The sequence below is a fragment of the Streptomyces sp. NPDC093261 genome (genome assembly GCF_044753645.1).
Classification (GTDB): Bacteria; Actinomycetota; Actinomycetes; order Streptomycetales; family Streptomycetaceae; genus Streptomyces.
The window spans coordinates 115,344-173,014 of sequence record NZ_JBIVNO010000016.1 but is presented as its reverse complement, the minus strand read 5'-3'; the positions used below and the strand labels follow the sequence as shown (position 1 = coordinate 173,014).

The window sequence follows — 57,671 nt, the reverse complement described above, 5'->3', positions numbered from 1 at the left end:
TCCGGCCCGTTTTCCTGGTACCCCTGAACAGAACCATGCCCGGATGCAGCCGATCCGACTGCTTCAGGGGGCCGAGCGTTGTAGGCCCCTCACAAAGGGGTCACTCGGATACCACGGCGCATTCGGCGCCGCACATGCCATCCCCGGAGTGACGCGGAACCCCGAACGGCGGCGACCCCTCACCGTACCCGCCCCGCCGGGACGTGGCACATGGCCCTACGAGAGGACACGGCGGCGACAAGGTTGAAAGTTGAACGGAATCGCGTTACCGTCGTTCACGTCGTCCTCATTGAAGATTCAACAGATTTTCCCCGTCCGGCCTCTCTTCCCGGGAGCCGGGAACCGTCCCCCTAGGAGCAGGATCATGGGCATCTTCGGCCGCAAGAGCGCCGCCACCGCCACCACCCCCGCCGCGGTGAACCCCGACCTCGCCGCGCTGACCGGTGACTACACGGTGGACCCCTCGCACACCACGATCGGTTTCGTGGCCCGTCACGCCATGGTGACCAACGTCAAGGGCGGTTTCCAGGACTTCGAGGGCACGCTGCACCTGGACGGCGCGGACCCCTCCAAGTCCACGGCCTCCATCGATGTGAAGATGGACAGCATCGACACGGGCTCGGCCGACCGCGACGGCCACCTCAAGAGCGCCGACTTCTTCACGACCGACGAGCACCCGATGATGACGTTCCGCTCCACCGGGGCGCAGGCGCTGGGCGGCGACGACTACCGGATCACCGGCGACCTCACCATCCTCGGCACCACCAGGCCGATCACCATCGACCTGGAGTTCAACGGCGCGGCCAAGGACCCGTTCGGCAACGAGCGCGTCGGATTCGAGGGCAAGGCGGAGATCCTGCGCTCGGACTGGGGCCTGACCTGGAACGCGGCACTGGAGACGGGCGGCGTGCTGGTCTCGGACAAGATCAAGCTGGTCTTCGACATCTCGGCGATCAAGCAGGCGTGACCCTTGCCGCCGCGCAGCACCGCGTCGGCCCCGCGCCTCGCGGTCTCCCCGACCGAGCCCGTCCTCCGCCACCCCTGCGGAGGACGGGCTCTCGGCTGTCGGCGGTCGGGGGTCAGGCGCCGATGTCCCCGGCGGCGGCCGTCCGCAGGCCGTGGCACCTGGGCGCCGTTCGCGGGGACGCACCGTGGGGCGTCCCCGTACCGGGAGCAGCCGCCCGGCAGCGCCGCGGGCCGTCGTCAGTCCGCGTCGCGGCTCACCGAGGAGGGGCGCCGGACGCCGTCGCGGGCCACCGCCCAGCGGGACGCACGGCTCGCCGCCGGGCTCTGCCCGCTCGGCGAGCGGGAACGCGGGGTGCCGGCGCCGGACTCTCCCCGCCCGGCGAGACGGAACGCCGGGCGCCTCGGACTCTTATCGCCCGGCGAGACGGAACGCGGGGTGCGGCGCCGGCGGCCGCGTTGACGGAGCGGCTCGCGAACACCGACGCGCCCCACGAGGGCGCCTGACGCCACGGCGGCCGGGTCAGAACCCCCCGCCGAAGTCCCCTCCGCCGCCCCCGCCGAAGTCCCCTCCCCCGCCGTCGCCGAATCCGCCGCCGAAGTCCCCGGGGTCGAAGTCCGCGCCGGACATGTCTCCGCCGTCGTAGCCCCCGAAGTCGCCGTAGCCCGCGCCGTAGTCCGCCGCGTACGCCGGGGTGGACATCATGCTGCCGAGCACCGTGCCGACCAGCAGGCCGGGGAGGATGCCACCGCCGAAGTAGCCGCCCGCCCAGGGGCCGTAGGCAGGGCCGGCATCCCAGTACGGGCGGCGGCCGTACTCCGTGTCGACCTCGCGGACCGCGGGGTCGAGGCCGTCGGCCAGCCGGGCCCGATCCGCCGCGCAGACCGGCACCTCGCGCGAGGCGCCGCCCGGGGGCGTCCACAGGGCGTCGGCGACGGACGGGCCGTGGCGCGGATCGAAGAAGCACGGCGGCCGGCGCTCGGGCAGGGGGCGGCCCTCCCGGCGGGCGGCGAGCACCGCCAGCGAGAAGCGGCCGTCCTCCAGTGCCTGGGTGACGGCCTTCACGTCCTCCGGGCGCTGCGCCGCGGCCATGGCCGACTTCGCCTGGTCGTAGGCGTTCAGGGCCCGTTCGTAGTCCTCGCGCATCGCGTCGTCCGCGCCCGGTTCCCCGGGGTGGAAGTCCAGGCGGTCCAGTTCCTCACCGAAGGCGGTGATGTCCTCGTCGACCACGACCCGCAGCTTCCGGAGCGCGGCCCGCTGCTCCTCCTCCCGTCGGCGCCGCCCGCGCCGGACGAGCGCGTAGGCGCCCGCGCCGCCGGCCACCAGCACCGCGGCGACCGCGATCAGCGCGGTGGAGGAGACCCCGCTACTGCCGCCCGACCCGCCCCAGCTCGACGGGGCGTGACCCCGGACGTTGACGAGCGCACGGTCGGTGAAGTCGTTGAGCTGGGCCTTGACGGACTCGCCCTGCACGCTGGCGACCAGGTTCCGCACGGCGGTGCGGGGCAGCACCGAGGAGTCGGCCCGGGCGTCGAAGCGGTCGCCGAGGCGGATCGCGTACACCCCGGTGATACCGGTGGCCGTGCGGAGGTCGGAGAACAGGTTCCGGGTGGGGTAGCCGGCGGGAAGGACGACCACGAAGACCGGTTTGCCCGCGTCCTCGATCTTCTTCGCGAGGGCGCCGGCGTCCCGGGAGGACAGTTGTCCGGAAGCCGCCGGGTCGACGTAGACCGGTCCCTTGCGCAGCGCCGCGGCGACGGCCGACACGTCCGTCGCGGCCTGTGCGCGCGGCACGCCTGCGTACAGCACCGTCAGGGCCGCCATGAGCAGCGCGACCAGCGGTACGGCGAGTCCTTTGACCAGTACGGCCTTCATACCTCGACGCTACCCGAAGGCGACCGGAACGCGACGGCCGGAAGGGGGTGCGGAAGCAGGGTGCGGAAGGGGGCGGTGCCCGGTGCGCACCGCCCCCTGTCCGGAGATGTCAGGCAACCGCCCGGTATGCCTCCGTCAGCTTGGCCACCGCCGCCGCGTACTTCCCCGTCAGCAGCAGATGGTCCGCGTCCGCGAACGGTCCCGAGACCGCCGCCGTGAGCGCTGATCCCGCCTTGCGCTGGACGAGCAGCCGGGCCTTGGTGACGATCTCACGGCCCGCGCCCGCGGAGCCCGACCGCTCGGCCACGGCGGCCGCGCGCGCCAGCGCCTTCAGGGTCGCCGTGCCGCCTCGAGGAACCCCGGTGAGCGTGGTCAGCCCCCAGCCGTACGGGAACTGCGGGTCGTACGACGCGTCACCGACGTTGATCGGCAGCTGGGACTCCGACTTCGGCCAGGTCACCGGGAGCTGCCCGGTGAACGGGCGCCTGCCGTAGAGCACGTCCGCCACGCCGTCGCCCTCGGTGCCCGGCAGCCAGGAGGCCACCAGGGCGTCGACCTCGCCGAGCCGGTCGCCGATCACCTGCGGACGCCCGGAGACGATCAGCACCGCGCACTTCATGGCGCCGCACACCTTGCCCACGGCGGCCTGGTCGGCGGCGGAGAGCTGCAGGGAGTGCCCGTTGCCGACATCGCCGACGCCCTCGGCGTACGGGGTCTCGCCGACGACGACCACTCCGACGTCGTAGCCGGTCAGCGGTGCCGAGGCGTCCTTGGAGTAGGTGACGTCTCCCCCGGCCTTGCGCATCGCCTGGAGGATGGTCGTGCCCTGGGTGTGGGTGCCGGACGCGCCCTGCCAGGTGATGGTCCAGCCGCCGGTCTGGTTGCCGAGGTCGTCGGCGTTGGAACCGGCGACATAGACCTTCTGGCTCTTCCTGAGCGGCAGCACCCCGCCCGCGTTCTTCAGCAGCACCTGGGACTCGGCGGCCGCCTGCCGGGCCACGGCCCGGTGCTCGGCGGAGCCGATCCCGGCGGCGCCGCTCGTGTCGGCGTACGGGTGCTCGAAGAGCCCCAGCCGGAACTTCTGCGTGAGGATGCGCGAGACGGCGTCGTCGATCCGCTTCTCGCTGACGCGGCCCGCCTTCACCTCGTCGATCAGCGCCGAGCGGAAGTCCTTGTAGGTGTACGGGACCATCATCATGTCGACGCCGGCGTTGACCGAGGTGCGCACGTGGGACGCGTAGTCGCCGGGGAGCTGGTCGATGGCGTTCCAGTCGCTGATGACGAACCCGTCGAAGCCCATCCGGCCCTTCAGCACGCCGTTGATCATGTCGGCGCGGGCGTGCATCTTCACCGGTCCCCGGCCGTCGCCGAGGATGTCGAGCGACGAGTACGACGGCATGACCGAGCCGATGCCGCGGTCGACGGCCGTCTGGAACGGGGCCAGGTGGACGGCCTCCAACTGCTGCCGGGTGACCTTGGTGACGCCCTGGTCGATCTTGTACGAGCCCGTGGTCGACGAGCCGTACTCGGTGCCGCCGTCGCCGACGAAGTGCTTGGCGGTGGCGAGGACCTTGTCGTTGCGGTTCAGGTCCCGGCCGTCCGCGCGTCCCTGGAGGCCCTGGATGATCGTCTCCATGGACTCCACGAGCGCCGGGTCCTCACCGAAGGACTCGTAGGAGCGGCCCCAGCGCTCGTCGCGCGAGACACACAGACAGGGCGCGAAGTCCCAGGGAACGCCGGTGGCGCGCACCTCACTGGCCGTCACCGCCCCCGTGCGCTCGGCCAGTTGGGGATCGCGGGTGGCCCCCATGCCGATGTTGTGCGGCATGACCGTGGCGCCGGCGAGGTTGTTGTGGCCGTGGACGGCGTCGACTCCGTAGATCAGCGGGATCTGGAACCGGGTCGCCTGTGCCCTCAGCTGGAATGAGTCGATCATCTTCGCCCAGGCCTCGGGGGTGTTGGGCGTCGGGGTCGAGCCGCCTCCGGACAGCAGCGAGCCCAGGTCGTAGGCCGCGATGTCGCCCTGAGAGGTGAGGCCGGCACGCTCGGCCTGGGTCATCTGGCCGGCCTTCTCCTCCAGGGACATCCGGGAGAGCAGATCCGCGACCCGCCGGCGCACCGGCAGTCTGCTGTCCAGGTACGGCAGTCCGTGGGCGTCGATGACCACCTGCGGGGTCTCGGCGGGGGCCTTGGCGCCGGTGACGGTCAGCCTGAGCGGGATCGTCTCGGCGGGCTCGGCGGCCTTGTCCTCGAGGGTGCTCACGTCGATGGTCCGCGTGCTGCCGGAGGCGGTCCCGGCCGGGAAGGTCAGGGTCCCCTGGGCGGGGGCGTAGTCGGTGCCGGGCCGGGCGGTGCCGCCGGATGTGTCGTAGGCGACGGTGACGGGCTCGTCGAGGGGGGCGGAGCCGGTGGTGGCGACGGTGACCCTCACCCGGGCCGTGCCGCCCTCCTTGACCGGGTAGACGGCGGAGTCCGTGGTGACGGAGGCCCTCCGGGACTGGTCGGCCCTGCCGTATAGCTCGACGTCGTCCATGGCGAAGCGGCCCTTGACGCCGACCGGGAGGGTGACCGCGTAGCCCCACATCTCGGTGAGGCCGAGGACGTGGTCGATCCCGCCGACGGGCTGGTAGTCCGTGCGATAGGTGAAGTCGCCGAACGGGATCTGGATCTGCTTCCAGCCGCTGAAGTCATCGGTGAAGGAGGTCGTCCACAGCTCGGAGGCCTCGCCGTTCGCGCCGCCGTCCTTGATCTCGAAGGCGACCTTCTTGCCGTTGTCCTGACCGTCCCACCAGAAGCGGATGCCCTGGTGGGCGGACCAGTCGTGGGCGGGCTGCCCGGCGGCGAAGTCATGGGTGAAGCCGCCGTAGCCGCTGATGTCGTAAGTGCCGGTGAGGACCTTGGCGCCCTCGGGGGCGTCCGTGCGGTCGGTGAGCCGGAGCGCGGGAGGGTCGTCGGCGTCGCCGCCCCAGGTGAAGATGCCGTCGGCGGGCTGGCTCGCGAAGGGCACCTCGCCCTCGAAGCGGTCGACCGGGACGGGGGCGGGATCGTCGGCGCCGGACGCGGTGCCGACGGCGATGAGCGGGAGCAGGCCGGTGAGCAGGGCGGCGGAGGCGAGCAGGGCGGTTCTTCGCATGTACCTTCCCTTTGGCTCTCGTAGTCCCCATAGTGGGCTTACGACTTAGATCACGGCGTGAGTTAACTGGCGCACCGTTCCACCGTCAAGACGTCACGCCAGAACCGGTACGGACCCAACTACCCGTGACGGCAGATGCGTTGTCCCTTCGGGAACTGAACGCGCACCCCCTTGACGCGGCCCCGGTGTCGTCATTTACTCACGCCTCGCACGCCTCCCATCCCCCACCCCCAGAAGGGCGGCGCTCCATGAGAACTCCCCTGCGCGCGGTGCGCGTGCTCCTTGCCGGGCTGCTGACCTGTGCCGGCCTGACCGTGGCGGGCACCCTGCCCGCCCACGCCGCCGGCGAGCAGGTCACGGCCTGGCTGACCACGACCGACGACAGCGGCGGACGGCATGTGGTGCGCGGACTCCAGGCCCAGGCGCCGTTCGCGTTCCAGTCGGGCAGCGGCGGCGATGGCGAGAACATCACCGTCGACGAGAACACCCGCTACCAGACCTTCACCGGCGGCGGCGCCTCCTTCACGGACACCGCGGCCTGGCTGATGAACAGCAGCGGGGCGCTGTCGCAGGCGACACGGGACGCGACCATGCGGAAGCTGTTCTCACCGACCGACGGAATCGGGCTGTCGTTCCTGCGCAACCCGATGGGCGCCTCGGACCTGGCCCGCTACGGCTACACCTACGACGACGTTCCGGCCGGGCAGACGGACCCCGGCCTGACGAAGTTCTCGATCGCGCACGACCTGGCCGACGTGGTGCCGCTGACACGGCAGGCGCTCCAGCTCAACCCCTCGCTCACGGTGATGGCCACCCCGTGGACGGCGCCCGCCTGGATGAAGGACAGCGGGCAGCTCAACGGGGGCTGGCTGAAGGCGGAGGACTACGAGGCCTACGCGTCCTACTTCGTGAAGTACCTCCAGGCGTACAAGGACCAGGGCATCCCCGTCTCCTACGTCACCGCCCAGAACGAGCCGACGTGCTGTTCGGGCTATCCGTCGATGAGTTGGAACGCCTCCGGCCTCGCGTACTTCACCAAGACCGAGCTGCTGCCGAAACTCCAGGCGGCGGGCCTCGCGACCAAGGTGCTGGCGCACGACTGGAACTGGGACACCTACGACTCCTACGCCGCCCAGACGGTGGACGACGCGGCGGTCCGCTCGCACCCCAACTTCGGCGGGATCGCCTGGCACGGGTACGGCGGCGACGTGACCAAGCAGACCAGCGTCCACAACCAGTACCCGCAGCTCGACGCGTTCGGCACCGAGCACTCGGGCGGCACCTGGATCGCGAACCAGCAGCGCGAGGACATGCTCAACATCGTCGACTACACCCGGAACTGGGCGAAGTCGGTGACGAAGTGGTCGCTCGCGGTCGACCAGAACATGGGCCCGCACAACGGCGGCTGCGGCACCTGCACCGGCCTGATCACGGTCCACAACGGGGACAGGGCGAGCGGTACGGTCGACTACACGATCGAGTACTACACGATGGGCCATCTGACGAAGTTCGTGCGGCCCGGCGCGCAGCGCATCGCGTCGACGGCCAGCTCGGCGGTGCCGAACGTGGCCTGGCGGAACCCGGACGGCTCGAAGGCGCTGATCGCGTACAACGACGCGTCGTCGGCGAAGACCGTGACGATCAACTGGGGCGGCGGGCACGCGACCTACTCGCTGCCCGGGAAGACATCGGCGACCTTCACCTGGTCGGGGACGCAGTCGGGCGGCGGTGACCGGTCGGGGGCGTTCGTGGGCCTCGCGGGCAAGTGCCTGGATGTGGCCGGGGCGTCGAGCGCCAACGGCACCGCGGTGCAGCTCTACGACTGCAACGGGACGAGTGCCCAGCAGTGGACGGTGAAGGCCGACGGTTCCGTTCAGGCGCTCGGCAAGTGCCTGGACGTGTCGGGCGGTTCGACCGCGGACGGGGCGAAGGTCCAGTTGTACGACTGCAACGGGACCGGTGCCCAACAGTGGTCGTACGACCCTTCGACAGGTGATGTGGTCAACCTTGCGGCGAACAGGTGCCTCGACGTGACGGACAACAGTTCGGCGAACGGGGCCCGGGCGCAGATCTGGTCGTGCACAGGTGCGGCGAACCAGAAGTGGCGGCTTCAGTAGCCTGAGGGGTGACGCGGGCGCCGCCCCCTCGACGGGAGGGGGCGGCGGAACATCGCCGCGCTGCGCCCGGCCGGGTAGGGGCCGACGGCCGCGCCAGGAGCCGCGGCGCGTTCGAGGAGCTCGCCGCGGACTCCTGCTGAGGCGCCGCCCCGGGGCGTCACTCCGCGGGCTCCACCCCGGCCCGCAGCAGGCCGTAGGTGTACGCGTCCTCCAGCGCCTGCCAGGACGCCGCGATCACGTTGTCCGCCACCCCGACCGTGGACCACTCGCCCCGGCCGTCGGACGTGGAGATGAGCACGCGGGTCGTGGACTGGGTGCCGTGCTTGCCCTCCAGGATGCGGACCTTGTAGTCGACCAGCTCGAACGCGGCGAGTTGGGGGTAGATCTTCTCCAGGGCCACCCGCAGCGCCCGGTCCAGGGCGTTGACCGGGCCGTTGCCCTCCGCCGTCGCGACGATGCGTTCGCTCTTCGCCCAGAGCTTCACCGTCGCCTCGTTGGCGTGGGTGCCGTCGGGGCGGTCCTCGACGATGGCCCGCCAGGACTCGGTGCGGAAGTAGCGCAACGGCTTCCCCGCCACCTCCTCCCGCAGCAGGAGTTCGAAGCTCGCGTCCGCGGCCTCGTAGGTGTAGCCCTTGAGCTCGCGCTCCTTCACGCGCTCCACGACCCGGCCGACCAGCTCCCGGTCGCCTCCCAGGTCGACGCCCAGTTCCTTGCCCTTGAGCTCGACCGAGGCCCGGCCCGCCATGTCGGAGACCAGCATCCGCATGGTGTTGCCCACCAGCTCGGGGTCGATGTGCTGGTACAGGTCCGGGTCGACCTTGATCGCGGACGCGTGCAGGCCCGCCTTGTGCGCGAAGGCCGAGACACCCACGTACGGCTGATGCGTGGAGGGCGTCAGATTGACGACCTCGGCGATCGCGTGCGAGATGCGCGTCATCTCTCGGAGCCGGCCGTCGGGCAGCACCTTCTTGCCGTACTTCAGTTCCAGGGCCGCCACGACCGGGAAGAGATTGGCGTTGCCCACCCGCTCGCCGTAGCCGTTGGCCGTGCACTGCACATGCGTGGCGCCCGCGTCCACCGCCGCGAGGGTGTTCGCGACGGCGCACCCCGTGTCGTCCTGTGCATGGATGCCGAGCCGGGCGCCCGTGTCCGCCAGGACCGTGGAGACCACCGCATGGACCTGCGCCGGCAGCATGCCGCCGTTGGTGTCGCAGAGGATGACGACGTCCGCGCCGGCCTCCCACGCCGCGCTGACCACCGCCTTGGCGTACTGCGGATTCGCCCGGTAGCCGTCGAAGAAGTGCTCGCAGTCGACGAACACCCGGCGGCCCTCGGCCCGCAGATGCGAGACGGTGTCGCGGATCATCTCGAGGTTCTCGTCGAGCGTGGTGCGCAGGGCCAGCTCGACATGGCGGTCATGGGACTTCGCGACCAGGGTGATCACCGGCGCGCCCGACTCCAGCAGCGCCCTGACCTGGGGGTCCTCCGCCGCCTTGCCGCCCGCCCGGCGGGTGGCACCGAACGCGACGAGCCGGGCGTGCCGAAAGTCGATCTCCTGCCGGGCGCGGGCGAAGAACTCGGTGTCCCGCGGGTTCGCGCCGGGCCAGCCACCCTCGATGAAGCCCACGCCGAAGTCGTCCAGGTGCCGTGCGATGGCCAGCTTGTCCGCGACGGTGAGGTTGATGCCCTCGCGCTGCGCGCCGTCGCGCAGCGTGGTGTCGAAGACGTGGAACGAATCGTCGAGTTCGCTGGTTGCCGTCATGGTCTCAAGGCTCCTGTATGGGATCTCGGTCTACCGGAATGACCGGCTCCACCGTCCTTCCATGGTCCCTCGCGCTTCCGCTCCCGGCTGATGGTGGGCCAGGAAAACGAAAAACCTCTCGCGGGTGCGAGAGGTCTGCGCGCGGGTCGAGGACGACGATGGCCGCCCGTACCTGGTCGTACGAGGCGGTCACTGCGGACCGGCGCGCCTGCTGCCAATCATCATGGCGAACGTAAGCACGGGGGCAGTCTGGCACATTCCGCCCCCACACTCACCGCTGTCTCAGGATGCGGTCGTCAGCGTGGACGACTCGGTGGAGTCCATCCGGGTCAGATCCAGGTCGCGGGTCTCCCGCATGGAGAGATACACCACCAGCGACACCGCCGCACAGCCCGCCACATACCAGAAGAAACCGGACTCGGCGCCCGCGTTCTTGAACCACAGGGCGACATATTCCGCGGTGCCGCCGAACAGCGCGTTGGCCAGGGCGTACGGCAGGGCGACTCCGAGGGCGCGGACGCCCGTCGGGAACAGCTCCGCCTTCACACACGCGTTGATCGACGTGTATCCGGTGACCACGACCAGGGCCGACAGCGCCAGCCCGAGGGCCGGCCAGAAGCTCCCCGCGTGCTTCAGCAGCGTCAGGATCGGCACGGTCAGGAACGTGGAGCCCACCGCGAAGCTGATCAGCAGCGGGCGGCGGCCGATCCGGTCGGAGAGCCGGCCGGCCGGCGGCTGGAGGCAGGCGAAGACGATCAGTGCGGTGAAGGAGACCAGGGTCGCGGTCTGCTTGGACAGCCCCGCCGAGTTCGACAGGTACTTGGTGAGATACGTGGTGTACGTGTAGTACGCGACCGTGCCTCCCATGGTCAGGGCGATCACCAGGAGGGCCTCGCGCTTGTGGCGCCACAGAGCGCGCAGCGTGCCGCGCTCCTCGCCGCCTGTCCCGTCGGCCTCGTAGACCTCCGTCTCCGGCATGTTCCGCCGCAGATAGAAGATCACCGCCGCGCCGAGGGCGCCCACCACGAACGGGATGCGCCAGCCATAGCTGTGCAGCGCGTCGTCGGACATCGTGCGCTGCAGGAGGATCTGGAGGCCGAGGCCCACGATCTGCCCGGCGGTCATCGACACGTACTGGAAGCTGGAGGCGAAGCCGCGCCTCTTCGGGTCGGACGCCTCGGTGAGGTAGGTGGCGCTGGCCGCGTACTCGCCGCCCACCGAGAGGCCCTGCAACAGACGGGCGAGCAGTAGGACGAGCGCGCCCCCGTACCCGGCGACGGCGTAGGTCGGCGCGATCGCGATGAGGATCGCCGACGCGGACATCAGCGTGACCGTGAGGGTCAGCGCGGCCTTGCGGCCCTTGCGGTCACCGACCCGGCCGAGCAGCCAGCCGCCGACCGGGCGCATGAAGAACCCGACCGCGAAGATGCCCGCGGTGTTCATGAGCTGGGCCGTGGGGTTCCCGTCGGGGAAGAAGGCCCCCGCGAAGTAGGTGGCGAAGCTCGCGTAGACGAACCAGTCGTACCACTCCACCATGTTGCCGGCCGACCCGATCCAGATCCTCTTCCAGTGCTCTCGTCCCATGAGCCGTAACGTGCCGGGCGTTCGCTGGTGCGACAAGAGGGCCTCGGGTTTCGTTCATTGCGTTCACGGCGCGGGGCGGGTCGTCTCGGCCGGCGGACGAAGATGTCGGCCACGTCGTCGGTGTCCCCGCCACCAGGTCGGCCGCGACCGAACCGAACACCGTCGCGCGGCGTTGGAGGACATCCGAGCGGTCATGGACATGGCCCCCGAAACCCCGTCGCCCCCCGGTCCCTCACCGAGGACTCCGAGGATTGCAAACGCGTCACCCGACCCGGGTCAATGTGCCCGATGCCGTACCGCCAGGACGGCTGATCAGTCGTCCGCGCGCGCCGGCCCGCCCAGCGACTCGTCCAGGAACTCCCGTACATGGCCGAGAACCTGCTCCCGGTCGGTGCCCCGCAGCCCGATCGCCACATGGATGGAGAAGCCGTCGAGGAGGGCGCGCAGCCGGGCGGCGAAGCGGTCCGGGTCCACCGGCCGGAACTCGCCCCGCGACACCCCCTCGGCGAGCAGCGCCACCAGGTCGCGGTGCCAGGCGCCCTCGATGGCTGCCTGCCGGTCGCGGGCGTCGTCGTCCGCGTTCTGCGAGCGGTTCCACACCTCCAGCCACAGGGTCCAGTGCGGGTCCCGGTGGCCGTCGGGGACGTACAGGTCGACATACGCGTCGAGCCGTTCCCGGGCCGGGGCCCTCCGGGAGAGCAGCCGTGCGCGCTCGGTGCCGAGTCTGCCCTCGCTCCACTCCAGGGCCCGCAGAAGCAGCTCGTCCTTGGACCGGAAGTAGTAGAGCAGATGGCCGCTGCTCATCCCGACCTCCCGGCCGAGCGCCGCCATGGTGAGCCGCTCCAGACCTCGCTCGGCGATCATGGCCATGGCGGCGGCGAGGACGTCCTCACGGGGCGGGGCGACATTGCGTCTGCGAGTCACTCTCCGGCCTCCGCGGGCTCGGTCGGACGGTGGCCGCACACGGTGCAGAGCAGTACATCCACCCGTACGTTCTACCTGACCGCCTCCGTCGACGGGACCCTCGGCTGCTGCTGGGTGATGCAGTGGATGCCGCCCCCGCCCGCGAAGATCGTCCGGGCGTCCACGAGCGTCACCGTCCGCTCCGGGAACAGCCGGCGGAAGATGCCGGCGGCCCTCTCGTCGCGGGGGTCGTCGAAGGCGCACAGCACGACGCCGCCGTTGCACAGGTAGTGGTTGATGTACGAGTAGTCGGCCCAGTGGCCGTCGGTCTCCAGAACGGTCGGCGCGGGCACCTCGACGACCTCCAGAGCGCGGCCCCGGGCATCGGTGGCCGACCTCAGGATCCCGATGACCTCCTGGGTGACCTCGTGGTCGGGGTGGGCGGGGTCCGGCTGGTGGTGGGCGAGGACCACGCCGGGGCGGGCGAAGGCGGCGACGATGTCGACATGGCCGAGGGTGCCGAAGCCGTGCGGAGGGTAGTCGGCGGTCAGGCCGCGCGGCAGCCAGATCGCCTTGCGGGTGCCGAGGTGGGCGTGGATCTCCGCCTCGACCTGCTCCCTCGTCCAGTGCGGGTTGCGTTCGGGGCCGAGCTGCACGGTCTCGGTGAGCAGGACGGTCCCCTCGCCGTCGACATGGATCGCGCCGCCCTCGTTGACCAGCTTCGAGGCGTACGTCCGCGCGCCCGCGAGGTCCGAGACACACGCGCCGATCTTCGCGTCGTGCTCCCAGCGGGCCCAGCTCTGGGCGCCCCAGCCGTTGAACGTCCAGTCCACGGCGGCCAGTTCCCGCCCGTTGGTGAGGAAGGTGGGGCCGATGTCGCGCATCCAGGCGTCGTCCAGATCCCGCTCGACGGTCTCGATGCCCTCGCCCAGCAGGGCGCGCGCCCCGGCGGCCTGGCCGGGGCCGCACACCACGGTGACCGGTTCGAAGCGGCGGACGGCGCGGGCGACCGAGGCCCAGGCCGCACGGGAGGCGGCGAGGTCACCGGGGTCGTCGAAGGTCGGGTTGGGGCCCGGCCATGCCATCCAGGTGCGCTCGTGTGGGGCCCACTCGGCGGGCATGCGGAAGCCGTCGGCGGCGGGGGTGCTCATGGCGGGGGTCCTCACGGGGTCAGAGGAAGTACAGGCGGTTGAGGGACACCGAGTCGGCGGGCTCGGAGCGGACCGGCGCGCCGTCGAGGATGACCAGGCCGGTGCGCTGGTCGACGTCGACCGTTCCGGTACGGGAGTTGAGGCGCAGATCGGCGGGGCCGATGCCGCGGGTGCCGCGGACCGCGACCCTTCTGCGCCGGGTGGGTATCCGGTCGGCCCCCTGGTCCAGGGCCGCTTGGGCGACGAAGGCGACGGAGAGGTCGGCGGCGGTCGCGCCGTGCGCGCCGAACTGCGGGCCGAGGACGAGGGGTTCGCAGGTGTCGGTGGCCGCGCCCGGGTCACCGACCACCCCGTACGCCGGGAAGCCGGACTTGAGCACGAGCTGCGGCTTGGCGCCGAAGTACTCCGGCCGCCACAGCACGATGTCGGCCAGCTTGCCGACCTCCAGGGAGCCCACCTCGTGCGCGAGGCCGTGCGCGATGGCCGGGTTGACGGTCAGCTTGGCGATGTAGCGCAGGACGCGGGCGTTGTCGTCGTCCGGGCCGTCACCCTCCAGGGGTCCCAGCTCCGCCTTCATCTTCCCGGCCATCGCGAAGGTGCGGCGCACGGTCTCTCCCGCGCGCCCCATGCCCTGCGCGTCCGAGGAGGTGATGCCGATGGCACCCAGATCGTGCAGCACGTCCTCGGCGCCCATGGTTCCGGCACGGATGCGGTCGCGGGCCATGGCGGCGTCCCCGGGCAGGTCCGTCTTCAGGTCGTGGACCGAGACGATCATGCCGTAGTGCTCGGCGACGGCGTCCCGGCCGAAGGGCAGCGTCGGGTTGGTGGAGGAGCCGATGACGTTCGGCACGCCCGCCATCTTCAGGACGTTCGGCACATGCCCGCCGCCACAGCCCTCGATGTGGAAGGCGTGGATGGTGCGGCCGTCGAGGACCCGGAGCGTGTCCTCGACGGACAGGCACTCGTTCAGACCGTCGCTGTGCAGGGCGACCTGGACATCGTGTTCCTCGGCGACGCGCAGGGCGGTGTCGAGGGCGCGGGTGTGGGCGCCCATGTCCTCGTGCACCTTGAAGCCGGAGGCGCCGCCCTCGGCCAGCGCCTCGATCAGGGGCGCGGGGTCGGACGACGAACCGCGGCCCAGGAAGCCGATGTTGACGGGCCAGGCGTCGAACGCGTTGAAGGCGTGCCGCAGCGCCCACGGCGAGTTGACGCCGACACCCCACACCGGACCGAACTCCTGGCCGATGATGGTGGTCACGCCGGAGGCCAGCGAGGCCTCCATGATGCGCGGCGACAGCAGATGGACATGGGTGTCGACGGCCCCGGCGGTGGCGATCAGCCCCTCACCGGAGACGATCGAGGTGCCCGTGCCGACCACGACGTCGACACCGTCGAGGGTGTCGGGGTTGCCGGCGCGCCCGATCGCGCGGATGCGTCCCTCGCGAATGCCGATCGACACCTTGCGGATGCCGAGGGCCGCGTCGATCACGACCACGTTGCTGATGACGACGTCGCAGGTCTCGCGCACGGCCGCCGCCTTGAGGTGCAGGCCGTCGCGGGCGGTCTTGCCGAACCCGGCGAGGAACTCGTCACCGTGGCGCTGCGCGTCCGACTCGACACGGATCACCAGACCCGAGTCCCCGAGGCGGACGCGATCGCCCGCGCGGGGGCCGTGGGTGGCGGCGTACTCGTACGGATTCATCGTGCGTCTCCTTCGCGTCCGGTCCCCGAAGCTCCCAGATATCCGCAGGCGGCGGCCCGGCGCAGGGCCTCCTCCTTCGCCCCCGGCGCGTCCAGCGGCCCGTCGACGAGCCCCGCGAACCCGATCGCGACCCGCTCGCCACCGATCGGTACGAGTCCGACCTCCACGCTCTCGCCGGGCCCGAACCGCACCGAGGACCCGGCGGGCACGGCGAGCCGCATGCCGTAGGACTTCTCGCGGTCGAAGCCGAGTCGGGGGTTGGCCTCGAAGAAGTGGAAGTGGGAGGTGACCGAGACGGGCACGGTCGCGGTGTTGGTGACCGTGAGCCTCGTGACCGCCTCCGGCTCGGCGTGCTCCGGGCCCGGCAGCAGGGCTCCCGGGGCCTCGTCGCCCAGCCCGCCCCCGATCGGGTCGGAGACCACCGCGAGCCGTGACCCGTCGTCGAAGACGGCCTCTACATGCACCTCGGTGACGACGTCCGCTACGCCCGGCAGCACATCGTCCGGGCCGAGCACGGACCGGGCCGCCTCGATGGCCTCGGCGAGCCGCCTGCCGTCGCGGGCGGCCTCGCAGACGGTGTCCGCGATCAGCGCGGTGGCCTCCGGGACATTCAGCCTCAGTCCCCGGGCCCGGCGCGCGCGGGCCAGTTCGGCGGCCCCGAAGAGCAGCAGTCGGTCACGTTCCGTGGGAGTGAGTCTCACGACGCGGCACCTCCTTGCCTCCCATGAGTTAGAGCATCACTCTAAACATCAATCCCTCAGAAAGGAACCGTTGACTAGCATCCGACGGCTACGCGACATTGAACGTCGCTCTAACACTTGGGCGGCCATCGAAGGAGACCTGCCATGCCAATGGAACAGCGCGGAGTCGACACCATCCCGGACGAGGAACGCACCAGTGGGCCCCGCGATCTGGTCTCGATCCTGGTCGGGTCCAATCTGTGCCTCGGCGTGATCATCTTCGGCTGGCTGCCCCCCTCCTTCGGGCTCGGCTGGTGGGCCTCTCTCAGCTCGATCGTCGTCGGCACGGTGGTCGGCACCCTGTTCACGGCCCCGCTGGCACTGGTGTCCCTGCGCACGGCCACCAACCTGTCGACGTCGTCCGGCGCCCAGTTCGGCGTGCGCGGCCGGCTGGTCGGCTCGGTGGTCGGGCTGCTGCTCGCCCTCGGCTACACCACCCTGACCGTCTGGGTCGGCGGCGATGTGATGGTGAGCGTGCTGCACCGCCTGTTCGGGCTGACGACGAACGGCGGGGCCTACGCTTTCGTCTACGCGCTGCTCGCCGCGGCGACCGTCGCCGGCGCCGTCTACGGCTACCGGGTGCTGCTCACCCTCTCCCGCGCCCTCACGATCGGGATGACGGCGCTCCTGGCCCTCGGCGTGATCGCGTACGCCCCGCACTTCACGGCGTCCGCGCTGCCGGAGGCGGGCGGCTATCTGCTGGGCGGGTTCTGGCCCACCTGGTTCCTCGCGACGGTGGCCGCCGGCCTCTCCGGCCCGGTCGCCTTCATCACCCTCCTCGGCGACTACACCCGGTACATCTCCCCGGCCCGCCACTCCGCCCGCCGGGTCCTGCACGCGACCTGGCTCGGCCTGATCCTCGGTCTGCTGGTCCCGCAACTTTTCGGCACCTTCACGGCGTATGCGGCCCGTGCCGCCCTCGACTACGCCGGGCCGCTCGTCGACGCCTCCCCCGGCTGGTACCTGGTCCCGCTTCTCCTCGCCGCCTCCGCGGGCTCGGTCGGCAACGCGGGGCTGATGCTCTACTCGATGGGCCTCGACCTGGACGCGATCCTGCCGCGCGCCTCCCGTGCCCGGGCCACCTGCACGGTCGCCGTCGTCGCCACCGTCTGCGTCTTCGTCGGCCACTACGCCTGGAACGCGCAGTCGGCGATGACGTCCTTCGTCCTGCTGCTGACGGCGATCGGCACGCCGTGGGCGGTCATCACCCTCATCGGCTTCGTACGCGACCGGGGTGTCTACGACGCCGACGCGCTGCAGGTCTTCAACCGCCGTGCGCGCGGAGGGATCTACTGGTACCGCTCCGGCTGGAACGTACGGGCGACGGCATCCTGGGCGGCGGGCGCCGCGGTGGGTCTGCTCGCGGTGTCCCTCCCGTCCTACGAAGGCCCGCTGCTGTCCCTGACCCAGGGTGTGGACTGCAGCTTCCTGCTGTCGGGCGCCGTGGGCGGCCTGGCCTACCTGGCCCTGTCACCACGGCAGCGGCCGGTCCACGTCAAGGCGGGCAAGGAGCCGGCTCGGGCGGAGAGCGCGCTGTAGGGGCCGTACGCCGGACCGCCCGTTGCGGGGCGGGTCCGGCGTACGGCGTACGGCGCGGGCGGATCAGCCCAGCGGGTGCATCCAGCCGTGCGTGTCCTCGCGGGTGCCGCGCTGGAGGTCCAGCAGGGCCTCGCGGAGCCTCACGGTCACCTCGCCCGGCTCGCCGCCCGACTGCTTCCACTCGGCGCCCGCGCGCTTGACCGTACCGACCGGGGTGATGACCGCCGCGGTGCCGCAGGCGAAGACCTCGGTCAGGGTGCCGTTCTCGGAGTCGGCCTGCCACTCGTCGATCGAGACGCGGCGCTCCTGCGCCTCGTAGCCGAGGTCGCGCGCCACGGTGAGGAGGGAGTCACGGGTGACGCCCTCCAGGATCGAGCCGGACAGCGTCGGGGTGACGATCTTGTTGCCGTACACGAAGTACAGGTTCATGCCGCCCAGCTCCTCGACCCACTTGTGCTCCACGGCGTCGAGGTAGCAGACCTGGTCGCAGCCCTTGGCCGCCGCCTCGGCCTGCGCGAGCAGGGAGGCCGCGTAGTTGCCGCCGGTCTTGGCGTCGCCCATGCCGCCCGGGACGGCACGGACCCGGTCCTCCGAGACCCAGATGGAGACCGGCTTGACGCCGCCCGCGAAGTAGGCGCCGGCCGGGGAGGCGATGACGATGAACAGGTACTCGTTGGCGGGCTTGACGCCCAGACCGACCTCGGTGGCGATCATGAACGGGCGCAGATACAGGGACTCCTCGCCGCCGTGCGCCGGGACCCACGCCTTGTCCTGCTGGACGAGCAGGTCGCAGGCCTCGATGAAGGTCTCGACCGGAAGCTCGGGCATGGCCAGGCGCCGGGCCGAGCGCTGGAAGCGCCGGGCGTTCATCTCCGGGCGGAAGGTGGCCACCGAGCCGTCGGGCCGGCGGTACGCCTTGAGGCCCTCGAAGATCTCCTGCGCGTAGTGCAGAACGTTGGTGGCGGGGTCGAGGGAGATCGGGGCGTACGGAACGAGCTGGCCGTCGTGCCAGCCGCGACCCTCGGTCCACCGGATGGTCACCATGTGATCGGTGAAGTGGCGGCCGAACCCGGGGTTGGCCAGGATGGCCTCCCGCTCCGCGTCGGAGAGCGGGTTGGCCGAGGGCTTCAGCTCGATCGTGGGCGTCGTCATGTGTGGTTGTCCTTCACCGGTTGTGTTGACGGGCCGCGCTCACGCCCATACCTCCAGCGGCAGGTGTGAGGACGTCCGAGCATTCCCTCATACCGCGGCTCCTCGTTCGATTATCGCAAGCGGGGAGTCGATGGGAGTTCCCCTGCCGGAAGGAAGCCGGCAGCCGGGGGTGAAACGGGGTGGATGCGGCCCTGGGGATGGCCCAGGAGTGGGTCGATGGTGACACCCGGCGACGGGCAGGCGAAAGCCGCCGGGCGCGTTGCGACCCGGCGGCCTTTCTCAGGATGTGAGCGGCGGGCGGGTCAGCCGGCTACTCGTACGGCGAGCGCGTCGCCGATCTCGTCGGTGGTGCGGGCGGGCTTGCCCACGCGCTCGGCGAGGTCGGCGGAGACGGCCTCCTCGATGCGGGCGGCCTCGGCCTCGTAGCCGAGGTGGCGCAGCAGGAGGGCGACGGACAGGACGGTGGCCGACGGGTCGGCCTTGCCCTGGCCCGCGATGTCGGGTGCCGAGCCGTGCACGGGCTCGAACATCGACGGGAACGCGCCGGACGGGTTGATGTTGCCGGAGGCGGCGACCCCGATGCCGCCGGAGATGGCGGCGGCGAGGTCGGTGATGATGTCACCGAAGAGGTTGTCGGTGACGATCACGTCGAAGCGCTCGGGCTGGGTGACGAGGTAGATCGTCGCCGCGTCGACGTGCATGTACTCGGTGGTGACCTCGGGGAACTCCTCGCCCACCGTGTTGAAGATGTCCGTCCACAGGTGACCGGCGTGCACGAGCACGTTGTTCTTGTGGACGAGCGCCAGCTTCTTGCGGGGGCGGGCCTGCGCGCGGGCGTACGCGTCGCGCACGACGCGCTCGATGCCGAACGCGGTGTTGAGCGAGACCTCCGTGGCGACCGCGTGCGGGGTGCCGGTGCGGATGGTGCCGCCGTTGCCCGTGTACGGGCCCTCGGTGCCCTCGCGGACCACGACGAAGTCGATCTCCGGCTGGCCCGCGAGCGGGGTCTCGACGCCGGGGAGCAGCTTGGAGGGCCGCAGGTTGACGTGGTGGTCGAAGGCGAAGCGGAGCTTGAGCAGGAAGCCGCGCTCCAGGACGCCGGACGGGACCGACGGGTCGCCGATCGCGCCGAGCAGGATCGCGTCGTGCCGCTTCAGCTGCTCCAGGTCGGCGTCGGTGAGGGTCTCACCGGTGGCGTGGTAGCGCCGGGCGCCGAAGTCGTACTCCTTGGTCTCCAGCTTCACATCCTGCGCAAGGACGGCGGAGAGGACCTTCAGCCCCTGGGCCACGACCTCCTGGCCGATGCCGTCACCGGGAATCACTGCGAGATTGATGCTGCGAGACATGACGGCACCGTACTCCTTGTCCCATGGAATGACACGGGGTGTCCGGGATACGGACATGGTGGCGCTTCCGTGTCCTCCGCGGTCCACCCGTACGGCTCGGTTCGGGGTGCGGCGCGGTGTGTGAGACCGCGCCGCACCCCACGGGCGCGGCTCCCGGTTCGGAACGCGTCGCTCTACGGCGGCTCAGTGGCCCGTCGCGCCGCCGTTGTCCCGGCGGTCGAGGGCGCGCTGGAGCGCGGCGGCGGCGTTCTTGCGGTCGGACTCACTCGTGCGGGAAACGTGACGGACTCGGCGGCGGGCGGTCGTCTCGGCCATGGGAAATCGACTCCTTCGATATCCGGGAGTGCGGACAAGGGGATACGAGACGCCGGAGGGGCGGGGAGCGGCGCCGCAGGGGTGACCTGCATCGGGCCCGGCTCACGACCGCCATTCGCTGGATCGAGCGAGACGTTCGGCTCCTTCAAAGCTAAGCGAGGACCGGGCGTCTGTCTCCACGATTACTCGGACTTCCTACTATCTGAGACGGCGGACCGGTCCACCCCCGCCGTGACCCGCCCCGCGACGCCGCCGCCCGTCAGAGCACGTCGCCGTCCCGCCAGTCGAAGACCAGCTTGTGCTTCGGGTTGAGCGGTCCCGCGGCAGCCGGGCGTACGAAGGTGCAGTCCTCCTCGTCGCGCAGACGGACCACGCCGCGCGGGCCGAGGGCGCACAACCGGCCGGACCAGAGCTGCCACCCCCGGGCCCGGTACAGCGCGGCGCCCTCGTCGCTCGCGGAGAGCGCGCCGAAGTCGTAGGCGCCGTCGACGATCCGCTCGATCTCGGCCATGACGCGCCCGCCGAGCCCCTGCCGCCGCACGTCCGGGCGCACCCCCACGCCCTCGACATACCCGACGCGCAGCCAGCGCTTCCGGTAGCGGGCGCGCCGCTGGATGACGGACCCATGGGCGGCGAGCCCCCGCTCGTCGCTCACGAGGACATGCAGCCCGCCGAGCCCGTGCTCCCACTCCTCGTCGTCGTAGTCCCCTCCGAAGGCCTCGTCCAACAGGGCGCGGGCGGCGCCGAGTTCGGCGGGGTCGAGGTCGGCAGTGTGCACGGTGCGCAGACGGGTGGCCACCGGACCAGTATGACCTTCCCCCTAGTTCTCGTACGTGCCCACTCCTCACGTGTCTGACCGTTAATCCGATGTATCAAGCCACCTCTCGCCTTGACATGCACATAAAGCGTCAGCTCGCTCACAGTCATCGGATGACTGCGACAGGGAGAGGCTCCCCATCCCCCCGACCACGGCCCCGCACTCTCGCCCCGACCCTCTGCCCCACTGTTCGTATGACCTGCGAGGGCCGCATACGAAGACCGCCCCCGCCCCGGGGGTCAAGGCCCGGGGCGGGGGCGGTGCTCAGGGGGGCCGTCAGCCCATGTGCGGGTAGGTGTAGTCGGTCGGCGCCACCAGCGCCTCCTTGATGGCGCGGGTCAGGGTCCAGCGCAGCAGGTTCTGCGGGGCGCCCGCCTTGTCGTTGGTACCGGAGGCGCGGCCGCCGCCGAAGGGCTGCTGGCCGACCACGGCGCCGGTCGACTTGTCGTTGATGTAGAAGTTGCCCGCCGCGTAGCGCAGCCGCTCGGCCGTGTACGCCGCCGCGGCGCGGTCGTTCGCGATGACCGAGCCCGTGAGGGCGTAGTCGGAGACCGACTCCATCTGGGTCAGCATCTCGTCGTACTTCTCGTCCTCGTAGACGTACACCGCGAGGATCGGGCCGAAGTACTCGGTCGTGAAGACCTCGTTCTCCGGGTCGGTGCACTCGATGACGGTCGGCCGGACGAAGTAGCCGACCGAGTCGTCGTAGGAGCCGCCCGCGACGATCGTGCAGGTCGGGTCCTCCTTGGCGCGGTCGATGGCGGCCTTGTTCTTCGCGAAGGCACGCTCGTCGATCACCGCGCCGATGAAGTTCGACAGGTCGGTGACGTCACCCATGGCCAGGGAGTCGACCTCGGCCGTGAACTCCTCCTTGAAGCCGGAGTTCCAGACGGAGGCCGGGATGTACGCGCGCGAGGTCGCGGAGCACTTCTGGCCCTGGTACTCGAAGGCACCGCGGGTGAGCGCCGTCTTGAGGACCGCCCGGTCGGCACTCGGGTGCGCGACCACGAAGTCCTTGCCGCCGGTCTCGCCGACCAGGCGAGGGTAGGAACGGTACTTCTCGATGTTGTTGCCGACGGTCTTCCACAGGTACTGGAAGGTCTTGGTCGAACCGGTGAAGTGGATGCCGGCGAGATCGCGGTGGGCCAGGGCGACCTCGGAGACCTCGATGCCGTCACCGGTGACGAGGTTGATGACGCCCTTGGGCAGGCCCGCCTCCTCCAGCAGCTGCATCAGCAGCACCGCGGCGTGGGTCTGGGTCGGGGACGGCTTCCAGACCACCACGTTGCCCATGAGGGCGGGGGCGGTGGGCAGGTTGGCCGCGATCGCCGAGAAGTTGAACGGGGTGATCGCGTAGACGAAGCCCTCCAGCGGGCGGTGGTCGAGGCGGTTCCAGACGCCCGGGGAGTTGGCCGGGGGCTGCTCGGCCAGGATCTGGCGGGCGTAGTGGACGTTGAAGCGCCAGAAGTCGACCAGCTCGCACGGGCTGTCGATCTCCGCCTGCTGGGCGGTCTTCGACTGGCCGAGCATGGTGGAGGCCGCGATGGTCTCGCGCCAGGGACCGGCCAGCAGCTCGGCGGCGCGCAGGATGATCGCGGCGCGGTCGTCGAAGGACAGCGCGCGCCAGGCGGGGGCGGCGGCGAGGGCCGCGTCGATGGCGTCCCGCGCGTCCTGCCGGGTGGCGTTGTGCAGGGTGCCGAGGACCGCCTGGTGGTTGTGCGGCTGCACGACCTGGAACGGCTCGCCGCCGCCCATGCGCTTCTCGCCGCCGATGGTGCACGGCAGGTCGATCGGGTTGTCGGCCAGCTCCTTGAGCTTGGTCTCCAGCCGGGCGCGCTCGGGCGAACCGGGGGCGTAGCCGTGCACCGGCTCGTTGACGGGGGTGGGGACCTGGGTCACAGCGTCCATGGGTTCCGTAACTCCTTTTGCGAGCGGGTGGGTGTCAGCTCTTGGTGAGGACCGAGCGGGCGAAGAAGCGGAGGTTCGCCGGCTTCTCGGCCAGACGGCGCATGAAATAGCCGTACCAGTCGGTGCCGTAGGCCGTGTAGACGCGCATGCGGTGGCCCTCGGCGGCCAGCCGCACATGCTCCTCGCTGCGGATGCCGTACAGCATCTGGAACTCGTACTCGTCGAGCTTGCGCCCGGCGCGCCGGGCGATGTCCTGCGCGATGGCGATGATCCTCGGGTCGTGGGAGCCGATCATCGGGTATCCCTCACCCTCCATGAGGGTCTTCAGGATGCGGACGTACGCCTTGTCGATCTCGTGCTTGTTCTGGTACGCGACCGACGCGGGCTCCTTGTACGCCCCCTTCACGATACGCACCCGGCTGCCGCTCGCGGCGAGACGGCGGGCGTCGGCCTCGGTGCGGAAGAGGTAGGCCTGGATCACGCAGCCGGTGGCCGGGAAGTCCTTCCGCAGCTCCTCGTGGATGGCGAACATCGAGTCGAGGGTGGTGTGGTCCTCGGCGTCCAGCGTGACCGTGGTGCCGATCGCGGCGGCGGCCTCGACGACCGGGCGCACATTGGCGAGGGCCAGCTCGTGGCCGCCGGGAAGGGCCTGGCCGAACATGGAGAGCTTGACGGACATCTCGGCCTTCGGGCCGAGCCCCAGCTCCTTGAGGCGGCCGATCAGCTCCAGGTACGCGTCCCGTGCGGCCGCGGCCTGCTCAGGGGTCGTGATGTCCTCGCCGACGACGTCCATGGTGACCTCGAGGCCCTTGCCGGTGAGCTCCTCGATGATCGGGACGATCTCGCCGACGGTCTCACCGGGGATGAAGCGGTCGACGACCGGCTTCGTCACCGGTGCGGCCGAGATCAGACGGCGCATCCGGTCGCTGCGCGACGCGGCGAGAATCACGGGACCCAGCACGGGGCACCTCCACAAGGGCAACAGGAGGCCGAATCCCGACCATTCGGGTACGGCACGGAGAACCACTGTGAAACCTATGGATTGCTCAGATCGTCGGCCATCGACAGCTGTCACGCATCCGTGCCCTGGATCTCAGACATCTGTATGAGCGGGGTGCTGAAATGCGGGAGAATGCCCGTGTGGCGGATGTTTTCAAGCCGGGCCGGGGCGACTACCAGGAACTCGTCGACGAGATCTCGGCGCTGCTCGGCGCCCCCGCGACCCTGGAGAACCGGGACTTCGAGTTGATCGCCTTCGCCGCCTACGACAGCGGCGACGGTGAGTTCGACGAGGCGTCCCTCGACCCCGTCCGCACCCGCTCGATCCTGACGCGCCGCTCCACGGCGGCGGTGCGCAGCTGGTTCGAGGGCTTCGGGATCGCCCGCGCCACCGGCCCCGTGCGCATTCCGCCGACTCCTGAGGCGGGTGTCTACCGGGGACGGATCTGTCTGCCCGTACGCCATCGGGGTGTCGTCCTCGGCTATGTGTGGCTGCTCGCGGACGAGCCGGGCCCGTCCGAGGCACAGCTGTCCGCCGCGATGGAGGTCGCCGCCCGCATCGGCGCGCTGCTCGCCGACGAGGTGCAGGCGGGCGCGGATCTGACCCGCGAACTGCGCGCGGTACTGACCGCCGAGCCCGGCTGGCACCAGGAGGCGGCGGTGGCCGAGCTGCGCACGGCGCTGGGCGCGCGCGGCGAGGGCCTGCTCACGATGGTCTGCGTCGCCCCCTGGCCCTCGGCCGATCCGGACGACGCCCCTTCGGTCCGTACGATCCCGGCCGCGACCGCGCTGTGCACGGTGCCGTGGGGCAGCAGCGGCCAGAGCCTGGCCCTGCTGGTGCGGTTGCGCTCGGCAAACGTGCCGGCCCCGGCGCTCACAGCGGCCACGCGGCTGCTGCGGGAGGCGGAGGGGACCCGGGGCGGCAGGCGGACGGCGGCCGGGGTGGCCGGCGCCCGCCATGGCCTCACCGAGCTGGGCACCGCCTGGCAGGAGGCGTCGGCGGCGGCCCGCGCGGCCCTGGCGGAGCCCCGGTTGGGCCCGGTGGCGCAGTGGTCGGCGATCGGGCCGTACCGCCTGTTGACGTCGCTCCCGCCCGAGGCGGCCCGCGACCCCGCCGTACGCGTCCTGCTCTCCCCCGCCCACCGGGAACTGGCCCGCACGGCGGAGGTGTTCCTGGACTGCGCGGGCCAGGCGGGCCGCACCGCGGCGGAACTGGGCATCCACCGCCAGACCCTCTACTACCGCCTCTCCCGCGTCGAGCAGCTCACCGGCCTGGACCTGGACGACGGCGAGGATCGCCTGCTGCTGCACATGGCACTGAAAGGGGCGCGGCTCTAGGAGGCCCGGCTGCCGGCCGCCTTGAGCACGCGGCGGAGCCCTTCGGTGAGCTGTTCCGCGCCGGTGGCCGAGTCCGGGTCGAACACCCACTGCACCATGAGGCCTTGGAGAAGGGTCTGGTAGAAGCGGCCCTCGGTGTCGACGGCCTCCTTGTCCAGGTCCGCCTCCGGGATGTCGGTGAACAGCGGAATCAGCCCTGAGCGACCCTCCTCCTGCGCCTCGATCAGCAGCTTGCGCACCTCCGGCAGCCGGTCCCCTTGGAGGATCAGCTCGAAGCTCAGCAGCCAGACCGCCCGTGACTCGGGCAGTGTCCGGATGACGTTGGACCACACCTCCCCGAAGCGCTCCAGCGAACCCGGGGGCGCCTGGGTCGTCCCGCCCGCTCCCCAGCCCGGCTCGAAGCGGTCGCCCATCTCCTCGACGAGGGAGACGTACGCCTGCACCAGCAGCGCGTCCTTCGAGCCGTAGTGGTAGCCGATCGAAGCGAGGTTGGTGCCCGACTCCCTGACGATGTCGCGCGCGGTCGTGCGCACGAAGCCCTTGTCCAGCAGGCAGCGCTTGGCGCCTTCGAGCAGATCCTCACGGTGTCCCATGCCGTCCACCCTAGCGCCGATCCATACAGGCGTCCTAGACGCACGACTTACACATGCGTCCTATACAAGCGTCTAATACGCCCGTACATTCGCTGTCATGACGAACTCGACGAGCACCACCACGACCTCGGCCACCCGGGCGGGCCACCGTGAATGGACCGCCCTCGGCGTCCTGATTCTTCCGCTGCTGCTGGTCTCGATGGACGTCTCGGTCCTCTACTTCGCCATCCCGGCGATCAGCGCGGACCTGGAACCGAGCGGCACCCAGCAGCTCTGGATCTTCGACATCTACGCCTTCGTCCTCGCCGGGCTGCTGATGACGATGGGCTCGCTGGGCGACCGCATCGGCCGCCGCAGGTTGCTGCTCATGGGCGCCGCCGCGTTCGGGGGCGCCTCACTGGCGGCGGCGTACGCGAACAGCGCCGAGACCCTGATCGCCGCCCGCGCGGTCCTCGGCATCGGCGGCGCCACCCTCATGCCGTCCACGATGGCGCTGATCCGCACGATGTTCACCGATCCCGCCCAGCGTGCGAAGGCGATCGGGACGTGGTCCGGAGTGATGACGGCCGGTATCGCGCTCGGCTCGGTGCTGAGCGGCGTCCTCGTCCAGTACTTCTGGTGGGGCTCGGTCTTCCTGGTCAACCTTCCGGCGATGGCCCTGCTCCTGGTCCTCGGCCCCTTCCTGCTCCCGGAGTCGAAGGACCCGGCGCCCGGCCGCTTCGACCTTCTCGGCGTCCCGCTGTCGATGGCGGCGGTGCTCCCGGTGATCTACGGCCTCAAGGAGATCCCATCGGAGGGCTGGCACGTCCGGTACGTCGTCTCGATCACCGTGGGCCTGCTCTTCGCGGCGCTGTTCGTCCACCGCCAGCGCACCACGGCCTCGCCGATGATCTCCCCGGCCCTCTTCCGCGGACGGGGCTTCGCCCCCGCCGTGGTGCTGAACCTCGTCTCGTCCTTCGCGATCATGGGCTCGGCGTTCTTCACCACGCAGTATCTGCAGTCGGTGCTCGGAAAGAGCGCGATGGAGGCGGCCCTGTGGGCCCTGCTGCCCTCCGTGCCGATCGGCATGGCGGCCCCGGTCGCGACCCAACTGGTGCAGAAGGGCGTCAACCGGGCCTATGTCGTCTGCGCGGGCTTCGCGATCGCCGCGGTCGGCTACGGGATGCTCGCCCTCGCCGGCTCCCATGCGCTCTGGCTGGTGCTGGGCGCGTGCGGCGTGCTCTCCTCCGGGATCGTCGTCGCCATCTCCCAGATGACGGACCTGGCCCTGAGCGCGGCTCCGGTCGAGCGGGCGGGTTCCGCTTCCTCCCTCCTGGAGACGGGCGCGGAGTTCGGCGGCGCCCTGGGCATGGCGGTGCTCGGCTCGATCGGCACGGCGGTCTACCGCCATGAGATCCCTGCCTCGGCACCGGCCCCGGCCCACGAGACGCTGGGCGGTGCGCTGGCCGTGGCCGGCCGGCTCCCGGGTCAGGCGGGCGACGCGCTGGCGGCGGCCGCGCGGGAGGCGTTCACCAGCGGGATGCACGGGGCGGCGATCGCCGGGGCGGTACTCCTCGCGGGGGCCGCGGTCGCGGCGGCGGCGACACTGCGCCGGATCCATGTACGGCAGACCACGGCCGCGCAGCCGGAGCGGGTCTCCGCCTGAGAGCATCCGGAGCACGGAAAAACGCCGGACGGGCCGGCTTGACCAGCCCGTCCGGCGTGTGTGGACGAGCCCGTTCGGGATGAACGGGGGGCGGGGGCGGAGCCCCCGGAACGGCAACCTCAACGGGCGGTCACCGCATCACGCACGGCAACCTCAGACCAGGTTCACCGAGCGGGCGGACGTCGCGCCGATCTCCTCGGCCACCTCCGTCAGGACGTTCTGCGGCACCGTGTCGTCGACCGTGAGGACCGCGAGGGCCTCGCCGCCCGCGATGTCACGGGCGACCTGCATGCCCGCGATGTTGATGCCGGCCTCGCCGAGAATGCGGCCCAGCGTGCCGACCACACCCGGGCGGTCGGTGTAGCGCAGCACCACCATGTGGTCCGCGAGGGCCAGGTCCACGTCGTAGTCGCCCACCGCCACGATCTTCTGATGGTGCTTCGGGCCGGCCAGCGTGCCGGACACCGACACCTCCTCGCCGCCCGCGAGCGTGCCGCGCACGGTGACCACGTTGCGGTGGTCGGTGGCCTCCGAGCTGGTGGTCAGGCGTACCTCGACACCGCGCTCCTGGGCGAAGAGCGGCGCGTTGACGTACGAGACCGTCTCGGCCACGACGTCCTCGAACACGCCCTTGAGCGCGGACAGTTCGAGCACCTTGACGTCGTGCTGGGTGATCTCGCCGTAGACCTCGACATCGAGCCGGACGGCGACCTCGCCCGCGAGCGCGGTGAAGATCCGGCCGAGCTTCTCGGCGAGCGGCAGACCCGGCTTGACGTCCTCGGCGATCACACCGCCCTGCACGTTCACCGCGTCCGGGACCAGCTCGCCGGCGAGCGCGAGGCGCACCGACTTGGCCACCGCGATGCCCGCCTTCTCCTGCGCCTCGTCCGTGGAGGCGCCCAGGTGCGGGGTGCACACCACCTGGTCCAGCTCGAACAGCGGCGAGTCGGTGCACGGCTCCTTCGCGTACACGTCCAGGCCCGCGCCCGCGACGCGACCCTCCTTGAGCGCCGAGTACAGCGCCTCCTCGTCGACGATCCCGCCGCGCGCGGCGTTGACGATACGGACGCTCGGCTTGACCTTGTGCAGCGCCTCGTCACCGATCAGACCGAGGGTCTCGGGGGTCTTCGGCAGGTGGACGGTGATGAAGTCGGAGACCTCGAGCAGCTCGTCCAGGGACAGCACCTTGACGCCCATCTGCGCGGCTCGGGCGGGCTGGACGTAGGGGTCGTAGGCGACGACCTTCATGCCGAACGCGGACATGCGCTGTGCGACCAGCGCGCCGATCCGGCCGAGGCCGACCACGCCGAGGGTCTTCTCGGCCAGCTCGACGCCCGTGTACTTGCTGCGCTTCCACTCGCCGTTCTTCAGCGCGGCGTTGGCCTGCGGGATGTTGCGGGCGGTGGAGATGATCAGACCGCAGGCCAGCTCGGCGGCGGTCACGATGTTCGAGGTGGGGGCGTTGACGACCATCACGCCGGCCTTGGTGGCCGCGGAGACGTCCACGTTGTCCAGGCCGACGCCGGCTCGCGCGACGACCTTGAGCTTCCGCGCGGCGGCGACGGCCTCGGCGTCGACCTTCGTCGCGGAGCGGATCAGGATGGCATCGACGTCGGCGATCGCCGACAGCAGCTCCGCACGGTCCGCGCCGTTGCAGTGCCGGATCTCGAAGTCCGGACCGAGTGCGTCGACGGTCGCGGGCGACAGCTCTTCAGCGATGAGTACCGTGGCTTTTCGGCTGGAGTACGAGCTCACGTGAGTCCTCACATGTCCAATGCGGACGGCCGTCCCGACGGCCGCAGGCGGTGGAGGGGTGCTAGCCGCGTGGAAGACGCACGACGCTGTGGGCCTGAACGCGATTGTTATGCAGCAGTGTAGTGGCGCCGCAAGCGTCATTTTGCGCCGCTGCGGAAGGATCACCCGTCCGTGGCTGGACGGGGTGGACAACGTCTCTTCCCGACGTTACCCCTGGTTCGCCGAAGGGACCGGAGCGGAGTGCTCCGGTCCCCCGGCCGTAAGGCTTACGCCTCCTCGTTCACCCAGCTCATGAGCTTGCGCAGCTCCTTGCCGGTGGTCTCCAGCAGATGCTCGGAGTCCTGCTTCTTGTACTCGTTGTACTTCTTCAGACCGCCGTGGTACTCGTCCATCCAGTTGCGGGCGAACGTGCCGTCCTGGATCTCGGCGAGGACCTTCTTCATCTCGGCCTTGGTGGCGTCCGTGATGATGCGGGGGCCCGTGACGTAGTCGCCCCACTCGGCGGTCTCGGAGACCGACCAGCGCATCTTCTCCAGGCCGCCCTCGTACATGAGGTCGACGATCAGCTTCAGCTCGTGGAGGCACTCGAAGTATGCGATCTCTGGCTGGTAGCCCGCCTCGACCAGGGTCTCGAAGCCGGCCTTCACCAGGGCGGAGGTGCCACCGCACAGGACGGCCTGCTCGCCGAAGAGGTCGGTCTCGGTCTCCTCGGTGAAGGTCGTCTTGATGACGCCGGCGCGGGTGCCGCCGATGCCCTTGGCGTAGGAGAGGGCCAGGGCGAAGGCGTTGCCGGTGGCGTCCTGCTCGACGGCCACGATGCAGGGAACGCCGCGGCCCTCCTCGTACTGGCGGCGCACCAGGTGGCCCGGACCCTTCGGGGCGACCATGCAGACGTCCACGCCGGCCGGGGGCTTGATGAAGCCGAAGCGGATGTTGAAGCCGTGGCCGAAGAAGAGCGCGTCGCCGTCCTTCAGGTTCGGGGCGATGGACTCCTCGTAGACCTGGGCCTGGATCGGGTCCGGGACCAGGATCATGATGACGTCGGCCTCGGCGGCGGCCTCCGCCGGGGTCACCACGCGCAGGCCCTGCTCCTCGGCCTTCTCCTTGGACTTGGAGCCCTCGTGCAGACCGACCCGCACGTCGACACCCGAGTCGCGCAGCGACAGCGCGTGGGCGTGGCCCTGGCTGCCGTAGCCGATGACCGCGACCTTGCGGCCCTGGATGATGGACAGGTCGGCGTCAGCGTCGTAGAACAGCTCGGCCACTTTGGGTTCTCTCCTTGTGTACGGACGGTGCGTCCCACCGTATGACGGCGGGGAGAAGGGAAGTTTCGGGGTCTCGGTATACGGGCGGCCGACTGCCTGCCGCCCGTTTCCGGTCGTACGGGAATGGTCCCGGAAGTCCTAGGCGGACCGGTCGAGGGCGCGCAGCGACCGGTCCGTGATCGAACGGGCGCCACGGCCGATCGCGATCGTGCCGGACTGGACCAGCTCCTTGATGCCGTACGGCTCCAGCATCTTGAGCATCGCGGACAGTTTGTCGCTGCTGCCGGTGGCCTCGATGGTGACGGCCTCCGGGGAGACGTCCACCGTCTTGGCACGGAACAGCTGGACGATCTCGACGATCTGGGAGCGCGTCTCGTTGTCGGCGCGCACCTTCACCAGAACGAGTTCGCGCTGAACGGCCTGGGACGGCTCCAGTTCGACGATCTTCAGGACGTTGACGAGCTTGTTGAGCTGCTTGGTGACCTGTTCGAGCGGCAGGTCCTCGACATTCACCACGATGGTGATCCGGGAGATGTCGGGGTGCTCGGTGACACCGACCGCGAGCGAGTCGATGTTGAAACCGCGGCGGGAGAACAGGGCGGCGATCCGGGCGAGGATGCCGGGCGTGTTCTCGACGAGGACCGAGAGGGTGTGCTTGGACATGGTTCTCACTCAGCTCTCTCTCAGTCGTCTTCGTTGTCGCCGAAGTCGGGGCGGACGTCCCGGGCGGCCATGATCTCGTCGTTGGAGGTGCCGGCGGCGACCATCGGCCACACCATGGCGTCCTCGTGGACGATGAAGTCGACGACCACCGGGCGGTCGTTGACGGAGTTCGCCTCTTCGATGACCTTGTCGAGGTCCTCCGAGGACTCGCAGCGGATCGCGTAGCAGCCCATGGCCTCCGACAGCTTCACGAAGTCGGGGACGCGGGTGCCGGCGCTCGGCTGCTTGCCGTCGGCCGCGGGGCCGGAGTGCAGCACGGTGTTGGAGTACCGCTGGTTGTAGAAGAGGGTCTGCCACTGGCGGACCATCCCGAGGGCGCCGTTGTTGATGATGGCGACCTTGATCGGGATGTTGTTCAGGGCGCAGGTGGTCAGCTCCTGATTGGTCATCTGGAAGCAGCCGTCGCCGTCGATGGCCCAGACCGTGTGGTCCGGGGCGCCGGCCTTCGCGCCCATCGCCGCCGGGACCGCGTAGCCCATCGTCCCGGCACCGCCGGAGTTCAGCCAGCTGGCGGGGTTGTCGTACTGGATGAAGTGCGCGGCCCACATCTGGTGCTGGCCGACGCCCGCCGCGAAGATCGTGCCCTCGGGCGCGAGCTGTCCGATGCGCTCGATGACCTGCTGCGGGGACAGTGAGCCGTCCTCCGGCAGGTCGTACCCGAGCGGGTAGGTCTCGCGCCAGCGGTTCAGGTCCTTCCACCAGGCGGTGTAGTCGCCCTTGTGGCCCTCACTGTGCTCCTTCTGGACGGCCTGGACCAGGTCGGCGATGACCTCCCGCGCGTCCCCGACGATCGGCACGTCCGCGGCCCGGTTCTTGCCGATCTCCGCCGGGTCGATGTCGGCGTGGACGATCTTGGCGTACGGGGCGAAGCTGTCCAGCTTGCCGGTGACGCGGTCGTCGAAGCGGGCTCCGAGGGCGACGATCAGGTCGGCCTTCTGCAGCGCGGTGACGGCGGTGACCGCACCGTGCATGCCCGGCATGCCCACGTGCAGCGGGTGGCTGTCGGGGAATGCGCCGAGCGCCATCAGGGTGGTGGTGACGGGCGCTCCGGTGAGTTCCGCGAGGACCTTCAGCTCGGCGGTGGCCTTGGCCTTCAGGACGCCGCCGCCGACATAGAGGACGGGCCGCCTGGCGGAGGTGATCAGCTTGGCGGCCTCGCGGATCTGCTTGGCGTGCGGCTTGGTCACCGGGCGGTAGCCGGGCAGGTCGGTCGCGGGGGGCCAGCTGAAGGTGGTCTGCGCCTGGAGGGCGTCCTTGGCGATGTCGACGAGGACCGGTCCCGGGCGGCCGGTGGAGGCGATGTGGAAGGCCTCCGCGATCGTCCGGGGGATGTCCTCGGCCTTGGTCACGAGGAAGTTGTGCTTGGTGATCGGCATCGTGATGCCGACGATGTCCGCCTCCTGGAAGGCGTCGGTGCCGATCGCCTTGGAGGCGACCTGGCCCGTGATCGCGACCAGCGGCACCGAGTCCATGTGCGCGTCCGCGATGGGCGTGACCAGGTTGGTGGCGCCGGGACCCGAGGTCGCCATGCAGACGCCGACCTTGCCGGTGGCCTGGGCATAGCCGGTGGCCGCGTGGCCCGCGCCCTGCTCGTGCCGCACCAGCACGTGCCGCACCCGCCGGGAGTCCATCAGCGGGTCGTAGGCGGGAAGGATCGCACCGCCGGGAATGCCGAATACCGTGTCGGCGCCGACCTCCTCGAGAGAGCGGATGAGGGACTGCGCACCCGTCACGTGCTCGGGCGCGGACTGGTGTCCTCCGGATCGGGGCCGCGGCTGCGGGTGATGGGCCCCGGTGGCCTGCTCGGTCATCGGCATTCTCTTCTCGATGCTGAGGGTTTTTGCGAGGTTCGGGCGTTGTTCGACTGGTGCGTGTGCAACAAAAAACCCCTCGTGCCGGTAGGCAAGCGAGGGGAGCGCGCCGGGAGTGGTCGCTGGGTGTTCCGGTTCATGTCCGGTGGGTCCCAGCTCAGCCGACGCGCTGTCCAAGTACGAGAATTCGGGTGCGCATGGCACTGACCCTCCCCCCGGCACGCCATCACTGTCAAGTGGGTGGGACGGGAGTCTCATTATGTGAGCGTAGGGCGCTCCCACCGCCGAAAACCGCAGGCACACCGCTCGTGTACAGCGTCGCTCCCCCGACCGCGAACGCCGGCGCCGGCTCCACCGGGCCATGCGGCACGGGGCAGTGGCCGGAAGTGAGCGCCCGGCGCAGCCGGTACTCGTCCAGCGGTCCCGAGAATGCCATGCCCTGCCCGTGCGTACACCCCATGGCACGCAGGGCGACGACCTGTTCGGGCAGATCCACCCCGTCGGCGACCGACTGGAGACCGAGATCCGTGGCGATGCGCAGCAGCCCGCTGGTGATCTTGTACAGCCGCGCGGACTCCACGACCCCCTCGACCAGGCCCCGGTCGAGCTTCAGTACGTCGACGGGGAGCCGGCGCAGCGCCGTGATGGCCGCGTAGCCGCTGCCCAGTCCGTCCAGCGCGACCCGGACGCCGATCCTGCGCAGGGCGGCGAGTCTGCGCTCCAACTCGTCCAGGGGGACCCTCGGATCGACGTCGGACAGCTCGATGACCAGGGCGCCCGAGGTCAGGCCGTGCCGGGTGAGCAGGCCCTCCACGGAGCCGAGGGGCAGCGAGCGGTCGAGCAGGCGGCGGGCGCTCATCCGTACGGCGACGGGCACGGCGAGCCCGGTCGCGGTGCGCTCGGCGGCCTGCTCCACGGCCTCCTCGAGCGTCCACCGGCCCAGCTCGGCGGCCTTGTCGCTGTCCTCGGAGACCCGCAGGAACTCCGAGGCGGTGAAGAGCACGCCCTGGGAGGAGCGCCAGCGTGCCTGGGCGCTGACGGCGGTGATCCGGCCGTCCGCCAGCGATACGACGGGCTGGTGCAGCAGGGTGAACTCGCCGTCGTGCAGTGCGGCCCGCAGCCGGGTGGCCAGCTCGGTCTTCCGTACGACGTCCTGCTGCATCTGGGGCGCGTACAGCTCGACGCGCCCCTTGCCGGCGGCCTTGGCGCGGTACATGGCGAGGTCGGCGTTGCGCAGGAGTTCGCCCGCGCCCAGGCCCGGCTCCGCGAAGGCCACACCGATGGACGCGGCCACCCGGACATCGTTGCCGTCGATGTCGTACGGCTGCGAGAGGGTGACCCGCAGCCGGTCGGCGAGCTCCAGGATGTGCCTCTCGTGGGCGGTGCGGTCGCGGGTGCCGTCGCCGACGATGAGGGCCGCGAACTCGTCACCGCCCAGGCGGGCCGCGGTGTCCCCCTGCCGTACCGAGTCCTGGAGTCTGCGGGCGGCCTGGACGAGCAGCTCGTCCCCGGCCTGGTGCCCGATCGTGTCGTTGACCGCCTTGAAGCCGTCGAGGTCGATGAAGAGGACCGCCGTGTTCCGCAGGGCGGGGCCGCGGTCGGAGGCGCGGCGCCCGGACAGCGCCTGCTGGACGCGCTTGGTGAACAGGGAGCGGTTGGGCAGGTCGGTGAGCGGGTCGTGCTCGGCGTTGTGCTGGAGCTGTGCCTGGAGGCGCACGCGCTCGGTCACGTCCCGGCTGTTGAAGATCAGGCCGCCCTCGTGGCGGTTGACGGTGGACTCCACGTTCAGCCAGCCGCCGTAGCCCGACCGGAAGCGGCACTCGATCCGGGTGGTGGGCTCCTCGGCATGGCTGGCGGCGAGGAAGCGGCGCACCTCGTGCACCACGCAGCCCAGGTCCTCCGGGTGGATGAGCGCGGCGAGTTCGGTTCCGACCAGGTCCTCGGCGGAGCGGCCGTAGACGCCCGCGGCGGCCGGGGAGACATATCTGAGGATGCCGCTGGGCGCCGCGATCATGATGACATCGCTGGAGCCCTGCACCAGCGAGCGGAAGTGGTTCTCCTTCTGTGCGAGTTCCTGGGTGAGGGTGATGTTGTCGAGCAGCATGATGCCCTGGCGGACGACGAGCGCGAGCACCACGGCTCCGGCGGTGATGAGCACCACGCGATCGACGCTGTGACCGTTGAGGACGTTGTAGAGAATCCCCAGGGTGCAGACGGCGGCGGCCAGATAGGGCGTGAGCGCGGCCAGCGATCCGGAGATCGGGCGCGTGGCCGGGTAGCGGTCACGGTCGGATCCCTGAGGGACGCCGACCGGGTACCGGTCCTGGCCCGGCGACTGGGTGTGCGCGCGGCCCGTCTGCCGCGGCAGCACGGGCGCGTGCCCTTCCCGCCGGTCCGTGCGCCCGGAGACCGGCCGGCGCCGACCGGGCGCGGGTGCGCGCACCGCCTGCGTGTGCGCGGGGTCGCGCCGCAGCCGCTGCCGGACGCCGACCCACGGGGCGTACGCGAGGAGGAGCGAGCCGGAGAACCAGCCGGCGTCGAGCAATTGGCCCGAGTGGTAGCTGTTGTGCAGCAGCGGCGAGGTGAACAGAGCGTCGCACATCACGGTCAGGGCGAGCGCGCCGATGGCGGTGTTGACGGCCGACCGGTTGACCGCCGAGCGCCGGAAGTGCAGGGCGACCACCATGCTGATCAGGGCGATGTCCAGCAGGGGGTACGCGAGCGACAGGGCGGTGTGCGCGACGCTCGGACCGTCGAACTTCGCCGCTTGGGCAAGCGCGAGGCTCCACGACAGGGTGAGCAGCGAGCCGCCGATGAGCCACGCGTCCAGCGCGAGGCATACCCAACCCGCCTTGGTGACGGGCCTTTTGGCGAGCACGAGCAGTCCTACGATGGCGGGAGGAGCGAAGCAGAGGAAGAAGAAGTCGGCGAAGCTCGGCGAGGGGACGGGGCGGTCGAGGATGACCTCGTACCAGCCCCAGACGCCGTTGCCCAGCGCGGCCATGGCCGAGGAGAGCGCGAACAGCAGCCACGCGGGCCGGAAGCGGCTGCGGCTGCGCCGCGCGTAGACGAAACAGGAGACCGACGCGGTGCCCGCCGCGACGCTCAGTCCGAAGTCGCCCATGACGAGCGCGACGCTCCGGCAGCCCCAGTCGAGCGCGGAACCGACGGCGTATCCCGCGCACACCAGGGCCAGGACCAGTTGCGGGACCAGGTGCGTCCGGCCTCCCGGGGCCGGACGGCGGGCCGGCAGAGCTCCGGGGGAGCTCACCGGGTCCTCCCGGTCCGGGGCGCCGCCGGGTCCTGCCGGTCCCGGTGCGCTGGGTGCGCATGCCTCTTGCGGCCGCTGGGCCGGCGGTGGTGCTGATGACCGCCCTGGTGGCTGCTGTGGCCGGCGTGGCCGCTGTGACCCGTGTGGCCCCCGTGTCCGCGTCTGCGCGTTTCCGCTCGCCAGGGTCGCAGCCCGCGACTCCGCCGCGTCGGATCGTTCGTCCATAGGCTGTGCATCGCCCGTCGCCCCCCTCGCATGTCTGAAAGTTCCGTCCCCGGCGCCGAATGGTGCGCGGCGCAGCCCCTGCCCGGGACGATACACCAGTCTCGTCACTCAGGGACATAGATTCTCTACGCTCAGTGACGACCAGCCAGGATGTGCGTACGTACTGCGTACGAGAGACTGCGGAGCGTACTGGAAGCGGACGGGGAGCCAACAGCCGTCGACCCGCGCGCCGGGGGTGCGCCCCGTCGCGAGACACGCGCACGGCCGGTGGGGCCGGCTTGAAACATGCGCTGACGGGCCGTCGTCCGCGCCGTCGCCGGCGCCCGCTCAGCCCCGGCGCGCCGGGTCTTCGACGCCGGTCGCCAACACCACGTTCGCCATTGGTTCCCCCTGCGCGAAACGGTTCAGCTGGGCGCTCAGCAGACGTGTGGCACGGGGCCAGAACGCCGACGTGGGGCCGCCCACATGAGGGCTGATCAGCACACCCGGCGCATGCCACAGGGGGTGTCCGGCGGGCAGCGGCTCGGGATCCGTGACATCGAGCGCGGCGGTGAGGCGGCCCGTGTCCAGCTCGGCCAGCAGCGCCTTGGTGTCGACGACACCGCCGCGCGCGACGTTGACGAGCAGCGCCCCGTCCTTCATCCGGGCCAGGAAGTCCTCGTTGACCAGGCCTTTCGTCTGCTCCGTGAGCGGCGTGACGAGCACCACCACATCGGCGTCGGGAAGCAGTTCCGGCAATCGGGAGAGAGGATGCACAAGGCCGCGCGGCGACTCACGCTCTCGGCGCGCGACGCGCGCCACCCGCGCGAGCTCGAAGGGAGCGAGCCGGTCCTCGATGGCGGCGCCCACGGACCCGTATCCGACGATGAGGACGGACTTGTCGGCGAGCGCGGGACGGAAGCCGGAGCGCCACTCCTCACGGTCCTGTCCCCGGACGAAGTCGGGGATGCCGCGCAGCGAGGCGAGGATGAGGGTCAGCGCGAGTTCGGCAGTGCTGGCGTCGTGCACCCCGCGCGCGTTGCACAGCTGCACCCCGTCGGGCAGCAGGGGCAGGCCCGGTTCGACATGGTCAACACCGGCGGAGAGCGTCTGCACGACCCGGACGGACGTCATGGCGGCCATGGGGCGCACCGCGACCTCGCTGCCCTTCATGTAGGGCACCACATAGAACGCGCAGTCGGCGGGATCCGCGGGAAACTCCCGACCGCCGTCCCAGAAGCGGTAGCGCAAGCCCTCGGGGAGGTCCCTTATCTCGTCGGTGCGGAACGGAAGCCATACGTCGACAGTCATGTCAGGAGGCTATGCGAAGGATCCCGGGTCGCATTGGTTAGTTTGGGGTGCCAGGAAAGGGAGGGCACGGCCAGGTGGAGCGCAGGACGATCGGCGCGGCGACGCTCGAGGTGGGGGCGGTCGGACTCGGGTGCATGCCGATGAGCTGGGCGTACTCGGGCTCGCGGCAGCGGGGCGAGGAATCGCTGCGGACGGTGCACCGGGCGCTCGATCTGGGGGTGACGCTGCTCGACACGGCCGACATGTACGGGCCGTTCACCAATGAGCTGCTGGTGGGCCGGGTGCTCAAGGAGCGGCGTGCCGAGGCGTTCGTGTCGACCAAGGTCGGCCTGCTGGTGGGCGAGCAGCACATCGTGGCCAACGGCCGCCCGGGCTATGTGAAACGGGCCTGCGACGCCTCGCTGCGGCGGCTGCAGACGGACGTCATCGACCTGTACCAGCTGCACCGCGCGGACCCCGAGATACCCGTCGAGGAGACCTGGGGCGCCATGGCCGAGCTGGTGCGGGCGGGGAAGGTACGCGCACTCGGGCTGTGCGCGGTGGGCGTGCGGGGCGGACGGCGGACCGGGGCCCGGCTGTACGACGGCACGATCCGGCAGCTGGAGCGGGTGCAGCAGGTGTTCCCGGTGAGCACGGTGGAGGCCGAGCTGTCGGTGTGGTCGGCGGAGGCCCTGGACGCGCTGGTGCCCTGGTGCGCGGCGCGCGGGGTCGGCTTTCTCGCGGCGATGCCGCTCGGCAACGGTTTCCTGACCGGCACGCTGACTCCGGGCGAGGGCTTCGAGCCGGACGACCTGCGGGCCCGCCATCCCCGCTTCACCGCCGAGGTGATGGCGGCCAACCAGCCGATCGTGGCCGGGCTGCGGCGGGTGGCGCGCCGCCACGGCGAGGAGGTCACGCCCGCCCAGGTCGCGCTGGCCTGGGTGCTGGCGCAGGGACGGCATGTGGTCCCGGTGCCGGGCGCGAAACGGGAGCGCTGGGTCGCGCAGAACGCGGGCGCGCCCGGCCTGCGGCTGACCCCGCAGGACCTGGCGGAACTCGCGGACCTGCCGGCGGCACAGAGGTCGTGGGACTGACCCGATCGGCTGATTCTCCGCCGCCGGGGAACGCCGGGGCGTCGCGCCTCGTAAGTAGGGAAGAATCCCCGCGTCGAAGGGACCTGGATCGTGCGACGTCGAGCTGTGGCGGCCGTGTCGGCCGCGGCCGTGCTCGTGCTGGCGGCGGGGTGCTCCGCCGGTTCCGGGGACACGTCCGGCGGCGCCCCCTCGTCGAGCGGTACGGCGCCGGGGGCGTCCGCGCCCGGGCAGGCGGGTGAGCACGTCCCGCCGGCGAAAGGATCGGTCCGCGTGGTGCGGACGGTCGCCGAGCACCTCAAGACCCCCTGGGGCCTGGCCGCGCTGCCCGGCGGCGGACTGCTGGTCTCCTCCCGGGACGACGGGACGATCACGCGGATCGACGACAGGACCGGGAAGAAGACCGAGCTGGGCACGGTCCCCGGGGTCTCTGCCGCCGGCGAGGGCGGCTTGCTGGGCATCGCCCTCTCCCCCGGCTATGCCTCGGACCACTTGGTCTACGCCTACCTGACGACCGACTCCGACAACCGCATCGTGCGCATGCTGTACGACGCGCACAAGCCGGCCGGTGAGCAGCTGGGCGCGCCCGACACCGTCTTCAAGGGCATCCCGAAGGGGATGATCCACAACGGCGGCAGGATCGCGTTCGGCCCGGACGGCATGCTGTACGCGGGCACGGGCGAATCCGGCGACCGGGGCCTGGCACAGAACCGGGCCTCCCTGGGAGGCAAGATCCTGCGCATGACGCCGGACGGCGAACCCGCCCCCGGCAATCCCTTCGGGGACTCGGCCGTCTACTCCCTGGGCCACCGCAATGTCCAGGGCCTGGCCTGGGACGACAGGCAGCGGCTGTTCGCCTCGGAGTTCGGCCAGGACACCTGGGACGAGGTGAACGCGATCAGACCGGGTGACAACGGCGGCTGGCCGGTCGCCGAGGGGAAGTCGGCCGACCCCAGGTTCCACAATCCGCTCGCCCAGTGGCACACCGACATGGCCTCCCCCAGCGGCCTGGCCTACGCCGAGGGCTCCCTGTGGATGGCGGGCCTGCGCGGGCAGCGGCTGTGGCGCGTGCCGCTGAGGGGAACCGAGGCGTCGGCACCCCCTCAGGCGTTTCTGCAGGGCGCCTACGGCCGCCTGCGCACCGTGGTCGCGGCCGGCGGCAACCGGCTGTGGCTGACCACGAGCAACACGGACGGCCGGGGCAAGGCCTCCAAGACCGACGACCGCATCCTGGAGGTGCAGGTGGAGTAGGGCGCCGCGGTCGGATGGCGGCCGGAGCCGCCGCGGTGGCGCGCGTCCCGCTCAGGCCGGGCGGGCCTCCGGATCGTCGGCGGCAGCCGTGCCCACGCCCCCGCTCATGGCCGGTCGGCGCCCGGACACGCGAAGGGACCCCGGGCTTCCGAGAACCGTGGGACGCGGCGGAAGACCCGGGGCCCCTGGTGGGACCGCGTCGGCTCAGCTTGCGGAGGGCAGTCCGAGCAGGATGTCGGTGTACTTGAGGACGGCCAGGAGCAGCCCGATGACGCCCAGGGCCACACCGCCCCAGGCGACCGACTTGATCCACGGGGCCTGCGGCTTCCCGGGCGCCCCGAACGCCGGGCGGGCCAGCACGACGACGCCGACGATCAGTGCGGCCAGCGCGAACAGGCCGCCCCACAGCGCGGTGGCGTGCCAGGCGTTGCCGTACACCTCCTTGATCTGCTGGGCGACGCTCGCCTGCGACGAAGTCCGCAGCTGGCCCACGAGGGTCTCCCGCGCGGAGGCCACCGTGGAGACCCAGGTGCCGGTGAGGGAGACGATGCCGAGCCCGGCCGCGACGACGGCGCCCGCCCCCTGACCGACCCCGGAAGGCCCCTCCGGCTCGTGCCTGTCGGGCTCGTGCATCTCGGAGGCGTGCTCCTCGGGGACGTGCTCCTCGGGGACGTGCTGCTCGGGCCGCTCCTCGTCCCCGGCCCCTCCGGCCGGCTCCTGGCCCTCGATGGCCTCCACCTTCCCCTCGTCGTTGGTCGCCTGGGTGCCGGTCTCGGCCCCGGCCTCGTCAGCTGTCTTCGTTCCCATGCCTCGCACCGTACGGACGCTGTCTGAGAGGTCTCTTAATGATCGTCACAGGCCCGTGCCGCCCGCCACTCGGGCGCGAGCACCGACCACACCTCGGTGTCCTGGCGCACACCGCGGTACAGATGGTTCCGGCGCAGTACGCCGTCCCTGCTCATGCCCAGCCGCCTCGCCACCTTGATGCTCGGCAGGTTGGCAGACGAGGCGCGCCACTCCACACGGTGGATGCCACGCTCGTCGATCGCCCAATCAATAAGCACCCGCATGCCACGCGTGACGAGCCCCCGTCCGGTGGCCGCGGGCTCGAGCCAGCAGCCGACCTCGCAGTTGCCTCCGGCGGCGTCGAAGATCCGGAACAGCAGCCCGCCGACCAGCTTCCCGTCCAGCCACAGCCCGTGCAGGCTCCCGGTGTCGGCGGCGCGCTTGTCGGCGTACGACGTGAGGACGGCCCGGGCGGAGGCGACGTCCGTGGCGTTCGTCCCGAACGGGATGTGCTGGTTGACGAACTCGCGCCCGCGGTCCAGATGCGCCAGGAACTCCTCCGCGTGCCAGGGTTCCAGCGGTCGCAGTTCGGCCCCGTCGTCACCCAGGGATATCGCGTACATCCGGCTGCCGCTCCCTCACCAGTTCGTCCACCAGCGCGTCCGTGTCGATGCGCTCCCCCGGCATCGTCGCACGGCACTCCGGCCGTTCGATGCAGATGCGCGGCAGCCGGCGGTCCAGCCAAGACGGCAGCCACCAGTTGGCGCCGCCGAGCAGGTGCATCAGGGCGGGGACGAGAAGGGTACGCAGGACGAACGCGTCCAGGGCGACGGCCGCGGCGAGCCCGATACCGAACATGGCGATGACATGGTCACCCGCGGCCACGAAGGCGAGGAAGACGGAGATCATGATGACCGCCGCCGAGTTGATCACCCGGCTGGTCTCGGCGAGACCGACCCGCACGGCCCGCCGGTTGTCGCCGGTCTCCAGCCACTCCTCGTACATACGGCTGACCAGGAACACCTGGTAGTCCATGGAGAGCCCGAAGAGCACCGACACCATGATCACGGGAAGGAAGGGTTCGATCGGGCCGGCCCGGCCGAGGCCCAGCAGCTCGCTCCCCCAGCCCCACTGGAAGATCGCGACGACCACGCCGAACGCGGAGGCGACGGCGGCGAGGTTCATCGCGGCGGCCTTCAGCGGAATGCCCAGGGACCGGAAGGCGAGCAGCAGCAGCACACAGCCCAGGCTGATCACCACACTCACGAAGAGCGGCAGCTTGCCGACGATCACGCCGGCGAAGTCGTCGTAGGCCGCCGTCACGCCGCCCACGGACAGATCGAGGGTGGTGCCCTGCTCGGCGCGCGGCAGCACCTCCGTGCGCAGCCGGTGCACCAGGTCGCTGGTCTGCTGGGACTGCGGGGAGGACTGCGGCACGACGGTGAGGTAGGCGGTGTCGCCGCCGCCGTTGTACGTCACCGGGGTCACCGAGGCGACGCCCTTGGTGGCCTCGAGGGTGCGGTCGAGATTGTCGAGCGCCAGCTTGTCCTCGGCGCCGCCGACATGGGTGACCACGGTGAGCGGGCCGTTGACGCCCGGCCCGAAGCCGTCTGCGAGCAGGTCGTATGCCTGGCGGGTGGTCGATGTCTTCGGGTCGTTGCCCTGGTCGGAGGTGCCGAGGTGGAGGGAGAGCGTGGGCAGCGCGAGCAGGGCCATCACGGCCAGCGCGACCGCGCCGAGCTTCTTGGGGTGGCGCTCGACGAACGCGGACCAGCGGGCGGCGAGCCCCGTCGGGAGCTCCGGTTCGGGCCCGTGCTCGTCCAGTCTGCGCCGCTCGCGCCTGCTCAGGGCGCGGGGCCCGATGAAGGACAGCAGGGCGGGCAGCAGGGTCACGGAGGCCGCGACGGTGAGGAGGACGGTCAGACACGCGGCGAAGGCGACACCGTTGAGGAAGCCGAGCCGCAGGATCAGCATGCCGAGCAGCGCGATGCACACGGTGGCGCCCGCGAACACGACGGCTCGTCCGGTGGTGGTGACGGCGCCCACGGCGGCCTCCCCCACCGGGGTGCCGCGCTTCAGGATCTTGCGGTGCCGGGTCACGATGAACAGCGCGTAGTCGATGCCGACGCCGAGGCCGATCAGCAGGCCGAGCATGGGCGCGAAGTCGGCGACGGTCATGGCGTGGCCCAGCAGGCCGATGCCCGAGTAGGCGGTGCCGACACCGATCAGGGCGGTCGCGATCGGCAGCAGGGAGGCGGCGAGCGAGCCGAAGGCGAGGAAGAGGACCACGGCGGCCACGCCGACTCCGACGGCCTCGGCGATATGGCCGCCCTTCGGCTGGGTGAGGGCGACGGCGCTGCCGCCCAGTTCCACCTTCAGGCTCTTGGTCTCGGCGGCCTTGGCGGTGTCGACGACGGCCTTGGCCTCGCCCTTGCCGATGTTCTCGCTCGGCTCGGCGAAGGTGATCGTGGCGTACGCGGTGCGGCCGTCCCCGCTGATCTGGGCGCTGTGGCTGCCCTCGTAGGGGTTGGTGACGGAGGCGACGCCGGGCAGGTGCGCGATGTCGTCCAGGGTGCGGGTCATCGTCTGCTCGACATCGGCGGAGCGCACACCGCCGGGGCCGGCCGTGCGCCAGACGACGCTGTCGCTGTCGCCGCCGAGGCCGGGGAAGCCCTGCTGGAGCATCTGGGTGGCGCGGCCGGCCTCGGTGCCGGGGGCGTCGTAGTGGTTCGAGTACGCGGAGCCCGCGACGGTGGCGCCGACCGTGACACCTGCGAAGGCGATCAGCCACAGCAGAACGGTGACAAGGCGGTGGCGTACACACCAGCGTGCAAGGGCTGCCACGAACGTGCTCCCAGGGGGTGATTTCGTTGATCTTTGACCGGGAACAGCCGCAGATGGAACTGAACAGCCCGCAAAGAACGTATGAGCAATCCCCAACACTCTGGCAGCCGGAAGAGATCGTTTGCGGCTTTCGTGGGGTTGGTCACAGAACTGCGATGCAATTCACAGGACATTCGCAGCGACTCTGTCGCCCCATATAAGATTTCCCTAAATAGAAAGGGGCGGTATATCGCATTCGATATACCGCCCCTTTAGGTGTTTCGCGGTCGCGCTCAGCCCTCGCTGACGCCCAGCTTCTCCAGGATCAGCTCCTTGACGCGGGCGGCGTCGGCCTGGCCGCGGGTGGCCTTCATGACGGCGCCGACCAGGGCGCCGGCGGCGGCCACCTTGCCGCCGCGGATCTTGTCCGCGACGGCCGGGTTGCCGGCGATGGCCTCCTCGACGGCGGCGGTGAGCGCGCCCTCGTCGGAGACGACCTTCAGACCGCGCTTCTCGACGACCTCGTCCGGGGTGCCCTCGCCCGCGAGGACGCCCTCGATGACCTGGCGCGCCAGCTTGTCGTTCAGATCGCCGGCCGCGACCAGCTTGGCGACCCGGGCGACCTGCTCCGGGGTGATCGTCAGATCGTCCAGGCCCTTGCCGGACTCGTTGGCGTGGCGGGCCAGCTCGCCCATCCACCACTTGCGGGCGGAGGCCGCGTCGGCGCCCGCCTCGATGGTGGCCACGATCAGGTCCAGGGCGCCGGCGTTGACGATCGCCTGCATGTCGGTGGCGGAGATCCCCCACTCCTCCAGCAGCCGGGTGCGGCGCACGAGGGGCAGCTCCGGCAGCGCCGCGCGCAGCTCCTCGACCCACTCGCGCGAGGGCGCGACGGGCACCAGGTCCGGCTCGGGGAAGTACCGGTAGTCCTCGGCCTCCTCCTTGGTACGGCCCGAGGTCGTCGAGCCGGTGTCCTCGTGGAAGTGGCGGGTCTCCTGGATCACCTTGCCGCCGCCGTCGAGCACGGCGGCGTGGCGCTGGATCTCGTAGCGGGCCGCGCGCTCGACGGAGCGCAGCGAGTTGACGTTCTTCGTCTCGGAGCGGGTACCGAACCTGTCGGCGCCCTTCGGCATCAGCGACAGGTTCACGTCGCAGCGCATCTGGCCCATCTCCATCCGGGCCTCGGAGACACCGAGCGCCCGGATCAGCTCGCGCAGCTCGCGGACGTACGCCTTCGCCACCTCGGGCGCGCGCTCGCCCGCGCCGACGATCGGCTTGGTGACGATCTCGATGAGCGGGATGCCGGCCCGGTTGTAGTCCAGCAGGGAGTGGGACGCGCCGTGGATACGGCCGGTGGCCCCGCCGACGTGCGTCGACTTGCCGGTGTCCTCCTCCATGTGGGCGCGCTCGATCTCCACGCGGAAGGTCTCGCCGTCCTCCAGTTGCACGTCGAGGTAGCCGTTGAAGGCGATCGGCTCGTCGTACTGGGAGGTCTGGAAGTTCTTCGGCATGTCCGGATAGAAGTAGTTCTTCCGGGCGAAGCGGCACCACTCGGCGATCTCGCAGTTCAGCGCGAGACCGATCCTGATCGCGGACTCCACGCCGGTCGCGTTGACGACCGGGAGCGAGCCGGGCAGGCCGAGGCAGGTGGGACAGGTCTGCGAGTTCGGCTCGGCGCCGAGCGCCGTGGAGCAGCCGCAGAACATCTTGGTCCTGGTGCCGAGTTCGACATGGACCTCGAGGCCCATGACGGGGTCGTACGACGCCAGCGCGTCCTCGTACGACACCAGGTCGGTCGTGGTGGTCACGGTGAAACTTCCCTCTCAGCCCAGCAGGACGTCGTCGTCGCCCAGCCGCCTCAGCTCGCGGTAGAGGATCGCGAGGCCGGTGGCGATGGCGGCGGCGGACACGGCCGCGTCGATCAGGCGCAGTGTGTCGTTCTCGATGCGGGCCTTCTTGGCCTGCTTCGCGACACTGATCGCGCCGAACGCGGTGGTGGCCATGGACAGGTACATACCGGACTTGGACTTCTTGAAGCCCTTGGCCTTGGACAGTGCCTTACTCACAGCGACGGAGCCTCCTCGAGAAGCGGGTGCCCCCACCTTTCCACGAAGGCGGCCTCGACGGCGGCGCCGACCTTGTACAGCCGGTCGTCCTTCAGCGCCGGGGCGATGATCTGCAGTCCGACCGGAAGGTTGTCCTCCGGAGCGAGGCCGCAGGGCAGCGACATGGCGGCGTTGCCGGCCAGGTTGACCGGGATGGTGCACAGGTCCGCCAGGTACATCGCCATCGGATCGTCGGCGCGCTCGCCGATCGGGAAGGCGGTGGTGGGGGTGGTCGGCGACACGATCACGTCCACCTGCTCGAACGACTTCTCGAAGTCGCGGGTGATGAGCGTGCGGACCTTCTGCGCGGAGCCGTAGTACGCGTCGTAGTAGCCGGAGCTGAGGGCGTACGTCCCGAGCATGATGCGGCGCTTGACCTCGGGGCCGAAGCCCGCCTCACGGGTGAGGGAGGTGACCTCCTCGGCGGAGTGCGTGCCGTCGTCGCCGACGCGCAGGCCGTAGCGCAGACCGTCGAAGCGGGCGAGGTTGCTGGAGCACTCGCTCGGGGCGATCAGGTAGTACGCGGCCAGCGCCAGGTCGAAGGACGGGCAGTCCAGCTCGACGATCTCGGCACCCAGCTCTCCGAGGAGCGCGACGGCCTCGTCGAAGCGCTGCACGACGCCGGCCTGGTAGCCCTCGCCGCGGAACTGCTTGACGACGCCGATGCGCATCCCCGCCACGCTGCCGTTGCGCGCGGCCTCGACGACCGGCGGGACCGGGGCGTCGATGGAGGTCGAGTCGAGCGGGTCGTGGCCGCCGATGACCTCGTGCAGCAGGGCGGCGTCCAGGACCGTACGGGCGCAGGGGCCGCCCTGGTCGAGGGAGCTGGAGAAGGCGACCATGCCGTAGCGGGAGACACCGCCGTAGGTCGGCTTGACGCCGACCGTGCCGGTCACGGAGGCGGGCTGGCGGATGGAGCCGCCGGTGTCCGTGCCGATGGCGAGCGGAGCCTGGAAGGAGGCGAGCGCGGCGCTCGACCCACCGCCGGAACCGCCCGGGATACGGGTGAGGTCCCAGGGGTTGCCGGTGGGGCCGTAGGCGCTGTTCTCGGTGCTGGACCCCATGGCGAACTCGTCCATGTTGGTCTTGCCGAGGATGACGACGTCGGCTTCCTTCAGCTTCCTGGTGAGCGTGGCGTCGTACGGCGGGATCCAGCCCTCGAGGATCTTGGACCCCACGGTGGTGGGCACGCCCTCGGTGGTGAAGATGTCCTTGAGCGCGAGCGGCACACCGGCCAGCGGGCCGAGCTTCTCACCCCGCTCCCGCTTCGCGTCGACGGCACGGGCCTGCGCCAGCGCGCCCTCGCGGTCGACGTGCAGGAAGGCGTGCACCTTCTCGTCGACTGCCTCGATACGGGCGAGGTGGGCCTCGGTGACCTCGACGGCGGTCAGCTCGCCGGAGGCGATCTTCTCGGCGGTCTGGGCGGCGGTGAGCCGGACGATGCTGTTCTTGTCCGTCATGGCGGGCTACTCCTCCCCCAGGATCTGCGGCACCTTGAAACGCTGCTGCTCCTGGGCAGGGGCGCCGGACAGCGCCTGCTCGGGGGTGAGCGACGGACGGACCTCGTCCGCGCGCATGACGTTCGTCAGCGGCAGCGGGTGGGAGGTCGGCGGTACGTCTTGGTCGGCGACCTCGCTGACGCGGGCGACCGCGCCGATGATGTCGTCGAGCTGGCCGGCGAAGTGGTCAAGCTCTTCGGGCTTCAGCTCCAGACGCGCCAGCCGGGCGAGGTGGGCGACCTCCTCGCGCGTGATGCCAGGCATGCAGCGATCCTCTGGGGTGAGTGTGTGTGGTTTGGGCCCAATCCTATGGCGCGAGCACGGGTGCCCGCGCATGGGTTTGCCCCGGCCCGGCGCGCTGCCTGTCGGTCGTGGGCTGATCGCAGGTCGCGGGATGTACGTCGATGGGGGGTCGTTCGCCGGTTCCGGGCCCCTCGTCAGTCGTGATCCCGGACGTCTGCGAGCCCGGACGACCGTGAGCCCGGACGACCGTGAGCCCGGACGTCCGTGAGCCAGGGCTTTCGTGGACCCGGGCTTTCGTGGACCCGGGCGTTCGTGCGCCCAGGCGTTCGTGCGCCCAGGCGTTCCTGATCGGCGCGGTGCGCCTACTCGTCCGTCGCCGCGGCCGGAAGGGCGGCTCTCGGGCGCTGCCAGCCCCGGGCGCCCCGCGCGCGGAGCCACGCCGTCGTCTCCTCGGGGGGCATCGCGGCCGCGACCAGCCAACCCTGGACCGCGTCGCACCGCAGGTCGCGCAACCGCTCCCACGTCTCGTCGTCCTCGACGCCTTCCGCGACGACGAGCAGCCCCAGCGAATGCGCCAGGTCCACCGTGCAGCGCACGATCTCCGCGTCCTCCGCGTCCACCGCGAGCCGCGCCACGAACGAACGGTCGATCTTCAGCTCGCTCACCGGCAGCCGCCGTAGGTGGACCAGCGAGGAGTACCCCGTCCCGAAGTCGTCCAGCGACATCTTCACACCGTGCCCGGCCAGCCCGGCCAGCGTGTCGGCGGCCCGCTGCGGGTCCTCCAGGAGCACATGCTCGGTGATCTCCAGCTGCAGCGCGCCCGCCGGCACCCCGTGACGCGCCAGCCGCGCGGCCACCGAGCCCGCGAAACCGGGAGTGTGCACATCCCGGGGCGAGACGTTCACCGCCACCGGGACCAGCAGCCCCTGCGCCCGCCAGCGCGCCACCTGCCCGAGCGCCGTCTCCAGCACATACTCCGTCAGATGCGGCATCAGCCCGGACGACTCGGCGATCGCGATGAACTCGTCCGGCGGCACCTTCCCGCGCTCGGGGTGCACCCACCGCACCAGCGCCTCGAGCCCGGCGACCTGCCCGTCGAACCGCACCTTGGGCTGGTAGTGCAGTTCCACCTCGTGCGCGTCCAGGGCGCGTCGCAGATCCCCCAGCAGCCCGAGCCGGTCCGGGGTGTTCGAGTCCCGCTTGGACTCGTAGACCTCCACCCCCGTACGGTCCCGCTTCGCCTGGTACATCGCGACGTCCGCCCGTTGCAGCAGCCCCTCCGCGTCCAGCGCGTGCTCGGGGAAGACGGCGACCCCGGCGCTGGCCTCCAGGACCAGCGTGAGTCCGTCCAGGTCGAGCGGGGAGCCGAGCGCCGCGACCAGGTTGCGCGCCGCCCGTGACGCGGACGTCGTGGAGTCCGCGACGGGCAGTAACACGGCGAACTCGTCCCCGCCGAGCCGTGCCGCCTCCGCCCCGCGCGGCAGCGCGAGCCGCAGCCGCTCGGCTATCTGGAGAAGCAGCCGGTCGCCGGCGAGATGGCCGAGCGTGTCGTTCACCGACCGGAAGCGGTCGAGGTCGATCAGCATCAGGGCGGCCCGCGCACCGATCCGCTCGGCGTCGTCGAGCGCCGTCCAGGTGCGCTCCAGCAGCCACTGCCGGTTGGGCAGACCGGTCAGCGGGTCACGCAGTTGTTCCTCGGCGCGGGCCCGCGCTATCCACAGGGTGGAGTCCAGCGCGACCAGCGGGATCGCGAACAAGGGCAGCAGGATCGGGAGCGCGACGGCGACGACGCAGATCAGCGGGGCGATGCCGAGCAGGGCGACGGCGAGCAGCCCCTGCCTGACGAGGGCGGAACGGGCGACCGTGGGCAGCTTTCCGGCCCGCGGTGCCTGGAGGTACCACAGCAGCAGCCGGGTCACCGCGAGGTACGCGGCGGCGACGAGGACGACCTGGGGCGCCGTGTAGAGGGTCCAGCTCTGCGGGTTCCAGGGGGCCTCGACGGTCGGGACGCGTCCGAAGACGGCCAGGACGAGCGCTCCGGCGCCGATGCCGAGGATGTCGACCGCGCCGTGCAGGATGCCCTGCCGCCAGCGGCCGAGCCGGGCCGTGACGACCAGGACGACTACGGTGAGGCTGACCATTCCGGCGGGCACCCAGCCGTACAGCAGCAGGACGGCGAGGGTCAGGGCCGCGCCGGACCCCGTGCCGCCCCACGAGCGGACACGGCCGAGCGCGACCAGATGGCCGACGATCATGCCGGCGAGGACGGCCAGGGACCAGCCGACGGTGCCGGACGGGAAGAGCGCGTGGTGTGCGCCGAACGCACGGGAGAGACCGGCGCCCAGGACGCATGCCGCCGCCGCGACGATCGACACGGGAAGCGCCGGCCGGCCCCTGCGCCCCCCGTTGTCCGGGCCGGACGGTCCGGACGGCCCGGACGGCCCGGACGGCACCGCGGGCAGCGGAACGACGCCGGGGGACGTGGCCTGGGCGGGAATGAGGACCGGGAGGTTCCTCGGCGGGACCCCGGCGCCGGGGACGGGGGCCGTCGCGGGCGCCACGCCCGGGAGCCCGCCCGGCACGGCGCTGGGGCCGTGGACGCGCTCCGGCCCCCGCACGGTGCGGCGGCAGACCCGCCAGGCGCCGGACATCCGGCGCAGGCGCAGCCGTGAGTCCGAGGCGGCGCTCTCGGTCGGTTTCATTCCCGTCCCTCTCACAGCCTGCGGTGCCCACGCCACGCGGCCCGCTGCCCGACGACCCGTCAACGGCATCGCGTCTGAGAACCCACCACGCGTGCGGGCACGGCAGGCGCACACCTCAACAGTAGGCCGCGGAAGGCTGTCACGGGCAGCGGTCGCCGACGGTTGCCCGAATGCGACCCGGGCGCCCTATGCATCTGGTATGCGCAGAACAGGTGGCCTTCAACCACTACTCCCCGGTCGGAAGGGCCACTTCCGCCGCCGCCTCGGGCCCCTGCTCCAACAGGACTGTGAAACCGTCCTCGTTGAGCACGGGGACCTTCACTTGCATGGCCTTGTCGTACTTCGATCCCGGGTTCTCGCCTACGACCACGAAAGACGTCTTCTTTGAGACAGAACCGGTCACTTTCGCTCCACGGCTCTGCAGGGCCTCCTTGGCCCCGTCACGGGTGAAGTGCTCGAGAGTGCCGGTGACCACGACGGTGAGCCCTTCCAGCGGACGCGGTCCCTCGTCCTCGCCCGAGCCCTCCTCCGCCAGGCGCACGCCCGCGGCTTTCCACTTGCGGATGATCTCGCGGTGCCACTCCTCGGCGAACCACTCCTTGACGGAGCGCGCGACGATCTCCCCCACGCCGTCCGTGTTCCGGAGCTCCTCCTCGGTGGCCTGGTCGATGCGGTCGACCGAACGGAAGGCACGAGCCAGCGCCTCGGCCGCGACCGGACCGACATGACGAATCGACAGACCGGTCAGGAGGCGGGCGAGCGGGCGCTCCTTGGCGGCGGCGATGTTCTCGAGCATCGCGAGCGCGTTCTTCCTGGGCTCGCCCTGCTGGTTGGCGAAGACCGTGGCGATCTTCTCCTCGCCGGTCTTCGGGTCGCGCTTGGGCAGGCCGCTGTCCTGGTCCAGGACATACGCCTTGATGGGCAGCAGCTGCTCCATGGTGAGGTCGAACAGGTCGCCCTCGTCCTTCAGCGGAGGCTCTGCCGGCTCCAGCGGCTTGGTGAGGGCGGCGGCGGCCACATATCCGAAGTGCTCGATGTCCAGCGCTTTGCGGCCGGCCAGATAGAACAGCCGCTCCCGCAGCTGGGCCGGGCAGGTCCGTGCGTTCGGACAGCGGAGGTCGACGTCCCCCTCCTTCATGGGCCGCAGCGGCGTACCGCACTCGGGGCACTCGGACGGCATCACGAACTCGCGCTCGGTGCCGTCCCGCAGGTCGACGACGGGGCCGAGGATCTCCGGGATGACGTCACCGGCCTTGCGCAGCACCACCGTGTCGCCGATGAGCACGCCCTTGGCCTTGACGACGTCCTGGTTGTGCAGGGTGGCGAACTCCACCTCCGAGCCCGCGACCGTGACCGGCTCGACCTGCGCGTACGGCGTGACCCGGCCCGTACGGCCCACACCCACGCGGATGTTGACGAGCTTGGTGTTGACCTCCTCGGGCGCGTACTTGTACGCGATCGCCCAGCGCGGGGCGCGCGAGGTGGAGCCCAGCCGCCCCTGGAGGGGGATCTCGTCGAGCTTGACGACGACTCCGTCGATCTCGTGCTCCACGGAGTGGCGGTGCTCCCCGTAGTACGCGATGAACTCCCGTACACCCTCGAGGTCGTCGACCACCTTGTTGTGCCTGGCGGTGGGCAGGCCCCAGGAGTGCAGCAGGTCGTACGCCTCGGACAGACGGGTCAAACCGTCCTCGAAGCCCTTGAGGGCGCCGATGCCGTGCACCACCATGTGCAGCGGGCGGGTGGCCGTGATGCGCGGGTCCTTCTGCCGCAGGGAACCCGCCGCAGCGTTGCGCGGGTTGGCGAAGGGCTTGTCGCCGCCCTGGACCAGCCGGGCGTTCAGCTCCTCGAACTTGTCCATCGGGAAGAAGACCTCGCCCCGGATCTCCACGAGGTCGGGGACCCGGTCGCCCTCGAGGCGGTCCGGGATCTCCGCGATCGTCCGCACGTTCGGCGTGATGTCCTCGCCCGTGCGGCCGTCTCCCCGCGTCGCCGCGCGCGTCAGGCGGCCGTGCTCGTAGGTGAGGTTGACCGCGAGGCCGTCGACCTTCAGCTCGCACAGGAAGTGGTACGCGGAGGTGCCGACCTCCTTGGCGACGCGGTCGGCCCAGGCGGCCAGCTCCGCGTCGTCGAAGGCGTTGTCGAGGGAGAGCATGCGCTCGCGGTGCTGGACGGCCGTGAACTCCGTCTCGTACGCCCCCGAGACCTTCTGGGTGGGCGAGTCGGGGGTGCGCAGCTCCGGGTACTGCTCCTCGAGCGCCTCCAGGGAGCGCAGGAGGCGGTCGAACTCCGCGTCGCTGATGACGGGAGCGTCCTTCACGTAGTACCGGAAGCGGTGCTCCTCGATCTGCTCAGCGAGCTGCGCGTGCTGCTCCCGTGCCTCGGCGGGCACCGTCGTCTCCGCTTGCTTGTCGCCGGCCACCGTGTTGTCCTCCCGTTACTCTGGGTTGTCAGCGAGGGATCTCGCCGCCCTGACGCATTGGGCGAGCGCCCGGCGGGCGTAGTCCGGGGAGGCGCCCGCGAGCCCGCACGTCGGCGTGAGCGTGACCGCCTCCGCGAGAAGCTCCGGACGCAGCCCCAGCCTGCGCCACAGCGTCCTGACACCCATGACGCTACCGGCAGGGTCTGACAATGGGCCGTCGGTGCCCGGCACGACCCCCGCGAAGAGCCGGGTGCCTCCTTCCACGGCCTCCCCGATCGCCTCGTCGTCACGCTCGGTGAGGAGCGAGAAGTCGAAGGAGACGGCGGCGGCGCCCGTCCGGCGCAGCAGGGCGAAGGGCACGTCCGGTGCGCACGAGTGCACGACGACCGGGCCGTCCGTGTGCACGTGGACGACATCCCGCAGGGTGGCCTCGACGACCTGCCGGTCGACGGCCCGGTGCGTCCGGTAGCCGCTGGCGGTCTTCACCTGTCCACGCAGGACGGCGGTGAGCGACGGCTCGTCGAGCTGGAGGACGAGCCGGGCTCCCGGCACGCGGCGCCGCATCTCGTCGAGGTGGAGGCGCAGCCCCTCCGTGAGGGAGCCGGCGAGATCGCGGCAGGCGCCGGGGTCGGAGAGCGCGGCCTCGCCGTTCCTCAGCTCCAGGGCGGCGGCGAGCGTCCAGGGCCCCACCGCCTGCACCTTCAGCGGTCCCTCGTATCCCTGGGTGAACTCCTCCAGGGCGTCCAGGTCCTCGCCCAGCCAGGAGCGGGCCCGCCTGGTGTCCCGCCCGGGCCGGTCCCCGAACCGCCAGCCGCTGGGCTCCAGGTGCGCGTACAGGTCGACGAGCATGCCGGCGGTCCGCCCGACCATGTCCGCGCCGGGCCCCCGGGCCGGCAACTCGGCGAGGAAGGGGAAGTCCTCGAAGCTTCCGGTGACGGTCTTGGCGGCCTCCCGGGCATCGCCGCCCGGCATGGACCCCACTCCGGTGGCGGCACCGAACCTGAACTGGCTGTCTTCACTCACCCGTGCAGCGTAGGCCCTCCGGAGGCGAGGGCGTTCCCGGTGCCGGATCCGCCGCGGGGCGCCCGGTGGCGGCGCCGCCGTCCCCGGGTCGAGGCCTCGGCCACCCGCGCCGCCCCGTCCCGGCTACGCCCCCGGACGCACCGTGAGGTCGTTGACCTCCGCGTCCCTCGGCAGGTCCAGACACATCAGCAGAGCCGTGGCCACCGACTCGGGGTCGATCCAGCCGGACGGGTCGTACGGCTTGCCCTCCTGCTGGTGGACCTTGGCCTGCATCGGGGTCGCGGTCCGGCCGGGGTAGACCGAGGTGACCCGGACGCCGTTTCCGTGCTCCTCGTGGCGCAGGGAGTCCGCGAGGGCCTTCAGGCCGTGCTTGGAGGCCGCGTACGCCGACCAGGCCGCATGCGCGTTCAGGCCCGCGCCGGAGTTCACGAACACGACATGGCCGCGCGCGGCACGGAGCTGGGGCAGGAAGTGGCGGGTCAGCTCCGCGGGGGCGATCAGATTGACGTTCAGCTGGTGGCGCCAGGAATTGGGCGTCAGCTCGCCCACCGGGCCGAGCTCGACCACGCCCGCGATGTGCAGCAGGGAGTCCACCCGGTCCGGCAGGGCCTGGTGCGAGAACGCCCAGGACAGCCTGTCCGGGTCGGCGAGGTCGCCCACCAGGGTCGTCGCCCCGGGGAACTCGGCCGCCAGTTCCTTCGCCCTGCCCGCGTCGCGCGCGTGGAGCACAAGAGCGTCCCCGCGCGCGTGGAGACGGCGGGCCACCGCCGCCCCGATGCCGGAACCCGCGCCGGTGATCACATGAGTTGCCATGTCCGCCATGCTCGCATCCAGGCGCTAGCGGATCCCGAGCGACTCCTCCAGATACGCGAGCGCGCCCACCGGTTCCTCGGCGAAGAACACCAGCTCCGGGAGCGGACGCGGCAGAAAGCCCTCGTCCTCCATCCGCCGGAACTGCTCCTTGAGGCCGTCGTAGAAGCCGGCCGTGTTCAGGAGGACCACCGGCTTGTCGGTGTGCCCGTGCTTCTTCAGCTCCAGGATCTCGGTCGCCTCGTCGAGCGTCCCGGTCCCGCCCACCATGATCACGACAGCGTCGGCCTTCTCCAGGAGCAGCCTCTTCCGCTCGGCCAGATCCTCGGCGACCACCATCTCGTCGGTGCCGGTCCGGGCCTTGGCGGCCAGGAACCGGACGGACACGCCCACGAGCCTGCCGCCCGCCTCCTGCACCCCGTCGGCGACCACCTTCATCAGGCCGACGTCGGAGCCGCCCCACACCAGGGTGTGACCGCCCTTGCCGAGCAGCTCCGCGAACTCCCGCGCGGGGCGGGTGTAGCGGTCGGCGAGGTCGGCGGCGGAGAGGAAGACGCAGATATTCATGCAGCACACCGTACGCGGGAAGAACCGCGGTCCCGCAGGCGCTGTTCCGGTATGAGCAACGGACACACGATCACCATCGAGCAAGGCGACCGCCACGTGCGCGTGGTGCACGGCGGACAGGTCCTGGCGGAGAGCGACCGCGCCCTCGTGCTGCGGGAGACCGGCTGTCCCGAGCGGTACTACCTCCCCGCCGAGGACGTCCGCATGGACCTCCTGACCCCCTCGGGCACCCACACCGTCTGCCCCTTCAAGGGCACGGCGTCGTACTGGTCGCTGCCGGACGCGGCGGACCTCGTATGGGCGTACCCCGACCCCAAGCCGGAGGTCGCCGCCATCAAGGACCACCTCTGCTTCTACGAAGTGCAGGTGTCGTGAGCGACTGAGGCCGCCGTCCTGCGGCAGTCTCACAGACATGGACAAGCAGACCACCTCACGCGACGGCACCCGCATCGCGTACGAACGCACCGGACAGGGCCCGGCGGTCGTCCTGGTGAGCGGCGCGATGTCCACGGGCGCCACCGTCGCGCCCCTGGCCGCGCGTCTCTCGGACCGCTTCGGCGTCATCGTGTACGACCGCCGGGGCCGGGGTGTGAGCGGTGACACGGAGCCGTACGCGGTGGCCCGGGAGGTCGAGGACCTCGCGGCCCTCATCGAGACGACGGGCGACGAGGCGTGGCTCTACGGCATCTCGTCCGGCGGCGCGCTGGCCCTTCAGGCGGCGGCGGGCGGGCTGCCGGTGCGCGGGGTCGCCGTCTACGAGCCGCCGTTCGCCGACTACGGGGGCGGTGGGCAGGAACGCGCGGAGTACACCCGGCGTCTCGGCGAGGCGCTCGGGCAGGGCCGGCGCGGAGACGCGGTGGAGCTGTTCCTCGGCCTCACCGGACTGGCCCCGGAGATGATCGCCAACGCCCGCCGGTCCCCGATGTGGGGCGACATGGAGGCGATCGCCCCGACCCTCGCCTACGACGACGCCGTGATGGGCGACGGGCTGGTGCCCCGCGACCTGCTCGCCTCGGTCACCGTCCCCGTGCTGGCCGTCGCGGGCGGCGCGAGCCCCGAGTGGCTGCGCAGGGCGGCCGAGGCGGTCGCGCAGGCGGCGCCCCGGGGCACGTACCGCATCCTCACGGACCAGGACCACATGGTGGAGCCCCAGGTGCTCGCTCCGGTGCTGGCGGAGTTCTTCTCTGCGTAAGCTCTACGACGAGGCGGCGCTCCACCGCAGGTGCCGCAATAACGCATGTTACGGGCGTGGCCGAGTAACTTCCGGTGAGCCGGCCACACGCCTGTCGTTGTGCCCGTGATCACCTGAGTGGTAGCGCCCGAGCCGCCGATAACTGATCACAATGGCCAAGTGATTCTTATCAGCCGTCACCGACTCGCACACGGCCGGACCAGACCACGCCACATCATCGGCTCCTCCACGGCGAACCAGCTCTCACGCCGGTCGGCATCAGGAAGCGCCAAGCGCATCTCCCTCCGAAAACGAGGACCGTGTCCCGGCACCTTCAGATGGCAGAGTTCGTGCGTGATCACAAAGTCGAGCAACTGTGACGGTAGCTGCATGACGGCCCAGTGCAGGGTGATCACACCATCCGGACCACAGGACCCCCAGTGGTCCGGCAGATCCGCGACGTCCACCGCCTTGGCCACCACCCCTACCCGGGATTGTAGAGAGGGCAGGTGGGCACGCGTCCACGCTGAGCCTTTCTCGATGTACCAGGCAGCGATGCGGCGAGCGCCCTCGTCAGCGCTCGCGCATCGGGGCAGTTCGAGCCAGCCTTGATGGAGCCGCACCTTTCGCCCGGCCGCCGGGGCCACCAGCCGCAGCCGGTACCGACGGCCCAGGTACGCGAAGCTGCTGCCGCTGATCAGTTCCTTGACCGGCTCAGGCGGCCGCTCACCACGCCGTCTGATCTCCTCCGCCAGCCGGGGCAGCCTCCTGCGCACGGCCGAGGCCACATCCGCCGGGTCGGCGTCCGCCGGTACGGAGAAGAGGACGTGACCGTCCGGAGTCACCTCGATCCCGAGCGTGGTCCGCCGCGGCCGCACATCGACGCGCCACCGCCACGCGGCAGGGAGCGGCAGCGCGGCGATGGCCTGCTGGACGGGAAGACTCACCCGCCTCTTCTACCATTCGTCGCTGACAGCTCCGTCCACGTGAGGGCGTTTTACGAGGCCCTGTCCTCGCTGCGCCGGCCATAGCGCAGAAAGTCCTCGTGGCGCTCGACCGCCAGTTCCACCAGCAGGTTGGCCAGGGGGCCGGTCACCTCCCAGTCGACGTGCAGTTCGTCCTCCAGGAAGAGGCGCACCTGCTTGCGCACCCTCTCGCGCGCCTCTGGACGCCGTGGGAAGTTCGGCGACTGCACCTGGACAGCGAGACAGGCGGCGATGTCCCGCGCGGCCTTGATCCGGTCCTGCGGCTCCGGCAGGACGGGCTCGTCGGCCTC

44 protein-coding genes (1 of these 44 only partly in view) are annotated in these 57,671 nt (G+C 70.9%); 9 read left to right on the top strand and 35 right to left on the bottom strand.

What is annotated here, in order from left to right; genetic code table 11:
- The first annotated feature begins 364 nt into the window (after window positions 1–364).
- Window positions 365–967 carry a YceI family protein gene (locus tag ACIP94_RS28595; protein WP_402431710.1) on the top strand — a complete coding sequence of 201 codons (603 nt, stop codon included), beginning with the start codon at window positions 365–367 and terminating at the stop codon, window positions 965–967.
- 519 nt (window positions 968–1,486) lie between these two features.
- Here ACIP94_RS28595 and ACIP94_RS28590 read toward each other — a convergent pair.
- Both ACIP94_RS28590 and ACIP94_RS28585 read right to left on the bottom strand, forming a co-directional pair.
- Entirely contained in the window at window positions 1,487–2,839 is a 1,353-nt protein-coding gene (locus tag ACIP94_RS28590; RefSeq protein ID WP_402431707.1) for a hypothetical protein, read from the bottom strand.
- Between the two features lie 109 nt (window positions 2,840–2,948).
- Entirely contained in the window at window positions 2,949–5,972 is a 3,024-nt protein-coding gene (locus ACIP94_RS28585) for a glycoside hydrolase family 3 protein (protein ID WP_402431704.1), read from the bottom strand.
- Window positions 5,973–6,220: 248 nt separating this feature from the next.
- Here ACIP94_RS28585 and ACIP94_RS28580 point away from each other — a divergent pair, with 248 nt between their 5' ends.
- On the top strand, window positions 6,221–8,089 hold the full coding sequence (locus tag ACIP94_RS28580; protein ID WP_402431701.1) for a ricin-type beta-trefoil lectin domain protein: 1,869 nt from the start codon (window positions 6,221–6,223) through the stop codon (window positions 8,087–8,089).
- Between the two features lie 157 nt (window positions 8,090–8,246).
- Here the strand turns inward: ACIP94_RS28580 and cimA are convergent, their stop codons facing one another.
- The 6 genes from cimA to ureA form a co-directional block, all read right to left on the bottom strand.
- Window positions 8,247–9,851: a citramalate synthase gene (gene cimA / locus ACIP94_RS28575; RefSeq protein ID WP_402431699.1), complete on the bottom strand. Its 1,605-nt coding sequence runs from the start codon at window positions 9,849–9,851 to the stop codon at window positions 8,247–8,249.
- Between the two features lie 282 nt (window positions 9,852–10,133).
- Complete coding sequence (locus ACIP94_RS28570) at window positions 10,134–11,435, bottom strand: MFS transporter (protein ID WP_402431697.1); 1,302 nt, start codon at window positions 11,433–11,435, stop codon at window positions 10,134–10,136.
- Between the two features lie 312 nt (window positions 11,436–11,747).
- Complete coding sequence (locus tag ACIP94_RS28565; protein WP_402431763.1) at window positions 11,748–12,305, bottom strand: TetR/AcrR family transcriptional regulator; 558 nt, start codon at window positions 12,303–12,305, stop codon at window positions 11,748–11,750.
- 125 nt (window positions 12,306–12,430) lie between these two features.
- A complete protein-coding gene (locus tag ACIP94_RS28560) occupies window positions 12,431–13,489 on the bottom strand; it encodes an agmatine/peptidylarginine deiminase (protein ID WP_402431694.1) in 1,059 nt (352 codons plus the stop codon).
- A 19-nt stretch (window positions 13,490–13,508) separates the two neighbouring features.
- Entirely contained in the window at window positions 13,509–15,191 is a 1,683-nt protein-coding gene (locus ACIP94_RS28555) for an urease subunit alpha (protein WP_402431691.1), read from the bottom strand.
- Window positions 15,188–15,892 (bottom strand): urease subunit gamma, encoded by a 705-nt coding sequence (gene ureA / locus ACIP94_RS28550; protein WP_402431689.1) that lies wholly within the window; start codon window positions 15,890–15,892, stop codon window positions 15,188–15,190. Before ureA ends, ACIP94_RS28555 begins: the two co-directional genes overlap by 4 nt.
- Window positions 15,893–16,036: 144 nt before the next feature.
- Here ureA and ACIP94_RS28545 point away from each other — a divergent pair, with 144 nt between their 5' ends.
- Window positions 16,037–17,470, top strand: coding sequence for a cytosine permease (locus tag ACIP94_RS28545; protein ID WP_402431686.1), 1,434 nt, complete (start codon window positions 16,037–16,039; stop codon window positions 17,468–17,470).
- A gap of 63 nt (window positions 17,471–17,533) precedes the next feature.
- Here the strand turns inward: ACIP94_RS28545 and ACIP94_RS28540 are convergent, their stop codons facing one another.
- The 6 genes from ACIP94_RS28540 to ACIP94_RS28515 form a co-directional block, all read right to left on the bottom strand.
- The gene (locus tag ACIP94_RS28540) at window positions 17,534–18,622 is read right to left on the bottom strand and encodes a branched-chain amino acid aminotransferase (RefSeq protein WP_402431683.1); all 1,089 of its coding nucleotides are present in this window, start codon (window positions 18,620–18,622) and stop codon (window positions 17,534–17,536) included.
- A gap of 302 nt (window positions 18,623–18,924) precedes the next feature.
- The gene (locus ACIP94_RS28535; RefSeq protein ID WP_402431680.1) at window positions 18,925–19,968 is read right to left on the bottom strand and encodes a 3-isopropylmalate dehydrogenase; all 1,044 of its coding nucleotides are present in this window, start codon (window positions 19,966–19,968) and stop codon (window positions 18,925–18,927) included.
- A 183-nt stretch (window positions 19,969–20,151) separates the two neighbouring features.
- The gene (locus ACIP94_RS28530) at window positions 20,152–20,283 is read right to left on the bottom strand and encodes a hypothetical protein (RefSeq protein ID WP_103838047.1); all 132 of its coding nucleotides are present in this window, start codon (window positions 20,281–20,283) and stop codon (window positions 20,152–20,154) included.
- 259 nt (window positions 20,284–20,542) lie between these two features.
- Complete coding sequence (locus ACIP94_RS28525; protein ID WP_402431677.1) at window positions 20,543–21,082, bottom strand: GNAT family N-acetyltransferase; 540 nt, start codon at window positions 21,080–21,082, stop codon at window positions 20,543–20,545.
- A gap of 294 nt (window positions 21,083–21,376) precedes the next feature.
- On the bottom strand, window positions 21,377–23,008 hold the full coding sequence (pruA, locus tag ACIP94_RS28520; protein WP_402431674.1) for an L-glutamate gamma-semialdehyde dehydrogenase: 1,632 nt from the start codon (window positions 23,006–23,008) through the stop codon (window positions 21,377–21,379).
- Between the two features lie 34 nt (window positions 23,009–23,042).
- Complete coding sequence (locus tag ACIP94_RS28515; protein WP_402431671.1) at window positions 23,043–23,969, bottom strand: proline dehydrogenase family protein; 927 nt, start codon at window positions 23,967–23,969, stop codon at window positions 23,043–23,045.
- Between the two features lie 161 nt (window positions 23,970–24,130).
- Here ACIP94_RS28515 and ACIP94_RS28510 point away from each other — a divergent pair, with 161 nt between their 5' ends.
- Window positions 24,131–25,345 (top strand): PucR family transcriptional regulator, encoded by a 1,215-nt coding sequence (locus tag ACIP94_RS28510; protein WP_402431668.1) that lies wholly within the window; start codon window positions 24,131–24,133, stop codon window positions 25,343–25,345.
- On the opposite strand, the gene ACIP94_RS28505 is transcribed toward ACIP94_RS28510, so the two are convergent.
- On the bottom strand, window positions 25,342–25,938 hold the full coding sequence (locus ACIP94_RS28505) for a TetR/AcrR family transcriptional regulator (protein WP_402431665.1): 597 nt from the start codon (window positions 25,936–25,938) through the stop codon (window positions 25,342–25,344). The two genes, ACIP94_RS28510 and ACIP94_RS28505, sit on opposite strands and share 4 nt — an antisense overlap.
- Before the next feature lie 97 nt (window positions 25,939–26,035).
- Here ACIP94_RS28505 and ACIP94_RS28500 point away from each other — a divergent pair, with 97 nt between their 5' ends.
- Window positions 26,036–27,583, top strand: coding sequence for an MFS transporter (locus tag ACIP94_RS28500; protein ID WP_402431663.1), 1,548 nt, complete (start codon window positions 26,036–26,038; stop codon window positions 27,581–27,583).
- Window positions 27,584–27,736: 153 nt separating this feature from the next.
- Here the strand turns inward: ACIP94_RS28500 and serA are convergent, their stop codons facing one another.
- From serA to ACIP94_RS28470, 6 genes are all read right to left on the bottom strand, one after another.
- Complete coding sequence (gene serA / locus ACIP94_RS28495; RefSeq protein WP_402431660.1) at window positions 27,737–29,338, bottom strand: phosphoglycerate dehydrogenase; 1,602 nt, start codon at window positions 29,336–29,338, stop codon at window positions 27,737–27,739.
- Window positions 29,339–29,604: 266 nt separating this feature from the next.
- A complete protein-coding gene (gene ilvC, locus ACIP94_RS28490; protein WP_402431657.1) occupies window positions 29,605–30,603 on the bottom strand; it encodes a ketol-acid reductoisomerase in 999 nt (332 codons plus the stop codon).
- A gap of 138 nt (window positions 30,604–30,741) precedes the next feature.
- Complete coding sequence (ilvN, locus tag ACIP94_RS28485; protein ID WP_166002432.1) at window positions 30,742–31,266, bottom strand: acetolactate synthase small subunit; 525 nt, start codon at window positions 31,264–31,266, stop codon at window positions 30,742–30,744.
- A gap of 20 nt (window positions 31,267–31,286) precedes the next feature.
- Window positions 31,287–33,143 carry an acetolactate synthase large subunit gene (locus ACIP94_RS28480; protein ID WP_402431654.1) on the bottom strand — a complete coding sequence of 619 codons (1,857 nt, stop codon included), beginning with the start codon at window positions 33,141–33,143 and terminating at the stop codon, window positions 31,287–31,289.
- Window positions 33,144–33,369: 226 nt separating this feature from the next.
- Window positions 33,370–36,633 (bottom strand): EAL domain-containing protein, encoded by a 3,264-nt coding sequence (locus ACIP94_RS28475; protein WP_402431651.1) that lies wholly within the window; start codon window positions 36,631–36,633, stop codon window positions 33,370–33,372.
- A gap of 327 nt (window positions 36,634–36,960) precedes the next feature.
- Entirely contained in the window at window positions 36,961–37,923 is a 963-nt protein-coding gene (locus ACIP94_RS28470) for a 2-hydroxyacid dehydrogenase (RefSeq protein ID WP_402431648.1), read from the bottom strand.
- A 74-nt stretch (window positions 37,924–37,997) separates the two neighbouring features.
- Here ACIP94_RS28470 and ACIP94_RS28465 point away from each other — a divergent pair, with 74 nt between their 5' ends.
- A complete protein-coding gene (locus ACIP94_RS28465) occupies window positions 37,998–38,996 on the top strand; it encodes an aldo/keto reductase (RefSeq protein WP_402431645.1) in 999 nt (332 codons plus the stop codon).
- Between the two features lie 90 nt (window positions 38,997–39,086).
- The gene (locus tag ACIP94_RS28460) at window positions 39,087–40,244 is read left to right on the top strand and encodes a PQQ-dependent sugar dehydrogenase (protein WP_402431642.1); all 1,158 of its coding nucleotides are present in this window, start codon (window positions 39,087–39,089) and stop codon (window positions 40,242–40,244) included.
- Window positions 40,245–40,448: 204 nt separating this feature from the next.
- Here ACIP94_RS28460 and ACIP94_RS28455 read toward each other — a convergent pair whose 3' ends face one another.
- The 12 genes from ACIP94_RS28455 to ACIP94_RS28400 all read right to left on the bottom strand — a co-directional run bounded on the left by ACIP94_RS28455 (window position 40,449) and on the right by ACIP94_RS28400 (window position 55,224).
- Window positions 40,449–41,051, bottom strand: coding sequence for a hypothetical protein (locus ACIP94_RS28455; protein WP_402431639.1), 603 nt, complete (start codon window positions 41,049–41,051; stop codon window positions 40,449–40,451).
- Between the two features lie 35 nt (window positions 41,052–41,086).
- On the bottom strand, window positions 41,087–41,653 hold the full coding sequence (locus ACIP94_RS28450; RefSeq protein WP_402431636.1) for a GNAT family N-acetyltransferase: 567 nt from the start codon (window positions 41,651–41,653) through the stop codon (window positions 41,087–41,089).
- A complete protein-coding gene (locus ACIP94_RS28445; RefSeq protein WP_402431633.1) occupies window positions 41,631–43,874 on the bottom strand; it encodes an MMPL family transporter in 2,244 nt (747 codons plus the stop codon). The genes ACIP94_RS28450 and ACIP94_RS28445 overlap by 23 nt, the downstream gene beginning before the upstream one ends.
- A gap of 272 nt (window positions 43,875–44,146) precedes the next feature.
- Complete coding sequence (gene gatB / locus ACIP94_RS28440) at window positions 44,147–45,661, bottom strand: Asp-tRNA(Asn)/Glu-tRNA(Gln) amidotransferase subunit GatB (protein ID WP_402431630.1); 1,515 nt, start codon at window positions 45,659–45,661, stop codon at window positions 44,147–44,149.
- Between the two features lie 15 nt (window positions 45,662–45,676).
- Complete coding sequence (locus tag ACIP94_RS28435) at window positions 45,677–45,919, bottom strand: hypothetical protein (protein ID WP_402431628.1); 243 nt, start codon at window positions 45,917–45,919, stop codon at window positions 45,677–45,679.
- A complete protein-coding gene (gene gatA / locus ACIP94_RS28430) occupies window positions 45,916–47,418 on the bottom strand; it encodes an Asp-tRNA(Asn)/Glu-tRNA(Gln) amidotransferase subunit GatA (protein WP_402431625.1) in 1,503 nt (500 codons plus the stop codon). The genes ACIP94_RS28435 and gatA overlap by 4 nt, the downstream gene beginning before the upstream one ends.
- A 6-nt stretch (window positions 47,419–47,424) precedes the next feature.
- On the bottom strand, window positions 47,425–47,721 hold the full coding sequence (gene gatC, locus ACIP94_RS28425; protein ID WP_006130840.1) for an Asp-tRNA(Asn)/Glu-tRNA(Gln) amidotransferase subunit GatC: 297 nt from the start codon (window positions 47,719–47,721) through the stop codon (window positions 47,425–47,427).
- 341 nt (window positions 47,722–48,062) lie between these two features.
- Entirely contained in the window at window positions 48,063–50,402 is a 2,340-nt protein-coding gene (locus ACIP94_RS28420) for a putative bifunctional diguanylate cyclase/phosphodiesterase (protein ID WP_402431621.1), read from the bottom strand.
- 226 nt (window positions 50,403–50,628) lie between these two features.
- The gene (gene ligA / locus ACIP94_RS28415) at window positions 50,629–52,824 is read right to left on the bottom strand and encodes an NAD-dependent DNA ligase LigA (protein ID WP_402431618.1); all 2,196 of its coding nucleotides are present in this window, start codon (window positions 52,822–52,824) and stop codon (window positions 50,629–50,631) included.
- 15 nt (window positions 52,825–52,839) lie between these two features.
- Window positions 52,840–53,847: a methionine synthase gene (locus tag ACIP94_RS28410; RefSeq protein WP_402431615.1), complete on the bottom strand. Its 1,008-nt coding sequence runs from the start codon at window positions 53,845–53,847 to the stop codon at window positions 52,840–52,842.
- A 123-nt stretch (window positions 53,848–53,970) separates the two neighbouring features.
- Window positions 53,971–54,660 carry an SDR family oxidoreductase gene (locus ACIP94_RS28405; RefSeq protein WP_402431612.1) on the bottom strand — a complete coding sequence of 230 codons (690 nt, stop codon included), beginning with the start codon at window positions 54,658–54,660 and terminating at the stop codon, window positions 53,971–53,973.
- A 24-nt stretch (window positions 54,661–54,684) separates the two neighbouring features.
- Window positions 54,685–55,224: a TIGR00730 family Rossman fold protein gene (locus ACIP94_RS28400; RefSeq protein WP_402431609.1), complete on the bottom strand. Its 540-nt coding sequence runs from the start codon at window positions 55,222–55,224 to the stop codon at window positions 54,685–54,687.
- A gap of 51 nt (window positions 55,225–55,275) precedes the next feature.
- Between ACIP94_RS28400 and ACIP94_RS28395 the strand changes: the two genes are divergently transcribed.
- The gene (locus ACIP94_RS28395; protein WP_402431606.1) at window positions 55,276–55,599 is read left to right on the top strand and encodes a DUF427 domain-containing protein; all 324 of its coding nucleotides are present in this window, start codon (window positions 55,276–55,278) and stop codon (window positions 55,597–55,599) included.
- A 37-nt stretch (window positions 55,600–55,636) separates the two neighbouring features.
- Window positions 55,637–56,416: an alpha/beta fold hydrolase gene (locus ACIP94_RS28390; protein ID WP_402431604.1), complete on the top strand. Its 780-nt coding sequence runs from the start codon at window positions 55,637–55,639 to the stop codon at window positions 56,414–56,416.
- A gap of 176 nt (window positions 56,417–56,592) precedes the next feature.
- Here ACIP94_RS28390 and ACIP94_RS28385 read toward each other — a convergent pair whose 3' ends face one another.
- On the bottom strand, window positions 56,593–57,342 hold the full coding sequence (locus tag ACIP94_RS28385; RefSeq protein WP_402431601.1) for a M48 family metallopeptidase: 750 nt from the start codon (window positions 57,340–57,342) through the stop codon (window positions 56,593–56,595).
- A gap of 50 nt (window positions 57,343–57,392) precedes the next feature.
- Window positions 57,393–57,671, bottom strand: partial view of a type I restriction endonuclease subunit R gene (locus tag ACIP94_RS28380; RefSeq protein WP_402431598.1) — the 3' portion only. 3,291 nt of this gene lie beyond the right edge of the window; 279 of the gene's 3,570 nt are visible here — the last part of the coding sequence; its start codon lies beyond the right edge, outside the window; it ends in the stop codon at window positions 57,393–57,395.

Excerpts from the sequence above, each read along its gene's own strand:
- ACIP94_RS28455 (WP_402431639.1), bottom strand. The coding sequence starts at position 41,051 with ATGGGAACGAAGACAGCTGACGAGGCCGGGGCCGAGACCGGCACCCAG.
- gatC (WP_006130840.1), bottom strand. The coding sequence starts at position 47,721 with ATGCCTGGCATCACGCGCGAGGAGGTCGCCCACCTCGCCCGGCTGGCG.
- ACIP94_RS28390 (WP_402431604.1), top strand. The coding sequence starts at position 55,637 with ATGGACAAGCAGACCACCTCACGCGACGGCACCCGCATCGCGTACGAA.
- ACIP94_RS28480 (WP_402431654.1), bottom strand. The coding sequence starts at position 33,143 with ATGCCGATGACCGAGCAGGCCACCGGGGCCCATCACCCGCAGCCGCGG.
- gatA (WP_402431625.1), bottom strand. The coding sequence starts at position 47,418 with ATGACGGACAAGAACAGCATCGTCCGGCTCACCGCCGCCCAGACCGCC.
- ACIP94_RS28570 (WP_402431697.1), bottom strand. The coding sequence starts at position 11,435 with ATGGGACGAGAGCACTGGAAGAGGATCTGGATCGGGTCGGCCGGCAAC.
- cimA (WP_402431699.1), bottom strand. The coding sequence starts at position 9,851 with ATGACGGCAACCAGCGAACTCGACGATTCGTTCCACGTCTTCGACACC.
- ACIP94_RS28535 (WP_402431680.1), bottom strand. The coding sequence starts at position 19,968 with ATGTCTCGCAGCATCAATCTCGCAGTGATTCCCGGTGACGGCATCGGC.
- ACIP94_RS28505 (WP_402431665.1), bottom strand. The coding sequence starts at position 25,938 with ATGGGACACCGTGAGGATCTGCTCGAAGGCGCCAAGCGCTGCCTGCTG.
- ACIP94_RS28530 (WP_103838047.1), bottom strand. The coding sequence starts at position 20,283 with ATGGCCGAGACGACCGCCCGCCGCCGAGTCCGTCACGTTTCCCGCACG.
- ACIP94_RS28595 (WP_402431710.1), top strand. The coding sequence starts at position 365 with ATGGGCATCTTCGGCCGCAAGAGCGCCGCCACCGCCACCACCCCCGCC.
- ACIP94_RS28565 (WP_402431763.1), bottom strand. The coding sequence starts at position 12,305 with ATGGCCATGATCGCCGAGCGAGGTCTGGAGCGGCTCACCATGGCGGCG.
- ACIP94_RS28420 (WP_402431621.1), bottom strand. The coding sequence starts at position 50,402 with ATGAAACCGACCGAGAGCGCCGCCTCGGACTCACGGCTGCGCCTGCGC.
- ilvN (WP_166002432.1), bottom strand. The coding sequence starts at position 31,266 with ATGTCCAAGCACACCCTCTCGGTCCTCGTCGAGAACACGCCCGGCATC.
- ACIP94_RS28590 (WP_402431707.1), bottom strand. The coding sequence starts at position 2,839 with ATGAAGGCCGTACTGGTCAAAGGACTCGCCGTACCGCTGGTCGCGCTG.
- ACIP94_RS28540 (WP_402431683.1), bottom strand. The coding sequence starts at position 18,622 with ATGACGACGCCCACGATCGAGCTGAAGCCCTCGGCCAACCCGCTCTCC.
- ACIP94_RS28475 (WP_402431651.1), bottom strand. The coding sequence starts at position 36,633 with ATGGACGAACGATCCGACGCGGCGGAGTCGCGGGCTGCGACCCTGGCG.
- ACIP94_RS28555 (WP_402431691.1), bottom strand. The coding sequence starts at position 15,191 with ATGAATCCGTACGAGTACGCCGCCACCCACGGCCCCCGCGCGGGCGAT.
- ACIP94_RS28500 (WP_402431663.1), top strand. The coding sequence starts at position 26,036 with ATGACGAACTCGACGAGCACCACCACGACCTCGGCCACCCGGGCGGGC.
- ACIP94_RS28405 (WP_402431612.1), bottom strand. The coding sequence starts at position 54,660 with ATGGCAACTCATGTGATCACCGGCGCGGGTTCCGGCATCGGGGCGGCG.
- pruA (WP_402431674.1), bottom strand. The coding sequence starts at position 23,008 with ATGGACGCTGTGACCCAGGTCCCCACCCCCGTCAACGAGCCGGTGCAC.
- ACIP94_RS28585 (WP_402431704.1), bottom strand. The coding sequence starts at position 5,972 with ATGCGAAGAACCGCCCTGCTCGCCTCCGCCGCCCTGCTCACCGGCCTG.
- ACIP94_RS28395 (WP_402431606.1), top strand. The coding sequence starts at position 55,276 with ATGAGCAACGGACACACGATCACCATCGAGCAAGGCGACCGCCACGTG.
- ACIP94_RS28560 (WP_402431694.1), bottom strand. The coding sequence starts at position 13,489 with ATGAGCACCCCCGCCGCCGACGGCTTCCGCATGCCCGCCGAGTGGGCC.
- ACIP94_RS28400 (WP_402431609.1), bottom strand. The coding sequence starts at position 55,224 with ATGAATATCTGCGTCTTCCTCTCCGCCGCCGACCTCGCCGACCGCTAC.
- ACIP94_RS28580 (WP_402431701.1), top strand. The coding sequence starts at position 6,221 with ATGAGAACTCCCCTGCGCGCGGTGCGCGTGCTCCTTGCCGGGCTGCTG.
- ACIP94_RS28470 (WP_402431648.1), bottom strand. The coding sequence starts at position 37,923 with ATGACTGTCGACGTATGGCTTCCGTTCCGCACCGACGAGATAAGGGAC.
- ACIP94_RS28510 (WP_402431668.1), top strand. The coding sequence starts at position 24,131 with ATGCGGGAGAATGCCCGTGTGGCGGATGTTTTCAAGCCGGGCCGGGGC.
- ACIP94_RS28450 (WP_402431636.1), bottom strand. The coding sequence starts at position 41,653 with ATGTACGCGATATCCCTGGGTGACGACGGGGCCGAACTGCGACCGCTG.
- ACIP94_RS28545 (WP_402431686.1), top strand. The coding sequence starts at position 16,037 with ATGCCAATGGAACAGCGCGGAGTCGACACCATCCCGGACGAGGAACGC.